This is a genomic window from Bradyrhizobium sp. 1200_D9_N1_1, assembly GCF_052075915.1.
Lineage (GTDB): Bacteria > Pseudomonadota > Alphaproteobacteria > Rhizobiales > Xanthobacteraceae > Bradyrhizobium > Bradyrhizobium diazoefficiens.
The window spans coordinates 7808688-7866358 of the sequence record NZ_CP197226.1 but is presented as its reverse complement, the minus strand read 5'-3'; the positions used below and the strand labels follow the sequence as shown (position 1 = coordinate 7866358).

The following is a 57671-nucleotide window of genomic DNA, read 5'->3' as shown; positions in this document are numbered from 1 at the left end:
CGAAACAGCGCTGTCCGAGCCTGCTTTGTGCCGGCATCCCTTTCAGGAAGCGCGGGGTAGAGAGGGCGCACTACCCGGTGTTAAGCCTTGTGACAGCGAGCGGTCCCAAGCGGCGGGGATGGTACAAGACTTGCTGTTCTCTTCCCAACTGACGTAACTTTAGGAGCAACACCTTGCATAATATTGTCTGCATCAAGCAAGTTCCGGACTCGGCGCAGATCCGCGTGCACCCCGTGACCAATACAATCATGCGTCAGGGAGTGCCGACCATCATCAACCCGTATGACCTATTCGCGCTCGAGGCCGCGCTGGGGCTGCGCGATCGGTTCGGTGGCGAAATTACCGTGCTTACCATGGGGCCGCCATCGGCAGAGGAGTCGTTGCGAAAGGCGCTGACTTATGGTGCTGATCGCGCCGTCCTACTTACTGATCGCTGCTTTGCGGGCTCGGATACGCTGGCCACTACGTATGCGCTTGCAACAGCGATCCGGAAAATTGGCAAGGAATATGGTCCGGCAAACCTCATCTTCACGGGAAAGCAGACCATCGACGGCGATACAGCGCAGGTTGGTCCTGGCATCGCGAAGCGACTGGGCGTAGGGCAGCTAACTTACGTTGCGAAGGTCAGATCCGTGGACGTCGCCAATGAAACAATTGAAGCGGAGCGGCGCTCGGAAGGCGGTGTGCAGGTTCTGCACACTAGGTTGCCCTGCCTCATCACCATGCTTGAGGCGACGAATCAGATTCGGCGAGGCGCGATGGCGGATGCCTTGCGTGCCGCGCGAGCCAAAATCGTGAAATGGAGCGCGCAAGATGCAGGTGTCGAAGACATCTCCAAATGTGGGCTCAAGGGCTCGCCGACTGTCGTCAAACGTGTGTTCGCTCCCCCTGCGCGGGCCGAGAGGGCGGCGCTGGTTGAGTCCGCCGAGCAGCCGGCGCAGGCGCTAATAGACGCAATCTTCTTGAATCAACCGAAGCTCGAAACCGATCTGGCGACACTTGCTCGTGACGCCCGATCTGGACTGTCCGGGCAATGTTAGCAACGCGCTCCAAGAAATGTATCAACGCTCGCACCCGAGTCGATGAGAGCGCAACATGTCGTTGTGCAACGCGGTAAGCTACCATAAGAGTTTGCTATGCCATCCGTCGATCTCGCCATCGGCTGAGGCCGCATGTTCCGTAGAGCACGTTATCGCTACGATCGAGTCCGGAGCCGCCCAGGATTGCCGGGGCACGGCCAAACAGGCCTGCGCATATTTCAGATCTTCCGTTTTGTCGTGTTCGACCGTGGAAGACCATTGCTTCCTCCGTACCGGTCGCGAGCAAAGACGGAATACGTCAGCAACCCGGGTCACCATGCTAGCGCTGCCGTCTGCACGTCCAAAGCCCTGTCGCTGGCTTTAAGGAGCAAAGCCAACCTATGCGGCGCCTTTGAAGCAATCCGCCAATTCAGCAGCCGTGTGTATGTGAACAGCCGCTGTTTCGTTCCTGACGGCGGTGCGCAGCCTCTCAAGTGCTATGCACTTGCTATGAGGATAGGTCACAAGTGTTATACCAGCTTCTTCGGAATCTGACGGAGCAAATTCAAGAGTTGGCATGATGGTTGCTGTTAGCCAGTAAAAATTAAGAGGGGGTAACCGCGAATGCGAAGAACAGGCGAGCGGCATGCCACGAACGACCTGAGGCCCTGTGAGGTCGGTAGGCACGAATTGGATTTTACAATGCTGTACCAAGTTGACAGCGGTTCGATGAAATGGCGGCAGCAGCAACCGCGAGGGCTTCATTCATTTGCTCAGGCAGCCAAAGCTGCACCGCGCGACTAGGCGTGTCATTCGCGCATGCGGCATTAGCATCAGAATGGCATGCGCGGCGAAGTATCCAAGACGATTCTCCGCGCGCATGCTCGCCGTGGCTGCCATTGCGGCATCGGATTGCTGCTGGACTGGAAGCCAACCGGATCCTCGCCGCTCCCTCAATGAACGAAGTCCCTTCGATGCGCATGACCAGGACAGAGAAGACCGCAATCTGCCGTGGCCAGGAGAACGACGAAAGTTTGCGTGAAAGGTGAACGCAACATTAGGCCCTTTGAAGCCAATGAACTCAGCGCGGTCAATAGTCGGCCCGGACATGAAGGTAGCTTCGTCAAGGACCGTTTCGCTTCTCATCTGCAGGGAGTCAAATGATATCTCAAGCGTCTCGATTTGCACCGGATCAGCCTCCGAAGTTATCCTGCGAGTACTTGACTGAGCGAGTGCGAGCCTTGTTCGGCCCGCATCCGTTCGCCTCCCAGATGTCCGGAGACCAGGTCGCCAGCCTGCTGCCTGAATACCTAGCGATGTCACAGGCGTTCCCGTACCTGCAGGCAGGGTCGCAAAGGGACCTCATATTCGATGCAATGCATCAAAATCGGGACATTGGGAGGGACATTGAACTGACCAGCGTGGTCGCGAATTTTATCTGCTGGGATGAGACCGGTGGCCATGGCGGGATTCTCCGGGGCGGCAAGGCGGCGTTGCCCGATATTCTTTTGACAGAAAACTTTCACTCCAACCTCTTGAGAAAGGATGCTGCACGACTACTCGGCAGAGCGATAAGGCCCAACTATAGCGACAGGACGAAGCAGTACCTGCATTCTCTCTATGCCGGATTGTCATCGAAAGACCCCCTGGTTCGTTGCGCCTACATGGTCGCCTTTGAGCTCCATGCTGCAGACATGATCCAGTCGCTGTGGACCACTCTGGTCAAAACCTTCAAGGCGCGGCCGGACGATCTTGAGTATTTTCGCGGCCATGTCGGCGGAGAAGATCCCGCGGAGAAGTACCACGGAGAAATGACAGGCCGGCTGATTGGTGAACTTGTGCAGCCTGGCCTTAATGATCGCTTTTTGAATGAATTCGGCCGAGCCTATCGGCTCAGCGTCCAGTGGTGTCGCGATCTGCTCGGAACGGCGGCGCGTACGGGAGATGATCACTCCGAGATGCAACATCATGGCCGTTGTCATTGCGGCGCTATCAAATTCTACGTCAATGCACCTCGAGAGCTCTCTGCAGTTCGATGCAATTGCTCAATTTGTCAAATGTCTGGATTTGTCCACTTGCTCGTACCTGGCGATAAGCTGCGCATCGAGTGCGGCGAAGAGTTCCTCACGACATACCAGTTCAACAAGAATATTGCGCGGCACACGTTTTGCCGGCTTTGTGGCGTAAAGCCATTCTATAGGCCGAGGTCGAATCCCTCCGGGTACAGCGTAAATATCCGATGTCTGGATAGAAAGACCATCGAGCACTTAAGAATATCTGAGTTCGATGGCGCGCATTGGGAGCAAGCATTCCTGTCAATGCAGCAGGACCCGGAGTCATGCTTCGAAGATCAAAGGAGTGAGCTCGAATGGCGCGCGCAATGAAAGATAAATCCTGTCTTCTTTCAGAAGAAGTCCTGACAAAGTACCGGACTGAGCTGCTAGTAAAGGGGTCCGTCGTAATCGCCCCGCAAATGTTATTCACTCAAGACGACATAGCCAGGATCGATCAGCTGCAGGCTGAGATTCCGGAAGAAGAAGTGCGGGAGGGAGATGCGGGCGACTTGCACAGCGTCTTTGTCCAGCGCGTGAGGGTAGACCCGCCCGGCCACGCGCCTAGCAACGTGAGTGGTACTGCTTCGGGTCAGATCATGGAGCTGCTCGAAAGTAGAGATCGCAGCTTCGCGCTAAGAAAGATCTTCGGAGCATCCGCAGATTACGTGGTTCGCCGATGCCAGATGCATCGTATGCCGCCGGGGTCCTTTATCGGCATTCATTTGGATGCGGCGAGTGATCCGGATTTCGAGTACTCGGTGATTGTGCAGCTAGCGAGAGACTTCGACGGCGGTGAATTCGTGGTATATCCAACCGGGTACGAACAACACGTATTCCGGCCGCCATTTGGCGCTGTGCTTGTCACAACCTGTAAGGTCCGGCATGAGGTAAAGCCGGTATCAAGCGGGGAGCGCCGATCCCTCGTATACTTCTGTTCAAAACGCAGCGGCGTGAACCGCCGGATCATCGAGGGTTCTAACGCTCGGCCCTAGCGTGCCGCGCCTGGTATGGGTCTCTGCAAATCGTGGGCTGAGCGAGCTCTCCGGGGAATTGATGGCTTTCCCATCTTGCGGGTCCTTCGTGAGGTCCGACACGAGTCTGGTCGCAAGCGATGGCTTACATTGATCGTACGCGTCCGGTGACGGCCCCTAGTGGGCGTCTTGAGCGGATGGCCGACCTCGCTCATGGGGCATGAGCGACGTTCTGAGGTTACCAATTCCGGGCGTGAGTTCGTGGACGCGCTTGGCGAGATGATCCAGCAGGCAGGCCAGCACAAGCCTGTGGATCTAGGGCTTGGCTGTGGCGATGAAGTGATCGCTTTGGTCGTGTCATTGTTACTCCAAGCTCTGCGCCCCGATCCGGGCCTTTTCCTCGCCCGTCCATCGTCGGCGACGATCCCAGTGATCACCTCGACGCGACGATCACCTTGCTACTGGCTCGAGCATGGTATTTGCCATCGTTCCTCCTCCACGGATCCGTTCATGCCGAGCTGTATCGCGGGCGCCGAAAGGGGAGCGGTTGGGGCCTCACGCCGTTACAATGGGCCGAATATTTCCACCACAATCACCACAATCACGAGGAGAGTGGTCGCAAAGGCCATGATGACCATTCCGCTGCCCGCAGGTAGGAGGCTGAGAGGCGAGGCGATAGGATTGCAGATCGACGGCATCACACGGGGCGGGAGATTGAGCCTCTCAGTGCTATCGAAGATATAGCTAGTCGGGCGTCGGGACTCACGGACCACACATCCAAAGCTGGGTTGCATCCCCGCGGAATTGTCAGCCAGCTGGTCCCGACCGGGGTTGTCCGGCGGCTGCCCGGGAACGAGCGGCGTTTGGCTGTAGTAGGGACCACCATGCTTGGAGCTCGGTGCCACCTCGCGCAGAGCAGTCTGCCTGACAAATGCGGAACTTGCGCCAGCGGCCACATTCATGGCTTTTGCAACTCCAGATGCAAGCAGAATCAAAGCCAAGTCGAACAAGATCAATCGGATCAGCCTCATTGGGGCTCCGAAGATAGCTGCTGCGGCCGCGTTCTTTGCGGCAACTCCTGCTCCTATGCAGCAATTTACGTGCCGGCAAAGTGCGGTCTTTTGGGGCCGCTTATTTCATAGTGAAACTCGCATAAACCCAAGCCAGCGAGTGCAATCGCCCATCGTATTGTCGAGTTTCAACGTAGGCGTCGCAAATCGGCCAAGCAGGACGTGCAATGCGATTAGCTTTTGGGGTCGGCAACTGCGCTGGCAGCCTTACGCCATGACGCTCGTCGCTGTACAAGCTTCGGCGCACCGCTGGTCTCGTCCGGGCCGAACAAGAGCACTCTCATAGGGCCACCATTCATCGTCCGACCAAAGCTTGCTCGGTGATTGGGGCACCTTCGTCGCCACGTGAAGGAAGGGAGGCGCGCGTTCCCGGTGCGCGATGGAGTATCCCAGGCTTCGAAGCGATGAATTGAGCGGCTGACGATGTTTGCTACGACTTCAATAGTCGGTGTTGCTGATCGTGGGCCGCGGGCCTGTTCGGCGCAATCACAACGCACTCCACAGTGCCAGCCTTTTCATCGGCAGCAAGCGGGATCACGCCCTCCTTACGTGTGTGGTCGAATATAAGTCCATCCTTGACGAGACGATCATGCGCCGCCCGGAAGGATGCTGATCGCACATTTCTCACAGATAAAATAACGTTACAGCCGAAATAGTCGACGCCTAGCAGCCGGACGGCAATGTTGTGTAACACCGAGCCGCCACCCCAGCGGCCGTTCGCTTCATTGAACAGCAACCGCCCGTCTTGTGCGAAAATGGCGTCGATGTTGATCATTCCGCGATACCCCAGGTCTCGCGCGAGTGCCACAAAACGGTAGGCATGGGCCTGGGCAGCTAACAATTGCTCTTCCTCCAAGTCGCTTGGAAGCTCAAGTCCCGTCCAGATCAGAGCTCTTTCGGATCGGTCTGCGCTTTTACGCAGACGTATGCTTCCACTATTGACAAAAGCGATTGATGCATCATCCTGGATTGTATACTCGAGATAGAATAAAGATCGGGCCAAGTGGTACGATTCCACGACCAGCGTCTTACACGAGGCTGTTGTCATCTCAGACCACAATGCTTCGGGATCAAACGACGGCCACGAAACCCACCGAGTATCTCTGGCTCCAGGTAGCGGATCGCTCTTATTGCTGGTCAGGATGACGTTTCCAACTCCACCAGCTCCATTATCCAACTTTACAATGACCGTGCCGGTCTCGGATTTGAGGGAGGTGACGGCTTTGAACAGTCCATTTGGGTCTGTCGCGACTGATCCATGGGGGAGCGGAAGTGCAACGCTTGTTGCCAATTGACGGAAGTGGCTCTTGCGATTCAACAGATCAGGCCCGCGCTGCAAAGCGAAGTCGTCACCGGTCTTCGGTATGCCTAGAATGGCCGCCAAGCGTGCGACGCCTTCAGTAGAGTAGCAGGGATACAATTGCCAGTCTGATTTCTGGCGAATATGTCTTTTGAGCCGCTCGACAACAGTTTTGGACAGTAACGTACAATCATCGAGGATTGTCGATTGGCGGCTCGCAGGTACAAGCAGGCGAAGAGCCGATGAATGGAAATTGAGCGTTCCGCCAATGAAGGATAACAGATCGGCCGGGATCACTACCGGAGAGACTATCAGGTCGCCCTCCTGAGCAAACCACGCTGAACGAAATGCCGAGTTGGCGGCCAGCGAAAGTTGAGCTTTTGTTAGGTGGGCGCCCGACATCTGAGGCGTACCGGCATTCATAATCAGGATTCGCGGCATTCTCGACCTCCGGACATCTGGTCGTGATCAGGATGGGATCGTCATGGCAACCACGAAGTCGTTGCCATGCCGTGGCAAGGCTCTGGGAGAGGGGAGAATTTGCGCCATCTCGATGTCACCTGCGATGCAGCGGGAGAGAACGGCCCGCCTCGAATCTGCCGATCTCAATTTATGGCTCGGCCGCGTATGAAATGATCTCGCAGAGCCCGATAAACGGGCTCTGACCAAACATGGGCGATCAGCGCTTGCGCCTCGATCCGGCAGTCGCCGCCGCTTGGTCACATAAGCGGCGGGTGCGTCTTCCCATCGAGCAACGGCTCGACCGACCAGCATTCGGCTACATTTGGATGTTCCGTAAGCACTCGCTCTATTCTTGCTGGAAAGATATTCTCGCTTGAAATAATCGAGAGTTGTTTTGCCGCGGTGAAGCGGAATAGATCCATCGGCCTCGCAGTGTCCATTGTCGCCGGCGAGGCTGGGGATCTCGAGTCGGGCTCCTCTCAGGGCACCAAACTGGCTCTCCAAGGCGCGAGCGATCCGCTCAATGTATCGATTGAGGATGACATAGCTGGACGGCTTCCGTTCGAAATGAATCGCGGTCTTGTCAAAGGTATAGGTAGCGCTTCCCTCGGCCGGGGTGGAAAAATTCAGCTTGCTATTCATGCGTGTCAGGTCCGCGCATTCTGTTTGCGCCACCCGCAACGGCCCCCCAAATCCTGACGAGGCCCCGGTCATATGCTTCGGCTGGCGCTTGTACAGGCTGTGCTCACACGGTCTTGGCGGAAGCCTTCTTTTAATGGCTGTCATGGGGTGCGAACGATGGATATCGCTCGAGGGAAATCTGCCGATCGATCGATCACTCCGCTCTGCTCAGCTGCGGTGTGCATCTTCCGGTAATGATCGGCACACCACGAAGAGGTCTTCTTGCCGCGTTTTTGATATACAGGCTCGCCGCACATATAGGCCGCTCTCATATCTCCATCTTTGAAACCGATGATGCAACGGCACTGGCCTTCAACATGATGAACTAACAGGACCTTCTTAAGGCCATCGCGGTCTTTCAACTTGCTGCTCCAGCCTGCCAAACAATTTCTTCCGATGCCGCGCTGGTCACGCGGAGTCGCCCGCGCGGGCCACTCGTCGAAACCCGCGCGGGCTCACCATCTGCCAAACCTTGCACGGTCGAAACGCCTTGCCAGGTGCGGAAAGGAGCTTGAAGGTGGCGGGTTCGGCGAACTGAGTTTTGTGCGTTGCTGCGCGAGACGAGCAGCTTCAGGAAGCGGGCGCCACCTAAGCGCTTCCGATAGACTTCCACGTCGATCAATTCTGACCTTATCGGCTCCCGTGGCGAAGTGGCCGCCGGCGGCCATATTGTCAGGATCAGAAATGCCGAACCATTTAGAGCTACGTGCGAGCTCTGGCGCCGCGATCGGAACTCGCTGCACAGCCCTCCCGAGCGAGGGACTATAGACAATGAGGAGCATGACCGGCCATCGGTCAGCGGATATGACCAGCTGAGGCATTCGCAGTCCCTCACACGATAGGTGCCACGCCCGAGAGCGTACGATTTAACGTTACGTCAGATTCAAGCCCCTTTTTTGCGGCCTATGAAAACGTGACCAAGGTAATGCTGGCCCAAGCAGTCCCCCAAGGGGCTATCGCGAACATGTAGCGCCGCCGTGAGGGGGGCGAGCCCCAGTTAATGAGGGCCATTGAGGAGAGATCCAGCGAACGCGTCGGCGGCGTACCCAACGCACGTCGCCGCTCGCTTCCGGCGAAATTTGGAGTTGCTCAGGGGGCGTATGCGGGAATCACCATCGGCGGTCAGTCTGAGAAGGCGAGATATCGAAGCCAAGCTTGGCAAGTGTTTTTGGCGTTTGCGTAAAGCGCCACGCTGGCCTGCCAGTCTCTCGGCATGTAGGCGGCAACGGCGCACCTAATGCGCTCTCAGCAGAACACGTCGTTTTGCCTCGAAAAGATGCTCATCCAGGGTATCGTGCAGCGCACGCCGCAGCTCTGGCGGGATGGAGCTATCTGTATCGATCAATTCCCGAAACTTCCGGATGATGTGTTCTATTGTTGCGATCGTTCCCAGTGTTTCCATCCTCTGCCAGGGCATCATCCATTGTCTCCTTTGGCGCGTAACGCACGTTGCGCCGCGGGTCCTCACCTCAGCAACCGGGCCGAGAACAGCCTCTAGTCGGCAAAGGGGTGGCTGTCGGACACCTGCTCAGCGCGAGTTGTTTCGTCAGCGGCGCTCACTCAAATTCCGCAGAGGTGGCGCGCATTTGCAGCTGCAATATTCTTGCGCACGTAAGCTGCACTCTTGATCGCATTAGTCGAGCCTCAGCCAGCTCAGCTTTAGGCGTTTGAAACCGCAATCAAGCGAGTCAGCCGGGCGGCTGCAGCGCCGTGATCAAGTGATTCTTGGCCAAGTGCCACGCCTTGCTGTAGGTTCGAGGCGCGACCGGCCACCACCAGTGCCGCCGCCGCGTTCAAAAGTGCGGCATCACGAAAAGGGCCTGGGAGGCCGTCGAGCACTTTCTCTAACGCAATGGCATGAGACTCGCAATCACAGCTCTCCAGCGCATCGGCGCGGTAGCGGGAGAGCCCGGCTTCTTCCGGCGTCACTTCGAACGTGCGGACTGTACCGGCCTCGACCGCAGCAACAAAGCTTGTCCCGGCGAGGGATATTTCATCGAGCCCGTCCGAGCCATGAACAACCCATACCGAATCGGCACCCAGGTTCTTCAAGACGTACGCCAATGGCTGCACCCATTTGCGAGCGAAAACTCCAAGGATCTGCCGCTTGACGCCGGCCGGATTAGACAAAGCCTCGATTAGATTGAACATTGTGTGGGTTCCAAGCACGCTTCGGATCTGGCTGATGCGCTGCATCGCAGGATAGCCGGCTGACGCAAACATGAAGCCAATGCCGGCTTCGTGCACACAACGTGCGATCGCATCAGGCTTGAGATCGACCTTTACGCCTAGACTCGCCAACACGTCTGCGGTGCTTGAACGCAAAGTCGCAGCGCGGTTAACATACTTGGCGACAGGAACGCCGGCCCCGGCGACGATGAAGGAAGCGCACGTCGATACGTTGAGCGGACGCATCGCCCCGTCGCTCGCACCAGTGATATCGATGGGGTCGCATTGCATTTCCACCTTGGGCATTAAATTCCGCATTGCGGACGCGGCGCCGGTGACTTCTTCGACTGTTTCGCCGCGGACTCTCATCCCAATCAACAAGCCACCGATCTGCGAGGGAGTTGCGTCACCCGACATCATGCTGTCGAACGCTGACGCAGCCTCCTCGCGCGTCAGTATGGCGCCCGTGGCAACTTTCGCGATGATCGACTTGAGCGGTTCCATCGAACTGTGCACGTCCCTTGTCCAATCTGAGCTGCGACCGTTCAGCCAGACGTCTTTGCAGCCGAGTGCCTTGTTGCAGCTGCCTGTCTATTCGCACTCGCTATGCCGCACTTGTCCAACAGGCGGCCGACAGATGAAACGTGAGCATCTGTGGCGACGCTACAACCTGACGCTACGTGAGGGTCAAGCCCTCTCCATTCGATGGTGCCCTAGATAGGACGCCGGCGGCTGGTCAGAGGACTGCAGTCGCTTGATACCAGAACAATAGCGTCGTCTCGAGCCTGCTTGCCGGCGATATTAGGAGGGTCACAAGGCTTTTGGCTTCCGGCGCCGCCGTGGCGGGGGCCGCCGGTTAACCTTCGTGCGATGTGCTGCACGTGAGCTGGGACGACTTCTGGTAAGGAGCCGGGCGGACAAGTCGTAGCACCTTCACTTCGATCTGCTGCTCTGATTGCCGATGTCCCGCCCGGAGATCACGTATCGGCATTGCTGACTGAGGCGATCTTGCTTGGATCTGAGGCAGACAGTGATAGCAAAGCGATCTGGTATGTGACTACTACAAAGGCGTAACACGTCTTCCATACAGGCCTCTTTCTCCTCTGCGGTCGGCGCTTGATCAAGCGCGTTGGCTGGCGCGAGCATGACCGTTGTCATTGCCAGGCCAAGAGCGATGGCGCCGTAGCGAAGTCCGAGGTCCGAAGCCAACTTAGTTCGTTGTTTCTGAATCATAACATTCCTTCAATTCGGGTGGGGTGACGTTTTGTTCTTGCTGTGTGCGGAGCGCATCATCTGCCAACCGGAAAGCTGCGGATCTGCTTAGCTGGCTGTCGGCAAGCTCGTTATTCTACTTTGCGGTTCTCATTGTACGGAGCCCGTCATCCGCCGGGAATGACATTCGATGAATCGGGGGTAGGCCTGCACCGGATGGTGTTAGGCTCTCTATTTCGTCGTCCTGGGCTAGCGTACATATTTGAAGCATTCGCAAATGTCGTGATGTCAGGAATCATCTGGCTCTCAGTGGTGATCCCCACTTGTCCCAACTCGTACAATCTAACGATGCATGCGATTCAAAGTCTCTTCATAAGACCGATGGTCTAAAGCTGTCGGGGGCTGTGGACTAGGGATCGACCGCTTCGGCAGCCGAGCCACGAGCGTCGCTCCTACGTGATGATACGGAGCGTAGGTGTCGCAATTGTTTGATCTACGAATTGCATGCTCTCGGCATGAATCCGAAAAGCAAACTCTACCAACCCGATCACTGGCGAGGCCGCGCGCAAGCAACGCGAAAGAAGGCGGCAGCGCTCGTTGACGGGAAAGCAAAAGACAGGTTGCTTAAGATTGCCTTCGAATACGACAAGTTAGCGCAGCGCGCCCTCGTGTGGCGGATGCGCAAAAATGAGGACGATACGTGGCCTGAGCAAGAGCTGTAAGCGCTGCTACGGCCAATCAAGGCTTCAGCCTTTTGAACTATACCCAACCCAAGGGCGAGGCTGATATCGCTCAACAAGCAAGTCAATCCCGCCTGCTCCGAGCGTTGCGGGAGCGAGGAGCGAGGCGGCCGGGCCGTCCTATGCCATAGGACGTGAGGGCGGAGCCGGCCGCTTGCCCAACGTTCCTTCAGGTCTCTTTGCTTCGTCAGCTTCTCGAAAGCTAGCTTTCACATAACGGTAATGCGGAGTACCAGTTCTCACTTGCAGTCAATCCGTTGCGCCTAACGAGGAAGCCCGGATGCCACCTGCGCGGTACGTCGAGCTGCTACTGGTCATTTTTGGCACTTAGCCGCGGCCGCAACGGCATATCAGTGTCTTTCATTTCAGACATCTGGGTTATGCGTCGGAATTCCTATTGCGGTCGCCGGAACAGCGCACTCTAAATCCAGGTCGCAGCGCGAATTGCGCGCCGGCATCAGGTTATTCGCAGCCGTGGCGGCTGCAGCATGCGATAGGCCCTAGAAGCCTCGCGCGGTCGCCATGCACGGGAGGCTGTCAGAAGAAGGCTGTGATGACCAAGTAGATTCCAGCCCAAAGCACCGCATTTATGAGAAGTGCGACGAGGAGCTCCCAGTTCCACCTTCTCTGCGGTTGCAAGGAGGGACGATCGGCGCCGAAATGCTTGATCATTGGGGGCTTTGTTGCGCGCGAATGTACGTCTCATTGCGCTGAGCGCCGGCCAACAGAAATATGCCAAGCTTTGCATGCCTCCTATCACTCATAAGCTAGCAGTCCTCTCTTCATAGGGCGGTAGGAGAAACGATGTTCGTTGCGTCGCGACCACTCGGCCGATTGATTGCTCGTGTATCTTCGGAACGGCAAGGTCGCGTTCGGCCCACGCAGCAAGCTACATGCCAGAAGGTAGAACTGTCGGCAGCGCCTTTCATTTGATGGGTTGGTCAAACGGAGCCGCTGCGCGACGTCGGAGTCGCGACATTCCTGTCGGAAACAAAACCCGCATTACCGTGTGCAACGAACACCGGCGGCGACGCCGGTGATGCTGTGTTGAAGATGGGAGTTTGGCCTCCCGGAGCCGGCCTTCAGGGGCAGGCTTCAAACCACCTCATGCTGCCGCGTTCAAAAGGCGCGGTGGTGAGCGATGAGGAAAAAGGCGGTGAATGAAACCGTCAGGTAAGTGACAAGAAGATGAGTGCAAGCGAACCGCCGATGACGTATCGAAATGGTTTCAAGATGCTGTCAAGACGGGCGTGGGGTAGTAGCGCTCGGAGGAGTGTGGGCGGAGCCTGTTTACGGCCCACGCGGCAGCCGGTGCATAGGCGGCATGATCTCGTCACAGGCTTCAACACGGAACGTCGGAACCTGACGCAATGCGTCAGGGGCGGAGCAACCCGTAATAGTGAGGAAGCGGCTGTAATGGCCGTGGAGCAAAGGGGTTGCGTTATCCTGCCGGCGTCACTGCGCCAACCGGGAAGACCGGGAGGAGCACGGTGAAGTCCGGCAAACCGTTGCCCATCACCAAGCGGATGGTGTGGGAAGCCTATAAGCTTGTGAAGAAGGGAAAGGCGGCGGGCGTCGATGGCCAGAGTCTCGAAGACTTTGCCGGCGATCTTGAGAACCACCGCTACCGGCTGTGGAATCGGTTGGTGTCAGGAAGTTACTTCCCGCCACCAGTGCGGCGGGTCGAGATTCCTAAGGCCGGCGGTGGGATTCGTCCTCTTGGCATACCGACGGTCGCGGACCGTATCGCCCAGATGGTGGTCAAACGGTGTCTGGAGCCGGTGTTGGATGGAGAATTTGATCCGGACTCCTACGGCTACAGGCCCGGAAAATCGGCCCATCAGGCCATAGAGCAGGCGCGTAAGCGGTGCTGGCAGCACGACTGGGTCGTAGATCTCGACAACAAGAGCTTTTTCGACACGATCGATCATGAACTCTTGATGCGCGCGGTCTATCGACACACGAAAGCTGACTGGATCCGGCTCTACATTGAGCGGTGGCTTAAGGCTCCGGTCGAGATGCCCGATGGATCGGTTCGGGCGAGGACGACAGGCAGGTCTCAAGGGGGTGTGGTCAGTCCAATCCTGGCAAACTTGTTCCTGCACTACGTGTTCGATGTTTGGATGAAGGGGTCTTATCCCCACATTCCGTTCGAACGCTACGCCGACGACATCATCTGCCATTGCCGCACGCGGCAGGAAGCGGAGGAACTCAAATCGGCGCTGGAACGACGGTTTGCTGACTGCCATTTATTGCTGCATCCGGAGAAGACTAAAGTGGTCTACTGCGCTGACAGCAATCGACGGCGGTCCTACCCGCAGATCCATTTTGACTTCCTGGGCTTTAGCTTCCGCCCCCGTATGGCGAAGAACCGGTGGGGCAGGATCTTCACCTGCTTCCTTCCGGGCGTGAGTCCGAACTCTCTCAAGGAGATGAGGGCTCGCATTCGAGGATGGCGCTTGCCTCAGCACTCGCCGCTTCCGCTTGAAGACATCGCGCGTAGTCTCAGCCCCGTCCTTCGGGGCTGGGATCAATACTACGGGCGATTCTACCCGACGGAACTGCGTAGGCTCTATGAGTACTTCGATGAGCGCCTCGGCGCGTGGCTTCGGTGCAAGTACAAGCAACTGAAGGGCCATCGGGGACGGTCGTTGCGGAAACTCAACGAGATGGCGAAGCAAAATCCAAAGCTCTTTGTCCATTGGCAAAAGCTTGGACGGGCTACGGTTGGATAACAGGAGCCGGATGATGCGAGAGTATCACGTCCGGATCTGTGAGCGGCCGAGGGTGAAACTCCCTCGGCCTACTCGACAGCAAAAGGTGAGCGCCTCGCGAGCGTCATGCCGTATGACCTTGCCCCGTGGACTTAATCCAGATTGAAGTTCGCTCTGGCCGATATGAGGACCAGAGCATGAAGCGCAGCCGCTTTACGGAAGAGCAGATCATCGGGATTTTGAAGGAGCACGAAGCTGGCGTGTCGGTTGCCGATCTGTGCCGGAAGCACGGCGTCAGCGATGCCAGCATCTACAAATGGAAAGCCAAGTTTGGCGGGATGGAGGTCTCGGAGGCCAAGCGGCTGAGGACGCTGGAGGATGAGAACACGCGGCTGAAGCGGCTTTTGGCCGATCGTGGACGCCCACGGGATGAGCGAACGGCGGGCGTGTAAAGCCATCGGCTGTTGCCGCATGACCATCAGATATCGGACGACCCGGGCGGACGACGCGGCCCTACGCCAACGCATGAGAGCGATTGCCGAGGTGCGCCGTCGCTTCGGCTATCGGCGCCTGCATGTTCTGCTCAGGCGGGAGGGCTATCTGGTCAACCACAAGAAACTGTTCCGGCTCTACCGGGAAGAGAGGCTCGCGGTCCGTCGCCGTGGTGGCCGCAAGCGGGCGCTCGGGACCAGGGCGCCGATGGTGGTGCCGATAGCGCCGAATGACCGCTGGTCGCTCGACTTCGTCTCGGACCAGCTCACCGATGGCCGCCGCTTCCGCATCCTGACCGTGGTCGACGAGTGCACGCGCGAATGCCTGGCGTTGGTGGCCGACACCTCACTGTCGGGCTCCCGGGTGGCGCGGGAGCTGGACCGGCTGATGATTGAGCGCGGCAAGCCCAAAATGGTGGTCAGCGACAACGGCATCGAATTGACCAGCAACGCCATCCTGACATGGGCCGACCAGAGCCGTGTCGACTGGCATTACATCGCGCCCCGCAAGCCGACGCAGAATGCCTTCATCGAAAGCTTCAATGGCTGTCTCCGAGACGAATTGTTGAACGAGACGCTGTTCACGTCGCTGGCCCAGGCCCGCGTCGAACTCGGACATTGGCGGGCCGACTACAACGATACGCGACCTCACTCGCAACTCGGATGGAAAACACCATCGGAGTTTGCCTTCACCTGCAACCCGCGACGGGATCTGGCGCTGCGCTATGCCGATGGCTCCGCGCCAGCTCCCGCCGCTGCCACCGCCCAACCGAGCAAATCCAACAGCCGGGGCGAACTCAGGACCGGATAAAACTTGATGTGGTGGAACGGCCCGCTCCAACAGCATCAAAGTGCTAGAACGTGGTCGTTGTTCGAACGCCACAAAGGAGGGACCGTTCCGTGAAACAGGTTATCACCATCGGGCTGGATCTGGCCAAGCACGTTTTCCAGGTTCACGGGGCGGATGCCGAGGGCTCACCCGTGTTCAACCGGAAGCTACGGCGCAGCGAAGTTCTGCGTTTCTTTGAGAAGCTGCCAGCATGCCTGGTGGGGATGGAAGCATGCGGTAGCGCCCACTATTGGGCGCGCGAGATCGCAGCTCTCGGTCATGAGGTCCGGCTCATTCCGCCGGCTTATGTCAAACCCTTCGTCAAGCGTGGCAAGACGGATGCGGCGGACGCTGAGGCCATCAGCGAAGCGGTGACCCGAAAGACCATGCGCTTCGTGCCGATTAAGACGGCTGAGCAACAGGCTGCCGCGATGGTGCTGAAGACCCCGCGCTCTTCTAGTGCGGCAGCGAACGCAATCGGTCAACGCGTTGCGCGCGCATCTGGCAGAATTGGGGATCATCGCCACCGCCGGCCTGGCAAAGGTTGAGGCGCTGGTCGCAATCATACGGGATGAGACAGATGCACGCCTGCCCGCAGCAGCGCGCTTCGCGCTGATGGCTATTGCCGACGAGATTGAAGCTTCAGCCGACCAGATCGAGAGGCTCGAGCGCGCAATCGTCGCGGAGGCCAAGCACGACGAAGGACATGCGTCGGTTGACCACGATCCCTGGCGTCGGCGCCATTACGGCGGCGACCATCAAAGCGCTTGTGCCGGATCCCGGCGGGTTCAAGTCGGCTCGCCACTTTGCCGCCTGGCTGGGATTGACGCCGCGGCCTCATTCAAGCGGAGGCAAAGAGCGGTTGGGACGAATATCGAAGATGGGAAATCCAGAACTCCGCTCTATCCTCGTTGTCGGGGCAACGGCCGTCTTGCGGCTTGTCCGAAACGACGTTCGGGCGCGGCCGTGGCTGAAGGCGCTTCTCGCCAGACGCCCCTTCAAGGTTGCCGCCGTCGCGCAGGCCAATAAGACGGCGCGGATCATCTGGGCGCTCCTGGACAAGGGTGAAATTTATCGGCGTCCCGACCCATTGGCGATTGCCGCGGTGACGCAGTGACCGCCAAAACGATCTGACCGGCGCAGGCCGGCAGAGGGCGAGGTGCAACAACAGGCGATGAACCCATGGGACGAAATCCCGAAACGAGTGAAGCTACTGCCCCCAATGCGCTCAAGCGCGTAAACTTGATTTAGCTCCTCGTTCCGCGGATCTCATCGAGGCCAGCGGCCATATTGTGCCGCGCGCAAAGGCCGGACATATGACCGCACCGTTCCAATGTGTGAAATCGACTGAAAAAGCTCTTGCCTCGCGGGCCGTTCCACATATGGGGGCAAGGTCACGTAGCCAACGCGTTAAGGGCCGCATCTTAGTGAGGCCTATAAATCGAGCGATATTTGCAGTGGCAGCCAATGAGATCGGTTAATCATTGTTCCTGACCGTTAGCTGACGATCGAGGTCGCAGCGGTCCGCTGGATGTGCCAGCTAAGAAGTGCATTCCAGACGTCTGCGGCTATGTACGAGCCGATTTGGACGCCATAAAACTGAATGGTTTTCACATAATTGACGCATTAGGACTGTTCAGCCTTTGCGAGAAGGCCGCAAGGGATCAAGTACACTCCCGCAGAAGCAGCAATGTCGCCCGGAGCTATCTGGTGCGGCAACTGCGAGCATCATGAAGTCTGGATTCCGCCGCCAATAGGAGAGCATGGCATGATGAGGGACAATTCATTGAAGACGAGATGAGGCCTCAAGAGCCGCCGACTTCGCATGCTCAAGCGTGATGTGCGCTCTGCCGGCGATGAGCAGTGAATGCCTGGCACCGATCAAGACTGCTTCGCCGCGGAGAGGCTCAATGGCGGACTTACATAAGTAGCGGGAAGATTCGATCGGCGGGTCGCCTAACTCAACGTACAGATCGTGCCGCCGCCCGTCCTCAGGCAACCGGCGGCACCGAGCGCAATTCGAGCACCAGAGGCATAACTAGAGGAGCGTGAGTGATGATAGACATCTACCGCTTTTGCGGATGGTGCGTTGTAGAGTGGTTCAGGAAAGCTGGGCCGAGAATCGCGGAGGTTGACTTGTTGCGCGACAACGTCCTCTACGTAGAGTTCAGGGCTATCCGAGAGGCAAAGGAGCGGGCGTGCGAGCGCAGGTGGTAGACAAGCTGGAGGCGGGCCGGGTGCAGCATGGCCGGTTCGCGACTGCTCCGGGATCAGGCCCTTGCGGTCTCTTCTTTGTGCAGGGGCCTTGCGGGTGTGAACTAAAGATAAGTGCATTTGTCCGTCCTGGGTGGGAGCATGTCGCTGTTTCGACACCGCGGCGTTGTCCAAACTGGGAGGAGATGTGCTTTGTCAAAGACATGTTCTGGGATGAAGAAGAGTGCGTCATGCAACTGCATCCGCCACATTCGCGTTATGTGAATAACAGCCGATATTGCCTTCATTTGTGGAGACCCATTTATCGAGACATTCCGATGCCGTCTCCGAGCTTCGTAGGCGTCGTTGGATTGAGTCCCTCAGATGCGGCAACGTTGTTCGCGCGGATGAGCGCGACAGCATGACGGACTGAGTTTACAATATCCGAGCACAAGGTGAGGCCGAGCGGGTGCACAAGCACCGGTTCGGCGTCCCGATGAGATGTCACAAGCGGGTGTATGTCAGGCTCGCTCGGCCGTTGCGGCGTGCAAGGCGGGCTGAGATGAAATGCCGCTGTCAAACAGGAGCAGCCTCAGAGCGAACAACAGCATCTCGCTCGCTGATAGCCGATCACGGGGCGAACTGGGGACGCGAATTGCGCGCTCTTTGGAGGCGAAGTTTTGGGCGCCGGGCGGCGCGGCACGATGAGGGTGAGATCGATCTCAAGCCCACGACCGAGCCTGGTTTGGTGAAGGCATCGTCTAACGCAGCCATCATCCTGACTGAAGCTGAAATTACACGAGCGCGACCTCTTTCACTGTGCAAGAGTCACTAGCTGGTCGGCCACCGCCTCACACCTGCAGCAGCGCCCGGAAGCTGGGACTGTCGCACAGCCAATTTGCCATGACGGCGATAGCTTCCCTAAGCTTGTGTGGTGGCCAGCTCCTCGTCAGTTTGCCGCGATATCGGTCGCAGGCAAGATGTGAGCAGCGCGCCCTCTGAGGAGACGCACGCGGAAGAAGCCGGTGAACCAGCATGTATAATCGAGTCGATGGCGAATACGCACATACTGAGCAAGCTGAGGAATCGAGTTGGCCCGCAGACGGTAGCGAATGTGCCCAAACACTCACCGAAATCGCGCGGCTGGAGAGCCTGGCGCCCGGCGAATTGTTCGATAGAATGGGGCTCTGCTTCAGCAAGCCGCATACCTCAGATGCAATCGATGATAGTTCAAACACCTCGGGCCTCAGCACATCCTCTCTGTCCTCCAGCTCCGAGTTATCCGTTGCCACTAGCCCTGTCCGTCCTCTGTTCGATTACAGGACGGCGGAATTGCCCCAAGCCAATGTCAGTGGAATCTGTGTTGGATTGGCCGCGGAGTGGCTCCTTGATCTCCCAAGCAGCGCTTCCTCCCGAATGGGGGTTCTGCTCCCGGGCACGGAAAATCACCGCTCGGCGGCAAGACGGCAGGAACAGTCTGAAAAGCTTAAGACTCAATTGAAAGAGGATAAGGCGGAAGGGTCTCACAATTTCCAGGCAAAAAGCACAATCTTGCGTGACGCCGGCCTAGAACCATCTGCTGAAGAGACGCGATATAGGTTTGGTACATCTTCGTGCATCGACAAGATCGTAAACGAGCTTGCGCAGGATCCATCCGTCCATTTGGTCAGCTTGAAATTCGTCCAACCTGGCGCCGGCACCCACACGATTGCAACGGCAACGTCGAATGGAACGACGATCCTCTCTGATCCTAACTATGGCGAATTTACTGTTCCGTCAGATCGGGTCGGAGGGTTGTTTAAGAGTCTTGCCGAGCGCTATAGCACCCTGAACAAACGTGATATTTCGGCGGTCGTCACACAAAGGATCAGGTATGGGCATCCCAATGCAACGGACCTTGCCCTATTCCCGCGCGCGGAACCTCATCGGTAGACACGAGGCAGCCGCATCGCCCGCCTTGTTTCACCCGCCGCGGTTTCTGTGGATGTTCAATCGATGCTCTCGATGGAAGTTCTCTGGAAGTAGTGCAGAGAGGGGAATGTTTAGCGACATAGGTTCGCCGGTCACTGAGGTTTGTGAGCCCCGCGCCATCGCGTGTCAGAGCAATCGCCTGCGCTTCCTCTCAGGCCGGACCGGCGGCCCGTTAGGCTAACCTCCTCGTAGGGTTGCGTTACCCGACGCCCAATCGCGCTCAGGGGGCCGGTCGGCAACCAAGCATCCACAGAGTCGGCACTAGCTGGAGCCGATCTGCTTCGGAATCACCGCCAGCCGCTTTTATAGTGAGCTCACCAACCAAATAGCTGCTGCCGGGGGCATCGGCTTGCCGTCGCACCGGCGCCTCAAAGCCAGTCATCGCTCGCCACGAGCTCCGCGACAATCCGCCTTCTCTCGTCGCTGGACTTGATTGACGGCTTCGGTGAGGACCTCATCCGCGATCTGACTCAGTGATATTGCAGCGCTGTGTTGTTCCAAGCTTCTCAATGGAATTGTGCGCCGAGCTGGAGCACTCTTTCACGGATTAAAGTGCCGAATAGTGCGAGTGACATCGCGAAGTTTGGACGAGGAGTTCCTGCGCGGAGCGCTCGCATGGGGGGTATTTAGCTAATTCGGATGACCGGCGCCCGGTAGCGTGGATCCGATTACGCGGGAAGCAGCGGGGGCGCTGGTCGGGTGGATGGATCAGACGCTGTCTCTGCCGCGCATGCGCGACTGGTTGAAGTTAGCAGGAGCGTGACTCGGCGCCGAAATCCCCACGCATACTCGGGGCGAGCGCTGTCCCTACCACGCGCCGCTAACTTCAAGAGTCATTGTACACCGAATAGCTGTCCAAAAGCTGACGAACCCGACGGCATGCATCCGGCGAAAGCGCCTGCGCGGGTTCATGCCCTGCTGCCTAGCACCCAGCCATCTGCCTAGTGGACGACCAACGTAAAATATCGTTAGCATAGACACATTCCATCCCCTCAGCGCGTCGTGCCGGACGCGGTCCTGTCGCCGCCAAGGAACGGTCACAAGCAAGTTGAGCCGGGGCCTGCCGCCGCGCACATGGATAGGCCGATAGGCCCATGGGCTGTATTCTTCGTCGACTGGCAGGCTACAGACCGCTCGCTGCAAAAAACCCTGACATTATCGCCAGGGTTTTGCATGCCATCGAGAATTTAAGGAGGCCGATCAGAAGTCCATACCGCCCATGCCGGGGGCCGCAGGCATTGCTGGACCAGCCGTAGCCTTCTTCGGCAGCTCGGCAACCATCGCTTCCGTCGTGATCAGCAGCCCGGCCACCGAAGAGGCGTTCTGGACCGCGATGCGCACGACCTTGGCCGGGTCAATGATACCCTTGGAAACGAGGTTGCTGTACTCGCCTGTCTGGGCGTCGAAACCAAAAGAGTACTGCTCGTTGTCGAGGACCTTGCCGACCACGATCGAACCGTCCTCGCCGGCGTTGATCGCGATCTGGCGGGCCGGCCAGGACAGCGCCTTACGCACAATCTCGACGCCGGTCTTCTGGTCGTCGTTCTCGGTGCGCAGACCCTTGAGCTGCTCGGAAGCACGGAGCAGGGCGACGCCGCCGCCCGGGACGATGCCTTCCTCGACCGCCGCGCGGGTCGCATGCATCGCGTCATCAACGCGATCCTTGCGCTCCTTCACCTCGACCTCGGTCGCGCCGCCGACGCGGATCACCGCGACGCCGCCAGCGAGCTTGGCGAGACGCTCCTGGAGCTTCTCACGGTCGTAGTCCGAGGTGGTCTCCTCGATCTGCGCCTTGATCTGGGCCACGCGCGCCTCGATGTCGGCCTTCTTGCCGGCGCCGTTGACGATCGTGGTGTTCTCCTTGTCGATCATCACCTTCTTGGCGCGGCCGAGCATGTTGAGCGTGACGTTCTCGAGCTTGATGCCGAGATCTTCCGAGATCGCCTGGCCGCCGGTCAGGATCGCGATGTCCTGCAGCATGGCCTTGCGGCGATCGCCGAAGCCCGGAGCCTTGACGGCCGCGACCTTCAGACCACCGCGCAGACGGTTCACGACCAGGGTCGCAAGCGCTTCGCCTTCGACGTCCTCGGCGACGATGACCAGCGGCTTGCCGGTCTGCACCACGGCCTCGAGCAGCGGCAGCAGCTCGTTCAGCGAGGAGAGCTTCTTCTCGTTGATGAGGATGTAGGCGTCGTCCATCTCAACGCGCATCTTGTCGGCGTTGGTGACGAAGTAGGGCGAGATGTAGCCGCGGTCGAACTGCATGCCCTCGACGACGTCAAGCTCGGTCTCGAGCGATTTGGCTTCTTCAACCGTGATGACACCCTCGTTGCCGACCTTCTTCACCGCGTCGGCGAGGAACTTGCCGATCTCCTGGTCGCCGTTTGCCGAAATTGCGCCGACCTGGGCGATCTCGTCGTTCGAGGTGACCTTCTTGGAGTTCTTCTGAAGGTCCGCAACCACAGCCTCGACCGCAAGGTCGATACCGCGCTTGAGGTCCATCGGGTTCATGCCGGCGGCAACCGACTTGGCGCCTTCTCGCACAATCGCAGCGGCCAGGACGGTCGCGGTGGTGGTACCGTCGCCAGCAGCATCCGCAGCCTTCGAAGCGACCTCACGCACCATCTGGGCACCCATGTTCTCGAACTTGTCGTCGAGCTCGATCTCCTTGGCGACGGCAACGCCGTCCTTGGTAATTCGAGGTGCGCCGAACGACTTGTCGAGCACGACGTTGCGGCCTTTCGGACCGAGCGTGACCTGCACGGCGTTGGCGAGAATGTCGACACCGCGCAGCATACGGTCCCGCGCGTTTACTCCGAACTTCACTTCTTTGGCTGACATAGAAAATTCCTTCAGTCCCTATTAAGTCATCCTTTGGCGCGCCCGATGGGCTCTCCTCAGGAGGGGTGAGCTTTGCTGTGAATTAGGCGGCTTTCTTCTTGGAGAAGACATCGGTGAGAACACCCATCACGTCGCTCTCCTTCATAATCAACAGGTCTTGCCCATCGATCTTGACCTCGGTGCCGGACCACTTGCCAAACAGCACGCGATCACCGACTTCGATGTCGATCGGAATTAGCTTGCCGCTATCATCGTGGCCGCCCGGGCCAACTGCAATGACTTCGCCCTGCGATGGCTTTTCTTTGGCTGTGTCGGGGATGATGATGCCGCCGGCGGTCTTCTCTTCTGCGTCGATACGCTTGACCACGACGCGGTCGTGAAGCGGACGGAATTTCATAGAGGTCTCCTGAGCGTCTGAACAAGTTGGAGTTAAGCACAATGTGACAAGCAGCCCGTAGCAAGAGTCAGGCCAGAAATGCGCTAAGCGATCTGCCCTTCCAGTTCCGCTGAAGCATTCAGCGGCTGCGCGTGTGTTGTCCAGAAGCAAACGCGTAGAGGTGCACCAGCCCGCCCGCTGTCGTGAAAATGACATTGCGTTTCTTCGAATACTGCTTTGATCCCGGGAACACTTCAACGCTGCTCCGGGGGCCGTTGGACAGTTCGAAAGACTGCGCGTGTTGGCGGCGGTGCCGGCATTGCACGTGATCGCCTGACGGCACCATCTAGCAGCTGTGGCGGACAAAGCGTGCGGTCCACAAGCGGTGTCCATCGGCGGCGCTCAAACCCTATTGAATTCACCCTGGTCATCGTGCCGGCAGCACTTGAAGAAATTTGCACGTGCCGCGAAAGCTTGATTGCGCCGGACATCGCGTACCGCTGTGCTTTCACGGTTGCGTTCCTCGCCTGCGTTTCCGCGGAAGAGAGTGCCGGGAGCTACTATCTGAGATGGCGGCCATGAGCCGAGAGCGCGCATTTTTGCGCAATTGTCATCGAGATGAGGGGCTGTTGCTATGCACGAGGGGCCACTCTACTCGGCACGTGCCATAGATCATATCCGGCAGGTGGCGCTTGAACGAAAGCGTTCTTTCGGCCGGCGAAAAGCCAGGACGGCGATCTAACTCACTGAGGCCGCATTTTCCGGCGATAGGGTCGAGAATTGCATCGCGAGGTGCTCGATAGACTCCCTCCTTTTGATGTCGATGGCATCCAAACAGCTGTCGAGGATCGAAGGGATTGGCGGATTTAAGAGCAATATACCTTGATATACGTTGTGCAGCTGCTTCCGGCGTGTGATCGACTTCCAAGTCAAAATTCATCCGATCTCCGCGCACCATGGAAGAGCATCTGTGTCATCCGTAGAAGTACATCAGCACATCGTCTCACTTCTGCAGAAGCCGAATCCCGTCATCCTGGATATTGGCTGCAATGATGGGACTGATACGCAAAAGTTCCTCGAGCTGTGCCCGCAACCCGAGCTTTACTGCTTTGAGCCCGACCCCCGAGCGATCGCGCGCTTCAAGAAGAAGCTTGGTCCATCCCTCAATAAGGTGAAGCTGCTAGAAATCGCCATCAGCGACCGAAACGGGACGATCGACTTCCATCCGAGTAATGCAGATGGGGATGCGAAAGATTGGGACCTGTCCGGCTCAATACGCCGCCCAAAGAACCATCTTACCGAGTATGATTGGGTCCGGTTTGATCGGCCTGTCTCGGTTGAAACACGGCGGCTGGACGACTGGTGCAGCGAAGCCAAATTGGACGGAGTCGATTTCATCTGGATGGACGTTCAGGGAGCCGAAGCCGACGTTATCGCCGGCGGCATGCGGACCTTGAGCAACACGCGCTTCATCTACACCGAATATAGTGATCGCGAGCTCTACGAAGGGCAGTTGAGCCTGCAAGCCATTCTTAGCTCATTGCCATCATTTGAAGTGGCGGCTCACTATCCGCGCGCAGTGGAAGGTGATGTATTGCTCAGGAATACGCGTGTCTAGCAGCTACTCAGATCTAGCGTCTCATTCATGCAGCGCCTGATCAGCGTACTCTGTGATGGCCGTAGCTGCACAACGGTGATCGTCAAGGCGGGCGGCTATCGTTAGCCCGATTGGTGTGCGGTTTCGAGCCGGCGTGAACGCCAGCCGGTCCATAGGGAGCGGCCAGCGCCATGGTAGTCAGCGGGTCCATCCGATCCTGAGGAGCTAAGGCCGTGGTGCCGTGGCGATCGAACAGCCGATGTAGCAGCAAGGCGTTCGCACATTCATGACGTCGCTTCGTCGGTTCCGCTCTACCGGCAGTCGCCAGGATCTACTGCCGATCACGCCAAACCATCGCGCGGCCTCATCGGCGCGCCCCAAACCGGTCTAGCTTGCTAATGTCACTCCATCCCAACGGCAGAGGGCTGGCTGTATTGGAGGGCTGACATGGGTCTCTTCAGCCGGAAGATGGCCGGTTAGGCGATGCGCGATCTCATGCGGCCGCAGCGTCTCTTCCGCGCCGTCGATGCCGATCCGCCAGCCGCGGCCAAGAGCCAGATTGATCCATCATTCCGATGGAGGTGCACGGTACGCTTCACATCAATGTCGTACTGCCCTTGCCAGTGTCGGCGTGCCGCATCGATAAGCGCAAGGTTGAGTGCCAGGATATTGCGCCGTGCAGTGCTGCACGGTGCGCCCAGGCGGCACAGCCCGTGAGAGTCGAGCCCCGTCGCTCGGTGATTTGGAAAGTTCGTGGGTTGCCGTTGCGCAGAAATTCAGGTCGATCCCGCTCGGCAATCCATTCGCGTGGCCTGTGGTTTGCCCGCGCCTGATCCCTTTACTTCATGGAAAGCCGGGCTGTATTGCAGTTCCGAGCAGGGCGAGGCCAGCACTCTGAAGCGTTCCCTCGTTTAAAGCTGCGTGCTGGGCAACCACGAAGCTGTCGCACATGGCGCGTGCTAGTACCCGGAATCAGAGCTGAGTGATACGGCGGCCTTTGAAACGGCGTTGACGGACCTTTTTCTTGGTCCAGACGAAGGGCTCGGCTCTGTCGTTGTATGCGTTGACGTAGGCATCGATGTGTTCCTGAAGCTGCTTGAGGCTCGTGAAGGAGGTGCCGCTGAGCGACTGCCCCTGCAAGATGGAAAACCATACTTCGACCTGATTGAGCCATGACGCACTTGTCGGCGTGAAATGAAATTGCACGTTGGGGTGGGCCTTGAGCCAGTCCTCGTTCTTTTTATGGGTGTTGAGGTTGTCGAGGATGACGTGAAGCTTGCGGTTCGGAAAAGTCGCGGTGACGCTGTTCATGAAATCGAGAAACTCGACGCGGCGCCGGCGTTTTGAATGGGTCGCGATGATCTTTCCGGTGGCGACTTCGAGCGCCGCAAACAATGTTGTGGTGCCATGCCGCTTGTAATCGTGGCTTTGGCCGGTTAAGGCGCGGCCATTGGGCAACTTCAGATAACCCTGCGCTCGCTCCAAAGCCTGGATCGAGGGCTTCTCGTCCACGCACAGCACAATGGCCTTCGCCGGCGGCGCGACATAGAGGCCGACAACATCGGCGGCTTTGGCCGTAAAGTTCGGGTCGTTGCTCTCGCACCAGGACTTGCGAGCCACCAGGTCAATCTTGTGGCTGCGCAGGAACCGCCAGACATATTGGACATCGACATCGCCCAGCGCCTCGGCCAGCAGGGGGCCGGTCCAGCGCGCAAACCCTTGCGGTGGCGGCTTATCCAGCAGCTTCAGAATCCGCTTGTCGGTCGTCTTCGTATAGATCGGCTGCTTGCCAGGCCGCGGCTTGTCTTGCAGCCCTTCAAGGCCATGGTCGGCATAGCGATGCCGCCAAAGGCTGACAATCCGCGGCTGGACCCCAACTTCCTTGGCGATCGACCGGGTGCTGCGCCCATCCGCCGCCAACAGAACTATCCGCGCCCGCTTCAAATCGCGCTGCAACGTCACCGGTGAGCGACAGCACGCCTCAAGCACCTTGCGATCTTTCCTCGAAAGGTGGACTTCTCTTGCTTCGGGTATCATCCCGACCTTGAATCACGACTCACGTTCCAAGAAAAGTGGGTACTAGGTTGCTGCTGGTATAGAGCGCCTCAGTTCCAGCAAGACCGCTCGAGATCCTGCAGACCTCAGCGCCCTGCCGCGCGGCGTTCGTCGCGGCGAGCCGCACTTGCATCGTGGTGCTCAGATTTACCCCGCCCGTGAGCGCTTGCTTCCACAGCTCTTCCGTGGCCTCGTAAAAGAAGGAACGAGCGGAACGTAGCATAGATTCGGCTTTGGCGATTTCAAGTTGGACATAGCCGCGCTCAGCCATCACGGGCGCTCCAGTGATCGAGGCGCGGCTTCCGGCCATGGCGATCACCTCGTCTATTGCGGCTCGCGCAATCCCGATGCCGACGACCGCATGCGCCTGCGCAGCGAAAGCGACGGACGGATAACGATAGATCGGCCCATCAAGTGTTGCCGGACCGCCGCGGATCAAGGTCCATTGCTCTGGCACAATGACGTCGCTGACGACAACGTCGTGGCTTCCGGTGCCTCGTAGTCCGATGACGTCCCAATTGGGCCGGATTGTCACCTTCTCTGCCGGAATCACCGCTACACGCGGGAGGTCTCCGGCCGGATCGTCTTCCAGTTTTATACCAACTCCTATCAAATCCGCCCCGGGCGAGCCGCTAGCGAATGGCCACACGCCGTTCACGACAAATCCGCCGGCGCATCGCCTGGCGGGCTGGAGCGGGAAGAGCGCACCCGCCAATACGACGTCAGGTCCATTGGCGTACACTTTTCGAAGCGTGTCGTCCGGAAGAGCAGCGAGGTAGCGAGCTCCATCCCCGAAGCTGGCGACCCAACCGGCGGATCCGTCGGCCTCGGAGATGCGCTCGATCTGGCGGCAAAATTCGGCTGGTGTTCGCTCCTCGCCGCCGAATCGCTTCGCGACCATAGCCCGATAGATACCGATGCGCCTGAAGCCGTCGATGATCTCTTTTGGAATTTCCTGCGCGGGGCCAAACTCGTTGCGACGCGCACGGATCTCGACAAGTAGCGGCGACAGATTATCCCAGGTCGCAGCCGCGGTGTGGGATACAGGACATTGCTTTTCGGGTGAAGCGTTCATAGATCGTCCTCCGCGTCTTGTGCCGACCATGGTCGTGCGTCAGCCATTGACTGCGCACGGGGCGAAGCTGGGTGATACGATACCGGCTGGAGGACATTCTCAGAGCTGTCGCAGTTGATATCGCTTGCATGAGATTGCGCACGGTAGCTTCCCAATTTAAGGGCCGGGAAGCCAGACTGAGATGTAGCTGTTGCCGTTGCATGGAGGCTGGCCGGCAAAACAGCCGGTAGACGGCGGCGCGACATCGGCCCGTGGTTGCCGGGCTGGATCTCCGGCGGCTGGTCGGGGGGGCATGCGATGTCATGTCTTCTCCATGGACGTGTGCTCATACGTCGGACAAGCCGGGTCGAGCCAAGTTTGGAGTTCCTGAGCTATGCTCGGGAGGGCGCTCAAGCCTGCGACTTAGTTTTCCATCGTCTCAGCAATCGGCGTGCCATTAAGCATGTCTGCCGGCCTTGTCCGAATCTCGCGAGATCATTCCGCCGCGCCGTGCCACACATGCTCGTGTCTTCGTGTATACTTTCCGCCAATGTCATTGACTCAACAAGCCGCAAGCAAACCGACAGAAGCGGACCTCGATCGCCGACCGGCCAGATTCAACGTTAGTGCCAAAATTAAGACCCGCTCCGATCTCCCGATGCTACCAACAGCCCAATAGCTGTTCGTGCGACTGCGGGGAGCGCCTGGTTAGAAGCGGACCTCCAGACAGCTGGTGTTCAGCAAACGCACGGAGCTCAAGACGCTGAATTACGCGATCAAATCTGTTCGAGGCACTGCAAGAGTACCCGGCTCATGCAAGCAAAGACAAGGCGCGCTTCGAAGAGGCCCCGGGGAGCTTAGGAGGCTCGTTGCAGCACACGAGCCGTCTACCTTCTGTCCTACAGGACGCAAGAAATTCGGGCAGAATTCTGACCTGTCGACCTCTTTTGCAGCCGCCGGCGCCTCCCTCTTCGGCGGTTTTCCAATGCTGAGATTTTGGCCGAGCTTGCCAAATTCGCGCAGCATGCCTGCGCCACGAGCGTTACGACTGATGAGGGATCCACGTTCTGAAGCTAGTCTTCTGTTTCCTACTGAGCGACGCCGTGGTTGAAGAGCTTGCTTGCCAAATCTATCGGTTGTTAGATGATTTCTGGCTGGCAGACGCGGTGCGCAACATTTGAATCATTGTTCTGGTATTCGCCTGGGCGGACAAATCTGGCACAACTTACTGTGTCCGCAGCGACTAACAACCTGATGGGTTTCGCGTACACGCTATGCAATTTGCGAGCTGCCAGTTTCGTCTCGTGTCGAACTCGTTATGGAGGACGGATAGTAAATTGTCCAAAGCGGGCGGGTCGCGCGACTGTGTGCAATATCAGGCAGCGCATGCGAGATCGTGGTGAAAACAACCATGCTTTCAACGGCCTTATCATTGCGGGCCGGGTCCTTGGCGGCGAACGAGACTATCATAACGAATGATGGCAGTCCTGCTGGTTGTTCTATGTGATCTGCAGCCCTGGCTGAGCTTGGTGATAAAGCAACACCATTCATGGCGTGCTCGATCGGAGCTAGAAGATCTCAGGATCGTCGCCGGCTCTGGAGTTCACAGCCAGGCAATGCGCTTCATCGCTATCTGCTACCGGAACCACGCTATTGGGTTTGCAACTCAATATGGAGGCATGAACGCTGTCGGACGCGTTAGGTGCGTTTCTTGATGCTCGCCGCGTGTTGCTAACATGAGTAGGTAGAACATGAGGAGAATCAAGACGCCACGCATACCGAAGGACTTCCCGAAGTGATCATTATTATGGAGCGGATGGTATCCGGGGCATTTGTCGCAGACGGTGGACCAAACAGCGGAACGGAAGGGCCGTATCACACGGCAGATGATTCGCCTCGGGTGTGAATGTGCTAGCGTCAGCTGACAATATCGACCTTACCGGTGCCGATCCGATACAGGCCTCCGACGACTTTCAGCCGGTTCTGCTCAACTGCAGCCGTCAGAATCGGGCCCGTCGATCTGAGTTTGTTCACATTGTCGATCACATTTTTTCGGGTTGCGTGGGCGGATATATCGCCGGCTTGCCCTAGAGATGCGTTCACCGCGGGAGCAAGTGCGGTCACCAGGGATGAAATGTGCCCTGGCGGCGGCTTATCTTGATGGAGCGACTTGATCGTAGCGTCTATCGCGCCGCAATGATCGTGGCCTAGTACGAGGATTAGCGGCGTGTTCAGTACTGCGACCGCATATTCCATACTGGCGAGCGTATCATCATTAGCGAAGTTGCCGGCGACGCGGCAGACAAACAGATCACCGAGCCCGCTGTCGAACACAAGTTCGGGCGCCACGCGAGAGTCGGCGCAGCTCAAAACCGCCGCATATGGATTTTGGCCTTCGACCAAAGCCGAACGCTCGCGCCTGAAATCGTCGGCTCGCGATGTACCCTGGACATAACGATCGTTTCCCATCAGCAGCCGCTTCAGGGCAGCATCTGGCGACAGCAGGTTATCTGGCTTGGGCGTGCCTTTTGCTTCCCTTGCATCGGCAATTTTATTGCCGAATCGTAGGAAAACTGTCGAAGCAGCAAACAACAACAGCGAACGGCGCGAACGCGCAGTGCTGGTTAAATGGTTCATATTTGGAGAATTGGCTGCATGCATGTGTCGCCTCATCGCACGGCCTTACGCCACCCGGTGGCTTCGGCTTCCGCTTCGCTACAAAGCCAGCGTTCGCTGCGCTTCTTCGTCATATCGATTAGTTCGTAGCTGGCTTGCCCTGGCAGGTGATAAATCCGCTCGCCGCTGCGCTCGACAGTGCCTTTTATCAGGCACTCGGGGGACGGTGGTTCCGACAGCAGGACTGATCCGAGCAGTACTTCCTGCGCGTCGATCGGAACCGACCACGCGCCGATGATCATCGTGCCCTTATTGCGGCGAGGCCAGTCCCACGGAGCGATGAACGCTCCCGACCACAGTCCGGCATGGGCTGTGCTTGCCGACAACTCATAGACAGCGTGAGATGCAGCAGCCGATAGTGCCCAGCCCGAGCGTACCATCCAGACATTCACATTCTCGCCTTCGATGAAGCAGTTACCGAGGGCTCGTCTGTACTCATCGACTCTCTGGGTGTGACAATCCCAGGTTCGCCCATTTGAATGCTTGATAAGCTCGTCGCGAGCAGCTACGCCGCAGGCCCATTTGCGACCGTTGGTGTCGAGACAAATCTGGTCCGTCTCAGGAGCTTCGATGCCTGAGAGCCGAACGTTGGTTTTCTCGATCTCGATCGTATTGCCGTCGAGGATGCGCGGAGCACCGCTGAGCGTCGCGGCGCAGACCGGAGATGTGACGAGAGCGAGCAATGCGAACATAATTCCGCGGTTCACCGACAATAACCTTTCGCTCCTGATCCACGTTTCACGCACGATACGGTGCCGATACATTCGACTGCTTGACAGCATTATGTGCGTTATTCCGCCGGCATTTCCGAGCGCTCTATGAGCGCTTCGCCGGAACGCGAACCTACGGCCTGACGCTGCGTAAGGATCAAGTGATTTCTTCGGGGCGGGCGGCGGTATTCTTCGAGCATCGGCTCTCTCACTAGGACCGCGCTGTACCCTCCACCTGAGGGGGAAATCCTCGCGGGCGGGCCGAACGGGCGATGCTGAACAAACCCGAACCCCGGAATGTTGTGTTTTGCAAAAAAGGAGACCGACTATGAAGCGCCGGCGCTCGCGGTGGAGTCAGGCGTTGAGGAGCAACCTTGTTCTGGTCGGCCACGGCTCCCAGCGGCAATCTTGCCGCTGCCGACGGTTCTGCGATGAAATTTCGCATTTCACACGAAAAGATGTGAAAAATCTTGTCTGGCTCGCTCTGACCGATTTAGAAGAAGACGCAATGGAGTTCAGCGTAGACGCCCGCGCATAACTTAGCTCCTTGCGCGAGCAAACCGCGCAAATCCGATGCCTTTTCCGCCCGGCAGGATGATCGTTGATGTCGACCAGGGCAGGTGGAGCACAGTTATAGAAGTGTTTTCCATGCTTCGAAATCCGGATCTATGACGTGCAGACGAATGGGTGCCAGATAAGCTAGGGCCGAGCCAGTCTGGTCCTCGACGTTCTTGCGTACGGCTCTGAGCTTCCCGGTCTGCACGCTCCGAAATGCGCAAGCGCCCAGCGGTATGCTGGGTTGCTACCGGTGAACGGTTTCCGGTAACTTCCTCGCCGGCTTCGTCTCAGCACTCATTTCCTGGTGCCTTCGACGTTGCTACGCAAACTGATGTCCTCACACCGGGTGGAGTGAAGGCGGGAAAACCACATCTCGCAAGCTCGTGCGCGCCGCTGACACTAGGCGGAACAAACGGAATCGCGCGGCCCGACCTTCTTGCGACGGGACGGACTGCTGCGAGAAAGGCACCCGGACCGTTGCGGATGCTAAAACAAAGCAAGTGTAGAGCGCGTATGTCTTGCAATAGGTTCGAGGCGCTCCGCCACTGCGGCAAGATGTTGCTCTGCGGCGGTTTACTCAGGCCTTGGCTCTCCTAAGTCTTCCTCTTCTTTTGGCTCGGTGCGTTGGAACCAGGAGCCAGGGGGAAATTTCGCGATGCGTTTGGCAAAGGAGGATTGTGGCTCCCAATCCTGTCCTTCTCTCTTCTCGAAAGTGATGACCCCGTTGTGTGTAAAATAACGTGGTCCTTGGATACTACAATTCACCAAGAGCAGAACGCGCCACACGCCACCCTTCTCGGCCGGTTTATCATTCCGCTTCGGTAAGTAGTCCACTCCAACTGGTTCAATGATAGTGCAGCGGCCCTGCCGCAGAAGATCGCCGAGCCGGCCTTGCGGGGTAGTCACAAAGTTGAAGTTGGCCGGATCATGCAGAAAGCGAAGATTTGCGTCCCTTTCGCCATCTGCGACTTCACTGGCGATTAGGGAGAGCGCCAGGGCGCGCCAGCCCAATTCCATCGGCTTCGCATAAGTCGACGCAAGTTCAAGCGTGCCGTCGAGGGCGATCTTCCAGGCGATAACGTACTGTTCGTCCGATTTGTTGTCCCGGTGTCTGGTCCACGAAACGAAAATAAAGTCGTTTTGGCCAAGTTCAACAACGCCCCACATTTGAGGCACGAACTGTGCCACCTTCGAGACATTGGAGATAATTTGTTCTATCGTCTCACCATCTTGCGCTCGCCAAGTTGACTTCAGTCGTTCGACAAGGGGACTGTCGCTGGCCCGAATATTATTGCTCATGGCAGCCGGCCAGGCGAGGCAGATTAAAAATCCGACCACGCTAAGCCATAGCGCGGGTCTTCCAGGCATTCTCTTCATAACCCTCGGCCTATCGCGTTTCATCCAAATATCTTGTGAAGCAGGCAACCTCGAACCTGCTATGCCATCGCAAGAAGTTTACGGGGATGCACCCGCTAGCTGTCCCGCGCGAGCAGGCGCTCCCCTCTATGTCATGCGCAGCTAACTTCCCCGGCAGCGACTGCGTCAATTGGCTGAGCTGGACCTGCCCAGAGGAGGAGACTGGGCATTCCGAGGGTCTGCATTCTTCGTGCCAGGCAATAGGCGGAAAATTTCACGGAGTTTGTGTCACTCTTGTCGACTTTCCGACCTTTGCATGTTTTCGATGTTTCTGTTTGGCGTATCCGCCGCAGCTTGTGCATCCATGTCCCGCACCGGATATTTAGCAGAAGAGTTGAACGCCTCGATGCCGGATGCCTGTGGACGGAAGTGGGTTTGCCGCCATTGAGCTGTGTGGTTCGCTATCGTGCCGCCCGCGTTCGAGCTGCGTGATTGCCAAGCACCAAGCCGGCTTGATCCCAGCTCTGAAGTCTGGGTGGCACGCAAATCAACCCCTCGCCAGTTGCTAAATTTCGCCACGTGCCTTGGCCTATTCGCCGCAGATCCTTTAGTTGAGCGAAGAGCTGGCTAGCTGAGGTGCTGGGCGAACCTCTGGAAATCGCAAAGCCGCATTGAAAGCGCTCTGATATAACGTCGGTACTCCCGCCGGCAGGCTGCTTCTGTCCCTTTCATCAATTTAGCGTGCGGCTCCGCCTCAAGGCAGCTCCGATGCTTATCCGGCATCTGAGAAGGATATGTCTGATTATGACATCTCTGATGAGAGAATGTTTCTAGATGGTGAAGTCACAGAGATGCACGGTCATTCGGCTAGCGGATGTCGCAGATTAGCTTGCACATAATCTGAGAGGTTGACGGAAGAGTTCTCCTGCCGATAATCCAAGTCGTCGAGGTTCTCCGGTTCCCATTGATCCGGAGCTAAGAGGGAAGCCGGTGCAAATGCCGGCTCTGCCCCCGCAACTGTGAGCGGCGAGCCGCTGTCCGACGATGTCGCTGAAGCCTGCACGGCTTCGGGAAGGCCGGACAGCAGCGATGACCAGCAAGCCAGGAGACCGGCCCCGACAATATATTGGTCCACGGGCGGGGTGTCTCGGTGGTGCGCCAAGCAGCCGTCGCACGCGCGACTTCTCCTGCCTGCGTCCGCCATGGCCTTTGTCCCCAACAGGGGTTAACGCTATGTCTCCTCTCTCTCTTCCAGTTGCTACGCTCGGAACGCCACGCATCGGCCCAAGGCGTGAGCTCAAGCTCGCTCTAGAAAGCTACTGGGCTGGAAAGATTAGTGAACAGCAGTTGCACGAAGACGCATTCGGCCTACGCGCAGCGAACTGGGCTCGTCAAAAATCGCTCGGCGTCACGATCATTCCGTCAAACGACTTCTCGCTGTATGATCAGGTGCTCGATACAAGCGTCATGGTTGGCGCAATCCCGGAGATCTACGCCGCGAACGGAGAATCCGTTTCGCTCCAAACGTACTTCGCCATGGCCCGCGGATCGCAATGCGGCGAGCAGGATGCGAGTTGCGCCCAGAGCCCGCGGGGATCTGGCGTGCCCGCGCAGGAAATGACCAAGTGGTTCGATACCAACTACCACTACATGGTTCCTGAGTTTTACCGGGGACAGGCGTTCAGACTGTGCTCTCGCAAACCCGTCGAAGAGTATGAGGAAGCGAGGGCTCTTGGCTTTCAGACCCGCCCTGTCCTGATCGGGCCGGTCACATTTTTAAAGCTCGGCAAGAGTACCGATAGTGCGTTCCAGCCCCTCTCTCTCCTCGATGATCTGATACCCGTCTATATCGACCTTCTGCATGAATTAGCCAAACGAGGGGCAAGTTGGGTTCAGTTTGACGAGCCCTGCCTGGTCCTTGATCTGGATGAGGCGGCGCGAAATTCGTTGCTGCACGCCTATAACCGGTTCGCAAAGGAGGGACCCGCTATCAAGATCATGCTTGCGAGCTATTTCGGCGCCCTAGGCGACAATCTGGATACTGCCTTGAGCCTGCCAATTTCCGGTCTGCACGTCGATTTGGTTCGAGCGCCAGAACTATTGGATCAGATCGTTGCTGACGGCCGAAGTGATCTCGTCATGTCGCTCGGTGTCATCGACGGCCGGAATGTGTGGCGGTCGAACTTGCCGTCGCTCCGTCAGCGGCTGAAGCCCTCGATTGCGAAGCTTGGCAGGCACCGTGTACAGCTCGCTCCATCCTGCTCGCTGCTTCACGTGCCGGTCGATGTTGAACTCGAGACCGGGCTCGCGTCCGACGTCAAGAGCTGGCTTGCTTTCTCGGTTCAGAAGATGCGTGAGCTTGCGATCCTGGCGCGGGTACTCGCAGGCGACCAGAATGTTGGGCTAGCTCTTGCCGAGTCGGAATGCGCTGCGACTGCCCGCCGGACCTCGCCGAAGATCCATAATGCCAACGTCGCTGTCCGAATGAGGGCGATCGATCAGACGATGCGCCAGCGCGCCACCCCGTTTGCCCGTCGTTCCGAGATCCAAAGGGAACGCTTTGGACTACCGGCTTTTCCCACCACGACGATAGGATCGTTTCCGCAGACCACAGCGGTGCGAAATGCTCGCGCGGCGCATGCGCGAGGTGCGATGAGCGAGGAGCAATACGACAGGTTCCTCAAAGAGGAGATAGCCCGCGCCGTACGTTGGCAGGAGGACATCGGTCTTGACGTCCTCGTTCATGGCGAATTCGAGCGTAATGACATGGTGCAGTACTTCAGCGAGCAACTCGCCGGCTTCGCATTTACAAGGAATGGATGGGTTCAGTCCTATGGTTCGCGCTGCGTTAGGCCCCCGATCCTGTTTGGCGATGTAGTGCGGCCGAAGCCGATCACCGTGGAATGGTGGCGCTACGCGCAATCACTAACTAGTAAGCCGATGAAGGCGATGTTGACCGGACCGGTGACGATCCTGAACTGGTCGTTTGTTCGCGATGATATTCCTAGAAGCGAGGTCTGCCGTCAGCTTGCGCTCGCGATGCGCGATGAAGTCCGCGATCTCGAGAATGCCGGTGCGGCGATGATACAGATCGACGAAGCTGCACTTCGCGAAGGATTGCCATTGCGCCGGTCGGACTGGAAGGCATATCTCGATTGGGCCGGAGATTGCTTCCGCATCTGCTCATCGGGCGTTACCGATCAAACGCAAATCCATACACATATGTGCTACTCAGAGTTTAACGACATCATCGGTGCGATCGCTGCAATGGATGCGGATGTCATTTCAATCGAGACGTCGCGATCGAAAATGGAGCTGCTGGATGCGTTCAGGAGGTACGAATATCCAAATCAAATCGGACCGGGCGTGTACGACATTCACTCTCCGCGCGTTCCCGAGACGGACGAAATGAAGGAGCTGATCGTGCTAGCTCGGACGCGCTTGCAGGATTCTCAGCTCTGGGTCAATCCGGACTGCGGCCTAAAAACGCGCAAATGGGAGGAGGTTCGGCCTGCGCTCGCCAACATGGTCGCTGCCGCGCGCGAACTGCGCGCTGCATCCGATCCGCAAATCCGTTGATCCCGAGCTCCGGTCTGTTCTCGACAAAGCTAATTGGGTTATGGTGATTTACGCTTTCCACATTATCGAGGCTATCCTTGCCGCTGACAAAATGCCCGGTCCACTTCGTGGACCGGGGAAGGTACGGTCTCGGAGAAAAGATGGTGACGCGTTACGCTAGTTTCGTCGGCCGCGGGAGAATTGCCGGCTGCTCGATCAAGGCGACGACATTCGCCGAAAATCTGCGACCCATTCAAGCAGAAGTGCCGCAGCTCAATCATGCCATGGTACGCGGCCGTCTAGGCTGTGATTTGTCGCTCATGGGCACGTTGGCAACGGCCGCGACAGCAATGAGAAAACTAATGCTTGACGGACACCGCAAGGCACCGGCGCGGATTCGGTCCGCTCGGAGATGCCGTCAGGCTCCCTCAATCAATCCACGCTAGATAGTTTCCGAAGAGAGGACGTCAAAGGCACTCCGTACCCCAACTCACGCCAATCCATTTGGAATAACGGCTATCCGGGCCAGATACGCCAATGCGTTGGCCGCACAGCGATTTGCTCTCCGGTATTCGCGTTGATCCATCCGCCGAAGATCCGGCGGCAAGGAAAGACCACCCGGTGAATTGAATTACCCTCGATCACGGCAATCTCCAGATCCTGATCGAAGGGCGGCGCCTTTCCAAGCTGCTCCCATGTCAGATCATTAGATGCTGGGCGGTGTTCATAGCTGCGGGGTGACAAATTCAGATAACCTTGTTAACACCGCGCACATCGCTTGGGTTCTGCGCGGACGGGCCCAAGCCGATAACGTTCGGATGGCCCGCGTTCTCGATCGCGTCAGCCGCGGCGGAGGGCTATCGGCCATGCGCTGTTGTGACGAAACATGATCCGCTCGCGAACTGAAATATTTAGATCTGCGCCACGAAACGACATCTGAGCTTTGGTCGAATTGATTTGGATCAGCTCAAGGCCTCGGCCGTTGATATTTGTAGCTGTGCTGCACAAGTTAGACTGGACTCCAACTCCAGTAATCCGGCCCGGAGCAGGGTAAATGGTCCGGCCGTCTGTCATATCACGTCCCTTGTTGGTGAGACACATCTCCTTATCCTCCGGCGTCATCGTGTTGGTTGTGTGTGGGGGGCCTCCCTCACGCGCGCATTTTCTTAACACCGTTAGATGGGCGGCATCGCTCTGAGCCCATAGCAGGGCCGTCCCGCAGGCCGATAAAGTAGATGCCGTCGCAAGTCGGCGCAATTTATCATGTGGCCGGTCATTGGCCGCCGCGCGGCTGCGGCTGCGTCTGGTAGCAGTCCTAGGAACGGCAGCGGGTACCCGGGCAAGAAAGCATCATGGGCGTCAAGCATTTCGGTCCGCCGTGCGTCTGACCTTACTAGAAGACCACTTCTATCAGAGGCAGCCGCTGCAGCATTGATGCTTGTCAAAAAGTTGTGCGCGTCCGGGATCGGAGGCTCGTGACCGCTACCAGCCGCAGACGCTCGTCGACATGTTCCGAACTCGCGCTTCAGCCAGCGCCTCGCGTTCTCTGCAACAGACCAACGCGTTGAATTGAGGTGCAACCCACGCCCATGGCTAGGACAACTTTTCGCCATTGCTCCGTGCACGCCGACGGTCAATTGATGCTTCGCCTTTCACTCGGTCGCCTTGCCGGGCGCTGATAGACCTTAAGCTCCGGCGCTGAAGTCCTGGACCGGGCTTATCGAAACGTGGGCTAGGACAAGCGTGATGAGCGGCTTCTGCAATCGCGTCTTCAGGTGGACCGCCGATGCAAGTTCGGGGTTCTTGGTGCCCAGCGATCGCTTGCGCGCATAGCCGCCGGCGCATGGCAGAAATCAGCCCGCGATAAGCCTGCACTTGCGGCAGTCGTTCACAAGACTATCGCGGACAACTCGTAAAGTTCACGGCGGACTTTCTTGGCCTATCTTCGGAGGATCAGACAGACCTCTTGGGATGCTCCTTGAGGCAAATCAAATACTCCCCGCGCGAATGGCAGAATAGTGGATAAGCAAACCACACAAAGAGAGGGGGCATGCCTTCATTTAGCGTCCGGTTTATGAAGATCGTTTGCGACGATGCCGGCGGCGAGCATCGTGCGTGCCAGGCAGCATTCAAGGTCGATGCCGCCTCGCTGAGTGCTGCTGCTCAGCAGGCGGAGACCGATTTCTGCCGGCAAAGGCGGGTCCGCGATTGGACAATCTTCGCCGATGTACTGGAGCTTCGAACACCGCCTGCATGAGCCAATCCGTCCACATCATCTTCGAGCATTCCGCGAGGACGAGCTCTCCTGAGTTGCAAGGGCGTCGCACTTTCCGGGTTTCCAAGGAAGTTTAAGGTCTTCAACTCCGGCCAATGCTCTCAGTTCACGCCCGTGACATTCACCGGCGTCCTCGCCAGTCATGGTATTCTTCGGCTATGGCATCCGGCGCGACGACGTGTTCGTCGAGCATGCCTACGACATTGTGTCCGGCTCCGCGTTTCAATCGGATGAGACTTTGCCCTTTTACAGTGACCGGCGTCCACTTCGAACCTTGGCAGCGGTGCTCCGCATCAGCCTTACTTCCGCCCGCTGCCATTCCGTGCGGTAGCCTTACTGTGGCAAACGTTCCAATTATACAATTTGAACCACGCCGGCAGCCGTATATGGAATCCCGAAGGGACGGCAAATACGTCATCCGCCGGCGAACCTGCCAGGTCAGATAGGTTGAATTCGTGGTGTAGAGCACGTATCCGGCAATGGTGTAGAGCGCATCTGACCAGCCGGCCAAGGCGGGATCATCCCAGTGGGTAGAGAACAGACGATCGCGCTGCTCCGCGTCTGTCCTCTGCGGCAGCGGGCACACAAGCTGGCACGCGGGTCCGCCATCGGATCAAGGACCGCTACCTGGACGAACTGAATGAGGACGTCGAAGGAATTGTGAACACGTTGCGGAAGCTTAACGTGACCGTGCATCGACCGATGACACTCGATGCGTCCACCGTGGAGGTTCGCACCCTTGCTTGGTTGGCCGCAGTCGTGCCGCCGCTCAATGTCCGCGACATAGCGTTAGTGGTTGGAGACGAATTGATCGAGACCCCTCCTATGCTCCGCTCACGATACTTCGAGACGCAATTTCTCAAGCCAATCTTCGCGTCCTATTTCGACCGAGGCGCGCGATGGTCAGTGATGCCGCGCCCGTTGATGACTAACCGTTCATTTGACCGCTCCTACGCCCTGTCAACGACCGGTGGTCCAACGGAACCGATCCACCATCCCGGAACACATCCCTATGACGTTGGCCTCGAGATGATGTGGGACGGTGCGCAGTGTTTGCGTGTTGGACGCGACCTCGTCGTAAATATCGCTACCAAGAATCACGCGATGCCATGTGATTGGCTTGAGCGCCATTTGCAAGGACGATTTCGGATCCACCGTGCCTACAAGCTCTGCGATAGCCATATTGATAGTATGGTCATAGCGCTTGCGCCGGGGCCGCTGCTCGTGCGGTCTCGCGAGGTGGCGGACTATTTGCCAGAAGCAATGCGCAACTGGGACATGATAGTAGCGCCCGAGCCAACCAAAAATAGTTTTCCGGCTTACAACGACGACGATCTGCTGTTGTCCAGTCTTTACATTGATGTCAACGTCCTCTCGGTCGCTCCTGACGTCGTCTTAGTCAACGACGCCTGCCCCGAGCTGGCTCGGATCCTTGAACAGTTCAGCTTTCAGGTTGTCCCGGTTCGGCGCCGCCATAGACGGATCTTCGGCGGTGGGTTCCATTGCGTTACTCTCGACACGGTTCGCGAAGGCGGGCCGGAGGATTACTTCAGCTAGTACCGACGATCGTCTGCTTTCCGGGCAACGATCTGCTAAGCCGCTGCTTTGGGAGCCTCATACCTGGCGAAGCTTATGCTGCATCAGCTAGTTGGAGAAAAATCGTAGCGTAGGCTGGCATTGCCGTAGTTGAGCCACCTAGATAGACTCTCCGCCGCGTTTGAGGTCGACATTGACGGGTGCCTCTCCGGGCGCCGTAAGTCGGGACGTGCACACGCTCACATCTTGCGGCACCATTGTGCGCGTGACCGTCTTCCCTTATCAGGACGGGAGCTTTTGAATGTCATTTGATCGTCCAGTGACTTAAAGGAAACTGTTGCTTCGATGTCACCAGATCGGTGAACAGCCGATCTACGCTTGTGCGAAAAAGAGCCACCACATGTTCGATATCTATTTGAACCAAAGAAACGATCTTTTGGTCGTGCCGAGAGGCTTTGCGATCCCCGCGGGATTGGGCGGGAATTGGAAACGAAAGAAGCGGGCGGTTCGTTTCGTGAGCGACGTCATTCGTCAGGATGTACAACGGCGTGGCTACTACCGACGTCGTTTGATCTCAAGTCGGTCGAAGTCGGCAGTCGAGACCACCTCACGCTCCTAGTCAACGCAGCTATCTAATGCTGAACCGTTCTTCGGAAGAGTCCTGGCAAGATGCAGTCGAAAAGCGTTGCTTACCGCGGCGACGGCAGGCGGGTGTCGTGCAATCGGCTTTAGGAGGAAGCTCTCTTTTGAAAAGCGGCTCGCAGCTCTGGAGCTTACCTCAAAATATGTAATATGGGCTTTTCCTTAAGTCGATGGCGTGCGCGAGTTTTCAGTTGTCGATACTGAAGATACTCGCCTGCAGCCGCACGGTCTGGCGAGTATCGAAGTCGTTAAGCAGCATTTGGCTATCTATTTTAGCAGCGGCCCGGAGTGGACGGACCGTATGAAGCGGATTGCGAGCCGCGCGACCCCACTCGATGTTTTCGGCCAAAAGCTGATCGAGCGGAAGGCCGGGTGCTGGATTATCACCGAAGAGGGAAGAGAGTACTTGAGGCGCTCGAAAACTTAGATCGGGGTACTATGCAGGCGCAGGTTGAGCGAGAGATCGCGCAAGAGCCGAAAGCTGAGCTGCCGCTCCCTTTGGTTTCTCGGCTGGAAGCGAACACGGGCAGAAAGCGTCCCACGGCATGCGATTGAGCCGACGTAAACCGATGTCGACGTGGAGGAAAGCCGCTTGAACCCTTGCTGGTGGTGATGCAGTTCGACTGGATTGCGAAGTTCAATCTAGAAACAGTGTCGTTGTAATCAGTGTTGTGGAGTCGTTGAACGCGACCAAAGATATTGACCTGAGGGACGAAGGATTTGGCCTCTTCGTGCACATCAGTGTCATCGAGACGGTCGGCTAAACTGATTTCCCGGAAGGCATCCGGGTCAAATACGAGAAGGGGACCAAGAACCCCATGTATTGGTTGGCGAAGGCAGCCGACGAAGGTCTCTGCTCGTCTTTAAGCGGTCTACGCCTGTGGTGTCCTGATCGGCGGTGGACGCCAGTCGTGCTGGATTTTCAGCAAATTTCTTATCCCGAAAATTGGGCATGATCCATCAAGCGGCGGCGCTCTTTGCGCGAGTTGAATACGACCAAAAGCGAACTTGACAAAGAGCGCGTGATCAAAGGTGAGTGTGCCTTTAATCATTCTCGTCAGCCACCTCTCTAAGCAATATCGCGGAGACACAACATCTTTCCGTTCTCTGGGCGCACCTCCTTATTTGGACCTGTTGATCTCTATCGCGATTTGGCTCTCGCTTATTCGAGAGCGTGTCGGTTGTTTAGCTCCGGATATAAAGGCGTCGATTGGAACGCTATCAGAACGCGACGTGCGTATGAAGTTTACAATTGCGCAGCTGCAACAGTGCAGACACCTCGCTTCGGAAGACATGCCAAAGCTTACACTTGGCGCGATGTCCTATAATATTGTCTATTTTTTTACCGTCGTCGCGCCGAGAAAACTATGTTACAAGCCGCTCCGCTAAAAAGGAGCATTCATCGTGAAGAAAGCAACTAAGAAAAGCGTTAAGCGGCGCGAATGGACGAAGGCAGATATCAAGGAGCTCAAAGTCCACTCGAAGGCCAGGACCCCGGTGATAAAAATAGCAAAGATGACCAAACGCAGTGTCGGTGCGCTCCGCCAGAAGGCCTTAAATCTTGGAATCGGACTCGGACATCAGCGGTAGCTTGGGCCGCGCTGGTACTTGCACGGTAGGGCGGCTCGCAGGCCGCCCTCAGTGCCCATAGAAGGTTCTCTAGCAAATTGGGTTTGCCGATTCGCGCTGAGGGGTTTTTTGGATGGCGTTTCAATGTGGCGGTGGGGCTCCAGCATCCTCATTGATGGACTTTGTTAGAAAGTGTTGGTCTAAAAGGTTATGTCCGGTCGTGATTCATAATCGGCATTGAAGACATTGTCTTGCTCGTAGCCCTACCAAGGATGTTCCACATGAACGGCGGAAAAATCTCGTCTTCGTGAGTAGAGACGCGGCCAAGCGCGCTTGCTGATCGCGTTATCCCGTGGCATGTTGGATCAGGTCCGTCATTCAGCCTCCTTAGCCCCTGTCAGGGGAAGAGCGACGTTGCGGATCCGCTAACCCAAATACTTCGTGCGGCTTGGACGATTGCGCTTGTCGAAAGAAAGTTGGCCGGAGCTATAATCCAATGTGTTGACCGGCTAGCCGCGGCGCTCACTCAAGTGTGACCCCCGCGATATGACCTGATTCTTTGCAGCACTCCGCTCATATCCCGAAATGTCTTGGAGTATGCCGAGAATCAGCGAGGTGCAGTCGCATTTACATACGTAGCAACCTGCCATGTGCTCGCGCGGTCTTCGGCAAACGTCCGTATAGTTCTTTCCAACCTTCCTACATCCGAGTCAATCTTGCTGCAATTGAGCAGTTGCTTAATTTCGTTCTATTGGTCGAGCAATCGGAGGCGCGATTGCAGTTACCCTTCTGTGATCCCGCCCGATCGAAGTGAATGGGTCTTAGGTCATGAGTAGCAGCCAAAATTCTGTCGTTTCGTCGCTTTGTACGCAAGCTGTTGGTCCTCATGCGATCGGGCGGCTCGCTTTGCTTCGCCCAATCGAGCTAGCGCCGACAGGGGGGCGCGTGCCCAGCACGAGCGCCTGACGATAAGCGGACGTTTTGGTCGTTCACCTGAGTGTGCTTTCTCTCGGTCTTCCACGATCTGGGACCACACTCCTGGCTCATTTGCTGAAGCTCCATCCAGACATTGTGGCTCCGCCTGAACCCTGGTTAATGTTGGCGCTCGAGGCGTTTGGCAAGGTGGATCGGCGCCATCCGGGGGGCAGCGCACTGATTGAGGCCGCAACCTCCGAATTCTTAGGACGGATAGACCGCGCGATCGTTAGCCGCGCTTTTGCAGAAGCAGCATACGATCAGTATCTGGCAGAAGCGGGTAAGCGCATCATCATAGATAAGACACCACGCTATGGACGGTCCTTGACTTTGTTGAATCCGTCTATCCAGAAGCGCCACACATCCTTCTGATGCGCAATCCCTACGCCATCGCCGCTTCATTGAAATCGACCTGGGATTCCATGGCGGGCAGACAGCTCGCAGCCGGTCAGCGTTTCCAGTCTCACTGATCTCATGCTTCGTCTGCCCGATGGCATAATATCTTCACTCCCCGATTTGGTTTTGGGTCTTCCTAGGCTCGCCGAGCAACGTACTCGCCCGCAGGCCCATTTGGTGCAATACGAACTGCTCGTGGCGCGTCCGGACGAGGAAATCCAACGTGTACTGACAGGGCTCGGCTGTGATCCAGATGGCGTCGCATCGGCTAGCATAGGACGAGCAGATTATCTTCAAGCCAGCAGCTTTGGGGATCGAAAAAACGTGGAACGAAACGCCATCCACGGAAGCTCAGTCAAATCACGGCAATCTCAATTGTGCGTCGAGGAGATGCAAACCGTGACCGATCTGGTCGGTGCCGAGCTTTTGCTGGAACTCGGATATGAGCAGGAACTGCTGCATGCCCAGAAATCCGGAGTTCTAGACAGGGGGCGGGAGGTAACTGAACCCTATCGCCGTATATTCCGCACCTGGTGGGATATGCGAAGTACCAATGCGGGAGGATTGCCCGGCTCATCTTACGCTGGAGAGCCGGTCCACACTGCTTTGAACATTTCGGAGAACCGAGACGTGGCTATCGAGACGTTGCGAGGGGAGGTCCCGCGGCTTGAGCAGATCCTCAGCATCTCCTAAGGACGCTGGCGATGGTAACGTCTGGCAAGCTTTCTTCCCTTTTTGGCCGCCGCTCGTCGGCGAATACCTTCGGCGTAGGCCTGTACCTTCGCATCGCGAGGCAATGCTGTCACGAACATGCGCCATCCTGAGCTACGAAGCCCCGCCGCGTGTTCGGGTCATGCTCCGTTCCGCCTTTCCTGGTTGATCGCCATGAAGGCGCCATAGGCGCAGCCGAAAAGGAAGCGAAGCTCATCCTTGGCAAGCGACAGAGATGATCACTTGATGATCCGCTCTGGTCAACCGCTGGCGTGCTCGACCGCGCCCGTAGACCACGTCGGACGCGAGCTCGCATCAACGAGCCGGCCTGCAGAGGAGAGAGCAGGACAAGTACGAAGTGCGACCGTCGTCCAACCAGAGTGCCTCATCGGCGAGGTAGTTGCGCGCAACGAGCGCTGGGATGCCGGCAACTTTTGCTCGCCGCCCACGCCTTGGAACCGCCGTAAAACCGCACGCTCACCGCCGCCATATCGCTCGGTGAGACGTCCCGCGGCGAAGCGGCGTTAAGTAACTGAGATGCTGAAAGCCCAGGAATCGCTTCCAAGATAAAGCGCGCAACTTCATTGGACTTGGCTCGACGTACTCCCGGCAAATCGAGGCGACATGTTGTGTCACAAGGCCGCTCGCCAAAAGGTGTCGAACTGATTCCTGCTCGCGCAAGCATCCAAGATCGCTGGATCGCCATCAAGTGTGGCTCGCCGCGGGCTGCCAACGCCGCTCCATTGCGAGCGCAATGACGTGACACAACAGCTATGGCGGAAGGTTTAAACCGTCATGCACAGCATCCAGTAGGATCTCGCCCGGGCTGCCGAGAAGCTTCGTACCTCCATATGGCTCTTTTGGCCGGATTGCACGTAAACGGAACGATCCCGTCATTTCTCCGCAGAATCGCGCTCGCACGCGGAATACTCACGCTCGATCCAGATCTAACGTTCAAACTATTGAACCTCGCTGTGAATCCCTCGTACTCCGCTGCTTGCGTCGACTTGTCGCTGCCAAACGGGAGTACGTGAGGAAAAAGTCCCGCGAGAAAAATTCCGGAGAGGGTTGAAACGCCCGTAACGTCAAGTTGTACGATCTTCGAGCTCGCCCAGACAGCCATGTGCGTCCCAATCCCTCCACGAGCGACGGAGTGAAAATGTATCAAGTCCCAAGCAAACGCATTGGACACCCGCTGCGAACGAAGACTATCGAGTGTGCCTGCCTATCGTCCGGGCGCGACGATCTAGTACCCACTTTTCTTGGAACGTGAGTCGTGATTCAAGGTCGGGATGATACCCGAAGCAAGAGAAGTCCACCTTTCGAGGAAAGATCGCAAGGTGCTTGAGGCGTGCTGTCGCTCACCGGTGACGTTGCAGCGCGATTTGAAGCGGGCGCGGATAGTTCTGTTGGCGGCGGATGGGCGCAGCACCCGGTCGATCGCCAAGGAAGTTGGGGTCCAGCCGCGGATTGTCAGCCTTTGGCGGCATCGCTATGCCGACCATGGCCTTGAAGGGCTGCAAGACAAGCCGCGGCCTGGCAAGCAGCCGATCTATACGAAGACGACCGACAAGCGGATTCTGAAGCTGCTGGATAAGCCGCCACCGCAAGGGTTTGCGCGCTGGACCGGCCCCCTGCTGGCCGAGGCGCTGGGCGATGTCGATGTCCAATATGTCTGGCGGTTCCTGCGCAGCCACAAGATTGACCTGGTGGCTCGCAAGTCCTGGTGCGAGAGCAACGACCCGAACTTTACGGCCAAAGCCGCCGATGTTGTCGGCCTCTATGTCGCGCCGCCGGCGAAGGCCATTGTGCTGTGCGTGGACGAGAAGCCCTCGATCCAGGCTTTGGAGCGAGCGCAGGGTTATCTGAAGTTGCCCAATGGCCGCGCCTTAACCGGCCAAAGCCACGATTACAAGCGGCATGGCACCACAACATTGTTTGCGGCGCTCGAAGTCGCCACCGGAAAGATCATCGCGACCCATTCAAAACGCCGGCGCCGCGTCGAGTTTCTCGATTTCATGAACAGCGTCACCGCGACTTTTCCGAACCGCAAGCTTCACGTCATCCTCGACAACCTCAACACCCATAAAAAGAACGAGGACTGGCTCAAGGCCCACCCCAACGTGCAATTTCATTTCACGCCGACAAGTGCGTCATGGCTCAATCAGGTCGAAGTATGGTTTTCCATCTTGCAGGGGCAGTCGCTCAGCGGCACCTCCTTCACGAGCCTCAAGCAGCTTCAGGAACACATCGATGCCTACGTCAACGCATACAACGACAGAGCCGAGCCCTTCGTCTGGACCAAGAAAAAGGTCCGGCAACGCCGTTTCAAAGGCCGCCGTATCACTCAGCTCTGATTCCGGGTACTAGGCTGCATCGCCTTTCTGGCGGCAAAGCTTGCCTGACTGGGCAGTCTTACAGGTAGACCGCCGGCCGACCGGCGCCTCATAGCGCCAGAGGCGACCACGCCCAAGCCTGCACATGCGTGACAGTTGGATGAGAGCGAGCGTCGGCGCCCACTTGCGCCCGAGCGTTCAGCGCAAAAAGGCTATCTGGGAGGTCTGAAACGCATCAACGGGGAGCTTTGTGAAGGATTGCTCTCCATCCGCAATGAGAAATTGAAGGTTGTCATCCGGCGGCCTTTTGGAGCGGTCGACGCGAAACGAGACCGCGTTTCAAGGCGCTTCATTCGAAGCTATCGATGAGGAAGGCATACGCGCGCCTCCGGGGCGATGGCGCGCGTACGGCAGGTCATCGACGAACACAATGTAGGAGGAATGGTTTGACAAGACAGCGCTCTTTGCTGACGCCTGGTCCATTGTCGCTATCGTTGGCGGTGAAGAGCCAGATGCAGCTTGATCTCGCATCTCGCGATGACGAGTTCAAGGAGGTGACCGCCTGCATGAGGCGGCTGATGCTCAACTTGCTGGGAAACGCTAAGGACTATTCGGTGGTGCCCATTCAAGGAGGGGGCTCCTTTGCAATGGAGGCTGCCCTCTCTTCATTTGTGTCCCGAGCCGACAGGCCGCTCGTCTGCGTAAACGGCATCTATGGCGAGCGTGTTCTACAAATTTTGCGGCTGTGGGGGGTCGAAGCGCTGAAGCTCGTCAAGCGCGCAACCGATCCTTTGGATCCGCAAGAAATCGGCGAGTATCTGAGCCGAAATCCTGGCGTTACGCACCTGTGTTTCGTGCATTGTGAGACGACAACCGGAATCGTCAACCCTCTGCAAGAGATCGTGGAAGAGGCGAGGCGTTGTGGCGTAAAAACCATCGTTGATGGAATGAGTTCCTTCGGCGCTCTCAATATCGATCTGAGCCAGCGTGGACCAGACGTACTGGTCACATCGAGCAACAAATGCATAGAAGGGCCGCCGGGAGTAGCGTTTGTAATTGCGTCGCGCGAGCTGCTGGAGAATGCGGCTCAAGAACCGAGATCGTTTGTGCTCGATGTGAGAGATCAATGGCGCTCGCTCGAGCGCACGGGTGAGTGGCGGTCGACCCCTCCCACCCACATCGTTCAGGCAACGACAATGGCTTTGAAGATTCTGCATGAGGAGAGCATTGATGCCAGACGCTTCCGGTACGAGAAGGTCAGAGACGACCTCATCAAGGAACTCGAAGGGACAGTGTCTCCGCTGCTGTCCCCCGAGTTGCAGTCGCCGGTCTGCGTTGCGTTCAGTGCGCCGCCCGGCATAGTAGACCAGGAAGGATTCGATGGGCTGTATCGCCACTTGGCGGCCCACAATCTTTACGTCTACTCGAAGCTGCACCTTGCGACGCGAAGCTTTCGCGTCGGTTGCATTGGGGAAATCCAATCCAGCTGGATTGAGCGGTTGGGATGCGCTTTTCGTTCATATTTCCGGTCCGGTCAGGCCCGGTCAGCAAGGCCGGCGCCGGACCAAGAGGCATATGCCGCGCGCGTAAAGATGCCGGCTCAGGCAGTTGGAGACCGGCAGCTGCCGTTTTCCGCCGAGACTGCTGTTCTGCAGCGGGTTATCGGCGCGACCCGGTGACGAAAGCCGTCGCAGTGCCGATCTACCAGAATACAGCTTATGAACTCGATGGCGATCTCAACCACATCGCGGACGTCTACAACGTCAAGGCCGATGGGTTCACCTACACGAGGATTATCAATCCCACGACCCGCGCGCTCGAGAAGCGCTACGCCGCTGTCGATATGGGCAGCGACTCGCTCGCCGTTGCGTCAGGTCAAGCGGCGACGTTCCTTGCTATCGTCAATCTTTCAAGTGGCGAAGTAGGGGACAATGTCGTTGCCTCTCCATATCTATATGGCAATACCTGGAACCTGCTCCACAACACCCTAAAGCGTTTGGGAATCAGCGTGAGGACAGCAGATCCTCGAAGGCCCGAGACGTTCGAGCGAGCGATCGATGATCGCACCATCTGCCTGTTCGGAGAGGTAATATCGAATCCCTGATTCCGCTTCCCGTTAAACAGCTTGCGGAGATCGGCCGGAGGTACGGCGTGCCTCTGGTCGTAGACAACACGACTACGCCGCTGATATGCCGGCCGTCAGACCTGGGCGCTGCAGTTACAACGTACTCTGCAACAAAATATATCTCCGGCCACGGCACGACCCTCGGCGGACTAATCGTTGACAGCGGTAAATTTAGCTATCGCGGAGCTTCTCGCTTCCCCTTGTTCAATGGTCCCGACGAAGCGCATGGCGGAATTGTCTGGCACAACGCCGTGCGCGATGTCGATGACCTAGGAAAGAGCGAGTTTCTCCTCAAGGCTCGCATGACCTGGTTACGCGATACCGGTGCAGCCATCTCCCCGTTTGCGAGCTTTCAACTGATCCAAGGGCTTGAAACGCTGCCGCTTCGCATGAAGCAGCACTGCGCCAATGCCAGGATCGTGGCTGGAGTTCTAAAGGAGCATCCAAAAGTGCGTCGGGTGTTTTACCCGGGTCTCTTCGAAGGCGCCGATCGGGAAATCGTCGAACAGACACTCAACACCGCATATGGACACGGGGCGATGGTCATGTTCGAGGTGGAAGACGAACTGGCCGGGCGAAAGTTCATCCAGAACATTGACTTGATGTATCACGTTTCCAATGTGGGAGACGCCCGCACGCTCGTGACTCATCCTGTCTCGACGACTCACACCACCGTCCCGCGGGAAAAGCGCGAAGCCGCCGCCATATTTGGCGGCTCAATCCGGCTTTGTGTCGGCATCGAAGATGTCAATGACATCTTGCGCGATCTGGACAAGGCGCTTTCCGCAATCTGACAACCTGCAAGGCAATTAGGAAGAGGTTCTCATGAATCAGGCAGACGCTTGGAAACTGAGGTCATCACGCTATGAGGCCGTTCAATTCAGCCGGGAGATCAATAAGCAACTTTCGGAGCTAAGGCCCGACAACATCACAGGGGCCGCCTACATTGCGAAAGATTACGCTGTTATCGCAGCGTGCACGCTTGCGACCGTGTCTGTTTCGTGGTGGCTCTACCCGCTGGCCGTTCTCCTGATTGGTGCCTATCAGCGCGGATTGACAACCATCGCTCACGATGCAGCTCACCGCACGCTCGCGAAGAACACCACCTGGAATTATGTTCTTGGCATTCTGTTCGCCTCCTATCCCTTGTTCCAGCGACACTGGGCCTATCGGATCTCACATGTCTACTTGCATCATCCCTATCTCGGCGACCCCGACAAGGATCCCGACCTGAAGTTTTTCCTGGCCAGCGGCGTTTATGACGTGCAGCGTCCAGAGAGATACGCTTTCAACATCATCTGGAAGCCGATCTTCGGCGGCGCGACAGTGGCCTATCTGAAGTATCTCTGGACCAACCGGTTTTCGGTCGAAGATACCGAGGATCAGAGCCGCTCAGGCATACTGATTGACAGGTATGGCTTCTATCTCTTCTGGATCAGCATCTTGGCCGGGTCATATGTTCTTGGGCTGCTCCATATTGTCGTCCTGTTCTGGATCGTGCCCTATCTCACCACATTTCAGGTCCTCGGCTGGTTCATCGAACTCGCCGAGCACTCGCCAATGTGCGAAAACGAGACGCAGAACGTCTATCTCACCAGAAATCGGAAGGGAAGCTTCCTCGAGCGAGCCATTCTTGGGCAGAATCTAGATGAGTACCACCTTGAGCACCACCTTTCGCCCGGTATCCCGTTTTGGCTGTTGCGCAAGGCTCAGAAAATCCGAATGCAGGATCCGAACTACGCGAAGGTCGCCGCGACTTGGGGCGGGCTCTTTGTCAAGGGGCCTCAAGGTCAGCCTAGCGTCATAACTCAGCTGAAAGAGCGAAATCGACGGCTGTATGAGCAGTCCGTTGCCGCCGTCCGGACGCGGGGCCAGGTGGCGTGAGTCTGCAACAGCCCGAGCGCGCGCGAGCCGTTGTCGGCGTCACTTCGAACCGTCTTCTGGTCGACGGTGTGCATCGCGACTGGTTACGCCGTAAGTACGTGCAGGCACTCCATCGTCATGGGGGAGTTGCTTGCGTCGTATTGCCGACCGTCGACGCGGAAGATGCTGGGGAGGCGTTCGCCACGGCCATCATGCGCCGGCTGGACGGTGTGGTCTTGACAGGTGATGAATCGAACGTCGACCCCGCCGTCCTGTCAGCGCCTGCATCCTTAGTTGATCCTGATCGGGACGTTGAGGCTGGGATCCTTGACCGTCCTAGGGACCGGCTTTCTGCCGTAGCCATACAGAGCGCCATCGCGCTCGGAATGCCTATTTTGGGCATCTGCCGTGGGCTTCAGGAGCTCAACGTCTATTTCGGCGGCACACTCCGCCCATCGCTTGCGGAGTGGAGCCTCGAAAGCGGTGCTATGCATGCCGAGAAGCCAGACCGTCCCAGGGACCGTCAGTACGATGCCGCGCACAGCGTCAGGATATCTTCCGACGGCGCGCTCTTCCCAATCGCCCGGACGATCGAAGCCCAAGTCAACTCGCTGCACAATCAAGGCATCGAGGCGCTTGCCCCGGCGCTGAGGCGGGAGGCGTGGGCGCCTGACGGTCTTGTTGAGGCGGCTTCGGTGATTGGCGCGCCGACGCTGCAAATCGGGGTGCAATGGCACCCCGAATGGCACGTCTCAACCGATCTCCTCGGCAAGCAACTCTTCAAAGCATTCGGAGAGGCCTGTGTTGTGTACCGCGGAACGAAGAATCACTAGGGCAGATCGTGAGATTTCAAACCAAACGTGGTCAGTACAGGCCGAAAGTTGAATGCCTCAAAATCGATGCGCGCGGCCCGGTCCCTGCGAGGGCCGCGCCCCGTCGCGCGGGCACGGGAAGGGTAGACGATTGACGAATAGGTTCGCGCTGGGAGTGCTCTTTGTGGCCCTCTATGTCCTCGTGAGTGCGGCAGGCGAGGTTTATGCCGCAGCGTATTTTCAGCGAGCAGATGCGTTCGTCGCGCTCCTGCTGTCATTTACCGTGGTTTGTCTGACGTTCAATCTCTTGGCGCGCCACGACACAAGCAAGGCAGGAGTGGGGAATCGGTCCCTTTTGGTCTTCGCCGTACTCAACGTCGTGACAGCAATCAGCTGGATCGGCCTATTTATCGGCTTGAAATACGTTGAACCTGCGATCGTCGTCGCGTTCATGGTGGCGTTGGGGCCCACCGCAACTGTGTGGCTAAACGCCGTGATCAGGCGCCAGGGAGTTCCGCCAGCATCCGACATCGTCGTCAGCGCTTCGATCGCGATGATCGCGAGTTACATGATTTGGATCTCGGCCAGCGGCAACGCAGGCGTGGAGTGGGGGGCTCGATCGTCCTTTGGAATAGTCTTGGCCATCGTGGCCGGCCTATCGCTCGCCCTCACAAATGTACTTGTCAAACTGCTTTTCGACCGTGGGTTTTCCGGCCGGCAAGTGCTGGCGCATCGGTTCTATGGAACGATTATCTTGCTGCTGGGACTGGTGGACTATTCATCCATCGTGCCTGAGATCTCGCAGCATTGGTTTGCGATCGCAGCAGTTGGCGTTTCGACGATGATCGTTCCTTTGCTCTTGATCCAGCAGGGCATTCGTTACGTCGAGCCCTTCACCGTCAACATGGTCCTGTCCACCGCCCCTATCATCACCTTCCTGTTCCAGTACTTCGATTCTCGCATCGTGCCTTCGTCACATACGTTCCTTGGAAACATTCTCATTACGGCTGTCGCCGTCAGCAACATCTACTTGCAGTATCGGAGATCCGCATGAAAGAACGGAATTGTGTAATCGTAGACGCATACTCTACCGGCCGATATCTACCGGAACAGTTCAAGCGCTATGGCATTGGAACCGTGCATGTGATGTCGGCCGCACAGATTCCACCCATATTCCAAGCGCACTTTGATGCTAACCTGTATGATGAAGTCATTCGCCCCAGCGAGCGCATGGGGTATGACGACATCGTTGAATATCATCTTCAGGCCCTCCATGGCAGAGAATTTGAGTTCGTTATCGCCGGCTGCGAGTCTGGAGTCGAACTCGCCGATTCGTTGTCGGAGCGGCTGGGCTTACCTTCAAACGGCACCGCTCTATCGGCTGCTCGGCGTGACAAAGCGCGATTGTCTTGCGCGCTGACCTATGCCGGTGTGCGATCGATCAGACAAGTCGTGTCTGACAATGCTGTAGAAATCGCAAGCTGGAAGCGCGAAGCGAACTTCGACGAGATCGTGATCAAACCTCTGAACAGTACGGGAACCGAGGATGTATTCTTTTGCACGACAGATGCTGACATTCAGCGGGCACTAAGCGCGATTGTCGGGAAGACCAACCGTGTCGGAGCGTTGAATCGTTTTGCCCTCGGGCAGGAAAAAATAAACGGTCAACAATACACCGTAAACGCCATCTCGATCCACGGGAATGCCTTCGTTACGGAGGCCTGGACGTATGACACCGTTCCTATCGAGCGAGCATCATCGGTCTGTTCACTCGAGAGATTGTTGGACGGCAGCGAACCAATCGTTCAGGAGCTGTCCGACTACCTGGAACGAGCGTTGCAGGCGCTTCAGATCGCCGAGGGACCGGCTCATGCTGAGATCATCGTCGATCATCGGGGACCAGTTCTGGTTGACTTCGGAGCGAGGCTTCAAGGGACCATGTCGGCAAAAGCACGAACGATGGCGTTGGGGCACAACCATATGACCCTGACGGCCTGGTGCTACGCAGATCCCAAGGGCTTTGGTGAATATATGAGGCTGCGCGGGCCCTACAAGCGGCAGGCTCACGCACTTTGCGTCTCGTTGATCTCAGATATGGGCGGTGTCGTCGCCGGTTACCCGGGACTCGAAGCAATCCGCAAGCTGCCGAGCTTCGCAGACGCCATTGCATTCGTTCCGATTGGTCAAGAGCTTGTTCCCACGATCGACTTGGCGTCGACACCGGGCATCGTTTATCTCGTGAATAGCGACTTGACTACGCTTGAGAATGACTATCGCAAGTTGCGAGCAATGCGGATGGACCAGGTGTTCGATTTAGTGATGCAGGATCGCGACTAATGCCAACTGATCCCAGGTTCACCGGAGCGAATCCAGCCCGCGCGGCGATGGTCGGCGTCAGCGACTTCGATGGCGTTCTGCGAGGCAAACACGTCTTAGGTGAAGATCTCTCGGATGGAGATAAAGTTATCAAGTTCTCTGAAGCGGTGCTGGCGTGGGATTGTACGGACCGGGTCATTCCGGCGAGTTTCACGCAAAAGCCGCTATCAGCGTTCGGAGATGCTGACCTGCGTATTCTATCAGGCACCGGCCGTTCGGTGTCTCATCTCGGCTCTCAATATCTCTACCTCGCGGAGTTCACGGGCGCGCATGAGAACATCTGCCCGCGCGGCGTTCTGCGTAAGGTCCTACGAAGGGCTGCTGACCACGGATACGACTGCACTGCCGGGTTTGAGTTTGAGTTTATACTATTTAAGGAGAACGCAGACACGATTGAAGAAAAGCCGTTCGGTGAATGGGCTCCTTTAACTCGCGGCCCGTTCGGCTACTCGATTGCGCGCTCTATCGCGCAACATGAGCTGTTCGGTGAGATCTTGGCGCTTTGTGAGAAGGCTAGAATACCTCTCAGCGGACTACACTTTGAAACGGGACCTGGCGTGGTCGAAGCGTCACTTCGTCATTGTGATGCGCTGGAAGCCGCCGATCGAGCAACCATATTCAAGTCGATGATAAAAGCCTGGGCGCAAACGCGAGGCATGATGGCTACATTCATGGCCAAGGTTTCCGAGAAATGGCCTGGCCAGTCCGGCCATATTCACATCTCCATGTCCTCGGATAGTCAAAATGCGTTTTACGACGGTGATGCGTTCGGCAACGTCTCCGATCTTATGAGGCAATTTATCGCCGGACAACTAGAATACATGAATGAGTTCTGTGTGCTCGCTGCGCCAAACTTCAACAGCTACAAGAGATTGGTACCTGGCTCCTGGGCACCAATCTGTCCAAGCTGGGGAGTCGACAACCGCTCCTGCGCGGTTCGCGCCATTCCGGGAGAGCCATCTGCCCATCGCCTGGAGTATAGGCTGCCTGGCGCAGACGCGAACCCATATCTCGCGCTAGCATGTGCGATTGGTTCGGGAATATTGGGCGTCGAGACAGGTCCGGCACTACCGGCTTCGATCGTCGGTGATGCAAGCGTGGAAATGTGTCGTCCGTCCGCGAGACTGCCTCAAAGCCTATCAGAGGCAACATCTCGGTTTGCAGAGTCTGCAGCGGCCAGTGATGTCTTTGGAGAAAGGTTTGTTGGAGCGTTTTCTTGCTCGCGCCATTGGGAGTGGCAAGCCGTTCAACATCGGGTCACCGACTTTGAACGTCGGAGATACTTTGAGATCATTTAGCTTGGGCTCTTCGACAGTTCTGGAGATCATTCTTCTGGCCGGTGCCGGCAGGGCTACTGCGGGGGTCTGTGCCGCTAATGTTGGAGTTCATGCAGAGAAAATGTGCGTTACTCGTAGCGTTGAAGACGCCCGGCGCTTGGTTTGAGGTGTGATCTTTTCAATCAAACTTATAGGAGGCCTGAAAGAACGTACCCCAGCGCTCCATGCTGTACTTCGCGAATATGGCCGGATCACCGACGCAGCCGCTGCTGCTGCACAAAGAGTCGCCCCGCTTTTTGGTCCACATGGACCAGTAGCGCCCGCCGACGCCGACGCTGAAGTTCTTGGTGAAGAAGTAGGACAGCACGCCTTCAACCTGGACGCCGCCGCCACCGTTGCCCCGCTGTTCATCGAAGGTGGTCTCGTCGCGCAAGAGATGGTGGTCACGCCCTTTGAAATCGGTCCAGGACAGGTAGGCGACATCGGTGTTTAAGCGCCAGCGCTCAGAGAGCATGGTTTCGGCGCTTAGGCCGACACGAGGTGCATTCCACTGAGTATTCTGGCTGCCGATGATAGTGTCTGGGTTCGCCGGACAAGTGTAGCGGGGGTGGGCAATCTGCGTTCAACCGATGGAGTCGGAACTCTGTTCGTAGTAGGTCCAGCCGATAAATCCGCCGACCTTGTAGTTGGCGCCGCGCAGGAAATCGTAACCTAAGTCTGCGGTAAAATAGGTGAACCGTCCGTTTCGTTGCCGTGATGCGTTGTTGATATAGGAGAGTTCCCGATCGGCGAGCCAATCTTCATTGTTTATGTTTCCTTTATCGAAGCGCCCGAGGCCAATGTTGCCCTTCAGGAACACTCCCGATGGGCTGTCGACACGGCCAAATAGCTCTCCCGAAAGTCCGTCAAGGCCATGATAGGTGAGCCTCGATACAAGGACGCTGGGGTCTAGAGGCAAGTAGGGCGCTACACTGTGGTCCCATTGGAATCGTCCGCGGCTGAGCCAGAGCCGCGATCCGCCTTCGAACGACCAACCATCTGAATAAGCAATCGGCGGCGCGCCGACTGGAGCCTTCGCGTACTGCGGCACATAGGACCATTGCGCCGTCCACGGGTCGGCGCCAAAATGGTAATTCAATCCAATCTTTCCGATGTGATAGTTGCTGGACGGGCTCGTTGTGTTCGCCGGAACAATTGCGAACGGCGGACCCTGCACCGTCGGAGGTGTCGCGACACTCGGGCCACCGAAATTCAGATAGTCATACTCAGCTGCGACCGACCATGCGGGCGTAAGCGCCTGCTCGACGCCCAGCCCGATGATGCCACCGATGCGACCGTAGTCGAAATGGGTTTTCTCCTGTGGCACGAGTCCGCCTTCATGGTTATTGATGACGTCGCCCTGATTGTTTTGCCAAGCTGCACCTCCCTTGAGATAGGCCAGCGTGCCACCCGACGCGCCAAACGTGTAACCGACACGACCGGTCGCGGTGGCAAAGATGTTCGGACCTGCCTTGCAGTTTGCACTCACGACAAAGCCGGACGACGCGAGGCAGGTATTTGTGCCGTCTGAGACAGCACCGCTGACATCGAGTTCGACGCCAAACACCCAGCCGTTCTTCTGCCAATTGTAGCCGATCTGGCCACCTGCGAGGAACGTCGGCGTATCGACTATGCCGCCATAGATTGACGGACCGTAGGGATTGCTGAAGGAGGTTCGGCCGTACCCGCCGCCGACGTGTCCACCAATATAGCCTCCGGACCAGTTCCACACCGCCGCGGGCAGTTTCACTTCCGGCTCAAGGTCTGCCGCATTCGCCGCACCATTTGCGACGAGCGCAATTGTCGTGGCTCCCAAAAGAAGAACTCCAGGTCGCATTCAACACGTCCCCTGCAGTTTCTCGGTCCATAACCGAGCGTCCATAAGCTATCGCCGCAGCAAACCGTCGGGGCGGAGCAGACGCTAACAGCGACACGCGCCGAGTCCGTCCCGAAGACCATCGCGCTGCGATTGGTGATGATGCCGCAAAGAGAGCAAGTCGCGTGCCGAAGTGAATTCGCAGGCTTTGCGGGCACTTCGTCGCGGCGTGTATCGTCAAGCTGCTGACATTTGTCTCAATACCG

General features: G+C 57.5%; 38 protein-coding genes, 2 pseudogenes and 1 riboswitch. Of the genes and pseudogenes, 24 read left to right on the top strand and 16 right to left on the bottom strand.

The window, feature by feature from the left end; all coding sequences use genetic code 11:
• Positions 1 to 173 precede the first annotated feature (173 nt).
• The 3 genes from AB5K84_RS37295 (at position 174) to AB5K84_RS37285 (ending at position 4065) form a co-directional block, all read left to right on the top strand.
• Positions 174 to 1040: an electron transfer flavoprotein subunit beta/FixA family protein gene (locus tag AB5K84_RS37295; protein WP_011084835.1), complete on the top strand. Its 867-nt coding sequence runs from the start codon at positions 174 to 176 to the stop codon at positions 1038 to 1040.
• Positions 1041 to 2251: 1211 nt separating this feature from the next.
• Positions 2252 to 3403 (top strand): GFA family protein, encoded by a 1152-nt coding sequence (locus tag AB5K84_RS37290; protein WP_014497805.1) that lies wholly within the window; start codon positions 2252 to 2254, stop codon positions 3401 to 3403.
• Entirely contained in the window at positions 3388 to 4065 is a 678-nt protein-coding gene (locus tag AB5K84_RS37285; RefSeq protein ID WP_441232731.1) for a 2OG-Fe(II) oxygenase, read from the top strand. Before AB5K84_RS37290 ends, AB5K84_RS37285 begins: the two co-directional genes overlap by 16 nt.
• A 542-nt stretch (positions 4066 to 4607) precedes the next feature.
• On the opposite strand, the gene AB5K84_RS37280 is transcribed toward AB5K84_RS37285, so the two are convergent.
• The 6 genes from AB5K84_RS37280 to trpD form a co-directional block, all read right to left on the bottom strand.
• Entirely contained in the window at positions 4608 to 5075 is a 468-nt protein-coding gene (locus AB5K84_RS37280; RefSeq protein WP_018647484.1) for a hypothetical protein, read from the bottom strand.
• A gap of 469 nt (positions 5076 to 5544) precedes the next feature.
• On the bottom strand, positions 5545 to 6855 hold the full coding sequence (locus AB5K84_RS37275) for a peptide ligase PGM1-related protein (RefSeq protein WP_011084841.1): 1311 nt from the start codon (positions 6853 to 6855) through the stop codon (positions 5545 to 5547).
• Between the two features lie 27 nt (positions 6856 to 6882).
• Entirely contained in the window at positions 6883 to 7518 is a 636-nt protein-coding gene (locus tag AB5K84_RS37270) for a hypothetical protein (protein WP_223153701.1), read from the bottom strand.
• Positions 7519 to 7658: 140 nt separating this feature from the next.
• Positions 7659 to 7919, bottom strand: a complete 261-nt coding sequence (locus AB5K84_RS37265) for a hypothetical protein (RefSeq protein ID WP_133415003.1) — start codon at positions 7917 to 7919, stop codon at positions 7659 to 7661.
• Positions 7920 to 8791: 872 nt separating this feature from the next.
• Positions 8792 to 8977 carry a hypothetical protein gene (locus AB5K84_RS37260; RefSeq protein ID WP_014497801.1) on the bottom strand — a complete coding sequence of 62 codons (186 nt, stop codon included), beginning with the start codon at positions 8975 to 8977 and terminating at the stop codon, positions 8792 to 8794.
• Positions 8978 to 9216: 239 nt separating this feature from the next.
• Positions 9217 to 10230 carry an anthranilate phosphoribosyltransferase gene (gene trpD, locus AB5K84_RS37255; protein WP_011084845.1) on the bottom strand — a complete coding sequence of 338 codons (1014 nt, stop codon included), beginning with the start codon at positions 10228 to 10230 and terminating at the stop codon, positions 9217 to 9219.
• 1196 nt (positions 10231 to 11426) lie between these two features.
• On the opposite strand from trpD, the gene AB5K84_RS37250 reads away from it, so the two are divergent.
• The 6 genes and pseudogenes from AB5K84_RS37250 to AB5K84_RS37225 all read left to right on the top strand — a co-directional run bounded on the left by AB5K84_RS37250 (position 11427) and on the right by AB5K84_RS37225 (position 19837).
• The gene (locus tag AB5K84_RS37250; RefSeq protein ID WP_014497799.1) at positions 11427 to 11660 is read left to right on the top strand and encodes a hypothetical protein; all 234 of its coding nucleotides are present in this window, start codon (positions 11427 to 11429) and stop codon (positions 11658 to 11660) included.
• A gap of 1508 nt (positions 11661 to 13168) precedes the next feature.
• Positions 13169 to 14413, top strand: a complete 1245-nt coding sequence (gene ltrA, locus AB5K84_RS37245; protein ID WP_011084848.1) for a group II intron reverse transcriptase/maturase — start codon at positions 13169 to 13171, stop codon at positions 14411 to 14413.
• A 176-nt stretch (positions 14414 to 14589) separates the two neighbouring features.
• Positions 14590 to 15694 (top strand): annotated as a pseudogene (locus AB5K84_RS37240) (IS3 family transposase).
• Between the two features lie 89 nt (positions 15695 to 15783).
• A pseudogene (locus tag AB5K84_RS37235) lies at positions 15784 to 16829 on the top strand (IS110 family transposase).
• A 1081-nt stretch (positions 16830 to 17910) separates the two neighbouring features.
• Complete coding sequence (locus tag AB5K84_RS37230; protein ID WP_011084853.1) at positions 17911 to 18330, top strand: DUF7694 domain-containing protein; 420 nt, start codon at positions 17911 to 17913, stop codon at positions 18328 to 18330.
• A gap of 610 nt (positions 18331 to 18940) precedes the next feature.
• The gene (locus AB5K84_RS37225) at positions 18941 to 19837 is read left to right on the top strand and encodes a YopT-type cysteine protease domain-containing protein (RefSeq protein WP_011084854.1); all 897 of its coding nucleotides are present in this window, start codon (positions 18941 to 18943) and stop codon (positions 19835 to 19837) included.
• A gap of 1239 nt (positions 19838 to 21076) precedes the next feature.
• Here AB5K84_RS37225 and groL read toward each other — a convergent pair.
• Positions 21077 to 22717: a chaperonin GroEL gene (groL, locus tag AB5K84_RS37220; RefSeq protein WP_011084855.1), complete on the bottom strand. Its 1641-nt coding sequence runs from the start codon at positions 22715 to 22717 to the stop codon at positions 21077 to 21079.
• A gap of 82 nt (positions 22718 to 22799) precedes the next feature.
• Positions 22800 to 23114 carry a co-chaperone GroES gene (locus tag AB5K84_RS37215; protein WP_011084856.1) on the bottom strand — a complete coding sequence of 105 codons (315 nt, stop codon included), beginning with the start codon at positions 23112 to 23114 and terminating at the stop codon, positions 22800 to 22802.
• A 949-nt stretch (positions 23115 to 24063) separates the two neighbouring features.
• On the opposite strand from AB5K84_RS37215, the gene AB5K84_RS37210 reads away from it, so the two are divergent.
• A complete protein-coding gene (locus AB5K84_RS37210; RefSeq protein WP_011084858.1) occupies positions 24064 to 24711 on the top strand; it encodes an FkbM family methyltransferase in 648 nt (215 codons plus the stop codon).
• Between the two features lie 951 nt (positions 24712 to 25662).
• Here AB5K84_RS37210 and AB5K84_RS37205 read toward each other — a convergent pair.
• From AB5K84_RS37205 to AB5K84_RS37180, 6 genes are all read right to left on the bottom strand, one after another.
• Entirely contained in the window at positions 25663 to 26727 is a 1065-nt protein-coding gene (locus AB5K84_RS37205; protein ID WP_011084514.1) for an IS630-like element ISRj1 family transposase, read from the bottom strand.
• Between the two features lie 19 nt (positions 26728 to 26746).
• Positions 26747 to 27820: a flavin-dependent monooxygenase gene (locus AB5K84_RS37200; protein ID WP_441232730.1), complete on the bottom strand. Its 1074-nt coding sequence runs from the start codon at positions 27818 to 27820 to the stop codon at positions 26747 to 26749.
• A gap of 1896 nt (positions 27821 to 29716) precedes the next feature.
• On the bottom strand, positions 29717 to 30460 hold the full coding sequence (locus AB5K84_RS37195) for a carbonic anhydrase (protein ID WP_026312601.1): 744 nt from the start codon (positions 30458 to 30460) through the stop codon (positions 29717 to 29719).
• Positions 30461 to 30468: 8 nt separating this feature from the next.
• Positions 30469 to 31182: a thermonuclease family protein gene (locus AB5K84_RS37190; RefSeq protein WP_014497787.1), complete on the bottom strand. Its 714-nt coding sequence runs from the start codon at positions 31180 to 31182 to the stop codon at positions 30469 to 30471.
• Between the two features lie 1134 nt (positions 31183 to 32316).
• Entirely contained in the window at positions 32317 to 33042 is a 726-nt protein-coding gene (locus tag AB5K84_RS37185) for a hypothetical protein (protein WP_014497786.1), read from the bottom strand.
• Between the two features lie 345 nt (positions 33043 to 33387).
• A complete protein-coding gene (locus tag AB5K84_RS37180; RefSeq protein ID WP_131234261.1) occupies positions 33388 to 33678 on the bottom strand; it encodes a hypothetical protein in 291 nt (96 codons plus the stop codon).
• 351 nt (positions 33679 to 34029) lie between these two features.
• Positions 34030 to 34231: riboswitch (cobalamin riboswitch) on the top strand.
• A 101-nt stretch (positions 34232 to 34332) separates the two neighbouring features.
• Here AB5K84_RS37180 and metE point away from each other — a divergent pair.
• From metE to AB5K84_RS37110, 14 genes are all read left to right on the top strand, one after another.
• A complete protein-coding gene (gene metE, locus AB5K84_RS37175) occupies positions 34333 to 36678 on the top strand; it encodes a 5-methyltetrahydropteroyltriglutamate--homocysteine S-methyltransferase (RefSeq protein WP_011084864.1) in 2346 nt (781 codons plus the stop codon).
• 2029 nt (positions 36679 to 38707) lie between these two features.
• Positions 38708 to 38914 (top strand): hypothetical protein, encoded by a 207-nt coding sequence (locus AB5K84_RS37170; protein WP_026312600.1) that lies wholly within the window; start codon positions 38708 to 38710, stop codon positions 38912 to 38914.
• Positions 38915 to 39616: 702 nt separating this feature from the next.
• On the top strand, positions 39617 to 40489 hold the full coding sequence (locus AB5K84_RS37165) for a glycine amidinotransferase (RefSeq protein WP_197535737.1): 873 nt from the start codon (positions 39617 to 39619) through the stop codon (positions 40487 to 40489).
• Positions 40490 to 43678: 3189 nt separating this feature from the next.
• Positions 43679 to 44026, top strand: coding sequence for a sulfotransferase (locus AB5K84_RS37160; protein WP_011084869.1), 348 nt, complete (start codon positions 43679 to 43681; stop codon positions 44024 to 44026).
• Between the two features lie 201 nt (positions 44027 to 44227).
• A complete protein-coding gene (locus AB5K84_RS37155) occupies positions 44228 to 44743 on the top strand; it encodes a NoeE-like protein (protein WP_244442032.1) in 516 nt (171 codons plus the stop codon).
• A gap of 1310 nt (positions 44744 to 46053) precedes the next feature.
• Positions 46054 to 47118 (top strand): IS630-like element ISRj1 family transposase, encoded by a 1065-nt coding sequence (locus AB5K84_RS37150; protein WP_011084514.1) that lies wholly within the window; start codon positions 46054 to 46056, stop codon positions 47116 to 47118.
• A gap of 491 nt (positions 47119 to 47609) precedes the next feature.
• On the top strand, positions 47610 to 48776 hold the full coding sequence (locus AB5K84_RS37145; protein WP_236842186.1) for a 2-aminoethylphosphonate--pyruvate transaminase: 1167 nt from the start codon (positions 47610 to 47612) through the stop codon (positions 48774 to 48776).
• On the top strand, positions 48773 to 49201 hold the full coding sequence (locus tag AB5K84_RS37140) for a PLP-dependent transferase (protein WP_011084873.1): 429 nt from the start codon (positions 48773 to 48775) through the stop codon (positions 49199 to 49201). Before AB5K84_RS37145 ends, AB5K84_RS37140 begins: the two co-directional genes overlap by 4 nt.
• Positions 49202 to 49248: 47 nt before the next feature.
• Positions 49249 to 50016: a PLP-dependent transferase gene (locus tag AB5K84_RS37135; protein ID WP_011084874.1), complete on the top strand. Its 768-nt coding sequence runs from the start codon at positions 49249 to 49251 to the stop codon at positions 50014 to 50016.
• Positions 50017 to 50047: 31 nt separating this feature from the next.
• A complete protein-coding gene (gene rtxC, locus AB5K84_RS37130; RefSeq protein ID WP_011084875.1) occupies positions 50048 to 51106 on the top strand; it encodes a dhydrorhizobitoxine desaturase in 1059 nt (352 codons plus the stop codon).
• Complete coding sequence (locus tag AB5K84_RS37125) at positions 51103 to 51918, top strand: gamma-glutamyl-gamma-aminobutyrate hydrolase family protein (protein ID WP_011084876.1); 816 nt, start codon at positions 51103 to 51105, stop codon at positions 51916 to 51918. Before rtxC ends, AB5K84_RS37125 begins: the two co-directional genes overlap by 4 nt.
• Before the next feature lie 163 nt (positions 51919 to 52081).
• The gene (locus AB5K84_RS37120) at positions 52082 to 52951 is read left to right on the top strand and encodes an EamA family transporter (RefSeq protein ID WP_223153700.1); all 870 of its coding nucleotides are present in this window, start codon (positions 52082 to 52084) and stop codon (positions 52949 to 52951) included.
• Positions 52948 to 54234, top strand: coding sequence for an ATP-grasp domain-containing protein (locus AB5K84_RS37115; protein ID WP_011084878.1), 1287 nt, complete (start codon positions 52948 to 52950; stop codon positions 54232 to 54234). The genes AB5K84_RS37120 and AB5K84_RS37115 overlap by 4 nt, the downstream gene beginning before the upstream one ends.
• Entirely contained in the window at positions 54234 to 55571 is a 1338-nt protein-coding gene (locus AB5K84_RS37110; protein WP_011084879.1) for a glutamine synthetase, read from the top strand. The genes AB5K84_RS37115 and AB5K84_RS37110 overlap by 1 nt, the downstream gene beginning before the upstream one ends.
• Before the next feature lie 157 nt (positions 55572 to 55728).
• Here AB5K84_RS37110 and AB5K84_RS37105 read toward each other — a convergent pair whose 3' ends face one another.
• The gene (locus tag AB5K84_RS37105) at positions 55729 to 56064 is read right to left on the bottom strand and encodes a hypothetical protein (RefSeq protein ID WP_014497773.1); all 336 of its coding nucleotides are present in this window, start codon (positions 56062 to 56064) and stop codon (positions 55729 to 55731) included.
• Positions 56065 to 56172: 108 nt separating this feature from the next.
• Positions 56173 to 57426, bottom strand: coding sequence for an outer membrane protein (locus tag AB5K84_RS37100; RefSeq protein WP_011084880.1), 1254 nt, complete (start codon positions 57424 to 57426; stop codon positions 56173 to 56175).
• Positions 57427 to 57671: the final 245 nt, after the last annotated feature.

Coding starts and splice junctions, on each gene's coding strand:
- AB5K84_RS37285 (WP_441232731.1), top strand. CDS start 3,388: ATGGCGCGCGCAATGAAAGATAAATCCTGTCTTCTTTCAGAAGAAGTC.
- AB5K84_RS37280 (WP_018647484.1), bottom strand. CDS start 5,075: ATGAGGCTGATCCGATTGATCTTGTTCGACTTGGCTTTGATTCTGCTT.
- AB5K84_RS37275 (WP_011084841.1), bottom strand. CDS start 6,855: ATGCCGCGAATCCTGATTATGAATGCCGGTACGCCTCAGATGTCGGGC.
- AB5K84_RS37270 (WP_223153701.1), bottom strand. CDS start 7,518: ATGAATAGCAAGCTGAATTTTTCCACCCCGGCCGAGGGAAGCGCTACC.
- AB5K84_RS37260 (WP_014497801.1), bottom strand. CDS start 8,977: ATGATGCCCTGGCAGAGGATGGAAACACTGGGAACGATCGCAACAATA.
- trpD (WP_011084845.1), bottom strand. CDS start 10,230: ATGGAACCGCTCAAGTCGATCATCGCGAAAGTTGCCACGGGCGCCATA.
- AB5K84_RS37225 (WP_011084854.1), top strand. CDS start 18,941: ATGTATAATCGAGTCGATGGCGAATACGCACATACTGAGCAAGCTGAG.
- groL (WP_011084855.1), bottom strand. CDS start 22,717: ATGTCAGCCAAAGAAGTGAAGTTCGGAGTAAACGCGCGGGACCGTATG.
- AB5K84_RS37215 (WP_011084856.1), bottom strand. CDS start 23,114: ATGAAATTCCGTCCGCTTCACGACCGCGTCGTGGTCAAGCGTATCGAC.
- AB5K84_RS37205 (WP_011084514.1), bottom strand. CDS start 26,727: ATGATACCCGAAGCAAGAGAAGTCCACCTTTCGAGGAAAGATCGCAAG.
- AB5K84_RS37200 (WP_441232730.1), bottom strand. CDS start 27,820: ATGAACGCTTCACCCGAAAAGCAATGTCCTGTATCCCACACCGCGGCT.
- AB5K84_RS37195 (WP_026312601.1), bottom strand. CDS start 30,460: ATGCATGCAGCCAATTCTCCAAATATGAACCATTTAACCAGCACTGCG.
- AB5K84_RS37185 (WP_014497786.1), bottom strand. CDS start 33,042: ATGAGCAATAATATTCGGGCCAGCGACAGTCCCCTTGTCGAACGACTG.
- metE (WP_011084864.1), top strand. CDS start 34,333: ATGTCTCCTCTCTCTCTTCCAGTTGCTACGCTCGGAACGCCACGCATC.
- AB5K84_RS37170 (WP_026312600.1), top strand. CDS start 38,708: ATGCCTTCATTTAGCGTCCGGTTTATGAAGATCGTTTGCGACGATGCC.
- AB5K84_RS37150 (WP_011084514.1), top strand. CDS start 46,054: ATGATACCCGAAGCAAGAGAAGTCCACCTTTCGAGGAAAGATCGCAAG.
- AB5K84_RS37145 (WP_236842186.1), top strand. CDS start 47,610: ATGCAGCTTGATCTCGCATCTCGCGATGACGAGTTCAAGGAGGTGACC.
- rtxC (WP_011084875.1), top strand. CDS start 50,048: ATGAATCAGGCAGACGCTTGGAAACTGAGGTCATCACGCTATGAGGCC.
- AB5K84_RS37115 (WP_011084878.1), top strand. CDS start 52,948: ATGAAAGAACGGAATTGTGTAATCGTAGACGCATACTCTACCGGCCGA.
- AB5K84_RS37110 (WP_011084879.1), top strand. CDS start 54,234: ATGCCAACTGATCCCAGGTTCACCGGAGCGAATCCAGCCCGCGCGGCG.
- AB5K84_RS37105 (WP_014497773.1), bottom strand. CDS start 56,064: ATGCTCTCTGAGCGCTGGCGCTTAAACACCGATGTCGCCTACCTGTCC.
- AB5K84_RS37100 (WP_011084880.1), bottom strand. CDS start 57,426: ATGCGACCTGGAGTTCTTCTTTTGGGAGCCACGACAATTGCGCTCGTC.